Consider the following 55,300-nt stretch of genomic DNA (forward strand, 5'->3'; position numbering starts at 1 on the left):
CATTCCGTCGAAGGGTGAGGTGGTCCGCGCGGTACCAGGATTTGAGTTCCAGATTCTGGATGCCGACAATCGCCGCATCAAGCGTGTCCGCATCCTTCGCGACGAGTCTTCCACGGGCGAGGATGACCAGGCGCCGGCACCCGTCGTCACCAGTGAGATGATCGCGCTTCCCGCCCCATCCGACAGCACGGACAAGGCTGCCGTTTGATAGGCTTAAGTCCCGGGCGAAAGGGTCCGGGATTTCTTCTTTTTCAACAACCGATAGATGAGGCCGCTGCAATTGGCGGATTGCACAGACGCGCCATTGCTGTCCTGTGGACGTTCTATTTTTTTTACAGTAAGTCGGAAGGGCATGCCGCATAACTATTCGGCGTTCGGCAGCCGAAACACGATCGGTGGTCTCTCCGACTGCGCGCGTTTCGATGGCAAGTCAGGTTCTGGTATCCGCTTTCCGGTTTTGCGTTGCTGAACGGTGCCCTTCAAGGAGATTGATACTGTATGGAGCGGCTCGCGGGCACGATCATGTTGAGCGGTGGCTTCAGCCGCGTTCTCATCGCATTTCTGGCCGGCGCTATCGGTGCGCTCGCCCTGCCGCCGATCGGGTTCTTCGCCAGCCTCTTCGTCTCCTTCACCCTTCTGGTCTGGTTGATCGACGGCACCACGGGAAGCCCCGATGGTGGCGTCGTGTCTCGCGCCTTCAGAGCGTTTCTGCTCGGTTGGATTTTCGGCTTTGGCTATTTCGTCGCGGGCCTCTGGTGGCTCGGAAATGCGCTGCTGCTGGAGGCTGATGAGTTTGCCTGGGCTCTGCCGCTGGCAATTCTGGGCCTGCCCGCTTTTCTCGCGCTTTTCTACGGTATTGCTGTGATGCTGGCCAACAGCCTCTGGTCGGATGGCTGGGGCAGGCTTGCAGCCCTCTCCGCAGCCTTTGGACTGGTGGAATGGTTGCGCAGCTTCGTTGCCACCGGTTTTCCCTGGAACGCCATCGGTTACGGGATGATGCCGGTTCCGTTGATGATGCAGAGTTCCAACTTGATCGGCATCTTCGGCATGTCGATGCTGGCGGTCTTCGTTTTTTCCAGCCCGGCGCTTTTTGGAACCCGCCGTGGCATGGTGCCGGGCCTGACGCTTGCTGTTCTGCTGCTGACAGGCCATGTGGGATACGGGTTTTATCGTCAGCATCGGCCATTGCCGGAGCCAGCGGCGGATGCAATCACGGTGCGCATCGTGCAGCCCGGCATCGATCAGTCGCGCAAGATGCTGAATACCGATCGTGCCGAAATATTCCAGGAGCATCTTCGCCTATCGGCCCTTCCGCCAACGCCAGGCAAGAAGCGGCCCGATATCATCGTCTGGCCGGAAACATCCGTTCCCTTCATTCTGACCCAGAACCCGGATGCGCTGGAAGAAATCGCCAAGACGCTGGAGGATGGTCAGATCTTGCTGACGGGGGCGGTGCGCATGGAGGATGCGGGGGCAGGGCATCCGCCGCGCTACTACAACTCCGTCTATGCCGTGGATGGCCAGGGCCAGATCATTGGCGCAACCGACAAGGTGCATCTCGTGCCCTTCGGCGAGTATGTGCCCTTCGAAGACGTGCTGCGGCGTTTCGACATCGAGAATATCGTCAACCTGCCGGGCGGCTTCTCACCGGCAGCAAGCCGTACACCCATCATTCTTCCATCCGGCAAGAAGCTCTACTCCTTCATCTGCTACGAGATCATCTTTCCCGATGAAGTGCCGGCCGATATCGCCTCGTCGGAGGCGATCCTGAATGTCACCAATGATGGCTGGTTCGGCGACACACCCGGCCCCTATCAGCACTTTCAGCAGGCACGCGTGCGCGCTGTGGAAACTGGCTTGCCAGTGATTCGAGCAGCCAACACTGGCATTTCCGCCATCATTGATCCGTTAGGTGGCATTGAGGCTGGTCTTGACTATGGTCAAAAGGGTATAATCGACGCTACTCTAAGTAGTAAGGCAGGCGACGTCCTGAGCAGCGATGCCCGTAAAACGAACTTTTGGTTGTTGTTTATAACAATGTTGATCGTGGCGCTGTTTTCTAGGTATGGTTTAGTCAGCCGCGAGAATTGACCGAAAACCCCTGAAATTGCATAGTGAGATTGTAGGGTTGTACAACGCAAGTGATATGAAGGACTGTTGCACTGATCCGACCTCTACGGTTTTGCGTTAATGTGTAACAATCACCGACAACAGGATGTCAGGACTAACATATGACCGAAAATAAGAAGAAGCCGAACCCAATCGACATTCATGTCGGAAGCCGCATCCGGCTGCGCCGCACCATGCTGGGCATGAGCCAGGAAAAGCTGGGTGAAAGCCTTGGAATCACCTTCCAGCAGATCCAGAAATATGAAAAGGGCACCAACCGCGTTGGCGCCAGCCGTCTTCAGAACATCTCCGCCATTCTGAACGTTCCGGTTTCCTTCTTCTTCGAAGATGCGCCGGGCGCCGAGCCAGCCTCCGCTTCCGGCTCCGCCGAAGCGTCGAGCTCCAATTACGTCGTGGATTTTCTCTCCTCGTCCGAGGGACTGCAGCTCAACCGCGCCTTCGTCAAGATCAACGATCCGAAGGTCCGCCGCCGTATCGTTGACCTGGTAAAGGCCTTGGCTGCGGAAGGCGACGCCGAGTAAGCGACCGGAAATTGGTCGAATACCCACTTGAACGGCCTTTCGGGGCCGTTTTTTGTTGCGTGCTTGCAGAAATGAAATTCCGATATAAAGATATATTTATGTCGTTCTGTCCTTGTTTTTTCCGATGAAATGAATAACAAACGCACAGACCTGTTCTTTGAGGGGAATCCCGCATGCGCGCCAACTACCTGTTCACCAGCGAATCCGTTGCTGAAGGTCATCCTGACAAGGTTTGCGACCGAATTTCCGATGAAATCGTCGATCTGATTTATCGTGAAGCGTCCAAGACCGGCGTCGACCCATGGACCGTTCGCATCGCTTGCGAAACGCTCGCCACCACCAACCGCGTGATCATCGCTGGCGAAGTGCGCGTTCCCGATACGCTGCTGAAGAAGGACAAGGACGGCAATGTCCTGAAGGATGCCGCAGGCCATCCGGTGATCAACCCGTCCAAGTTCAAGTCGGCGGCGCGCAAGGCCATCCGCGACATCGGCTACGAGCAGGACGGCTTCCACTGGAAGACCGCAAAGATCGACGTGCTCTTGCACCCGCAGTCTGCCGATATCGCGCAGGGCGTGGATAACGCCTCTGACAAGCAGGGCGACGAAGGGGCAGGCGACCAGGGCATCATGTTCGGTTACGCCTGCAAGGAAACACCGGACCTGATGCCGGCGCCGATCTACTATTCGCACCGCATTCTTCAGCTGCTTGCCAATGCTCGCAAGAGCGGCGAAGGCGAAGCCGCCAAGCTCGGCCCCGATGCCAAGAGCCAGGTGACCGTTCGCTACGTCGACGGCAAGGCGTCTGAGGCCGTTTCCATCGTCCTGTCCACGCAGCATCTGGACGCAAGCTGGGATTCCAAGAAGGTTCGCGCAGTCGTCGAACCTTACATCCGCGAAGCGCTTGGCGACCTGAAGATTGCCGACGATTGCAAGTGGTACATCAACCCGACGGGCAAGTTCGTGATCGGCGGTCCCGATGGCGATGCCGGCCTGACCGGCCGCAAGATCATCGTCGACACCTATGGTGGTGCAGCTCCGCACGGCGGTGGCGCATTCTCCGGTAAGGACACGACGAAGGTGGACCGTTCCGCAGCTTACGCCGCTCGCTATCTGGCAAAGAACGTTGTTGCCGCAGGTCTTGCCGACCGCTGCACCATCCAGCTGTCCTACGCCATCGGCGTTGCACAGCCGCTCTCGGTCTATGTCGATCTGCATCAGACCGGCAAGGTCAGCGAAGACGAAGTGGAAGGCGCGATCCGCAAGGTCATGGACCTCTCGCCATCGGGCATCCGTCGTCACCTCGACCTCAACAAGCCGATCTATGCCAAGACCGCATCCTACGGCCATTTTGGCCGTAAAGCGGGCCGCGACGGTTCCTTCTCTTGGGAGAAGATCGATCTCGTCAAGCCGCTCAAGGATGCGCTGAAGGCCGCTTGAGGTCATCGGCTCGAAACATAGCCCTCTCCTCCACTCCGGTCTTGCCATGGGCGACCGTTTGGGGGATAGGGTCTGAAAACTTGAAACCCGCGCAATACCGATGAAACGGTAAGGTGCGGGTTCATCTATTTTGCTTGAGAGAGTTCACGATGACGGAAGAGCGGCGTTCACGATCGACGGAAGCGTTCTATGGCAGGCGCAAGGGCAAGCCTTTGCGCAACCAGCAGGTGGAAAGCATCGAGAGCCTTTTGCCGCTGTTGAAAGTCGATCTTGAAACACCGGCGCCGAAGCCACTCGCCGCACTTTTTCCGGCCGACGTCAAATCCATCCGCCTGGAAATCGGTTTTGGCGGTGGCGAACATCTGGTTCATCGTGCCGCTGAAAATCCATCGACAGGCTTCATCGGCGTCGAGCCCTTCGTCAATTCCATGGCGAAGCTCCTTGGTGCCGTCAAAGAGCGCGAGTTGATGAACATCCGCCTCTATGACGACGACGCGACGCAATTGCTGGACTGGCTTCCCGATGAATGCATCGATCACATCGATCTGCTTTATCCGGACCCCTGGCCGAAGAAGAAGCACTGGAAGCGCCGCTTCGTCTCGGACGTCAATCTTGCCCGCTTTCACCGCGTGCTAAAGCCGGGTGGCAAGTTCTGCTTTGCTTCCGACATTGATACCTACATCAACTGGACGCTGCAGCATTGCGCTCGCCATGGTGGGTTCAAGTGGACGGCCAAGACGTCGGCCGACTGGCTGACGCCTTATGACAATTGGCCGGGGACCCGCTACGAGAACAAGGCCAAGCGCGAGGGGCGAAGCTCCGCCTATCTTACCTTCCTCAAAGTCTGACGTCAGACCTTCACGATTGCCGGTCCTGCTGCCCTGTAGGGCTTCAGCAGCGTGTCCGGCAGGTCGGCATCCACGACCAGAGTGGCAAGCTTGTCCAGGGGCAGGATGAGATAGGGCGAAGCAGCGCCGATCTTGTCCTCGGTCGCAACCAGGATCGTCTCGGCGCACTGGCGGGCGATCAGCCTTTTGATTGCTGCTTCTTCGCGGTTTCCAGTGGTCGCGCCGGTCTCTGGATGGATGCCCGTCGCGCCGAGGAAGAACAGGTCGGCGTGGATGCCCGAAATGGCCTCGGCACTCACAGCACCCATGGAAACAATCGAGTGCTTGAAAAGCCGCCCGCCGATCAACTCCACCTCGACGGACGGATGATGCGCGAGTTCCACGGCGATGCTTGGACTATGGGTGATGATGGTCGCCTGTAGGGTCTGCGGCAGATGGCGGGCAAGCTGGAGATTGGTGGTGCCGCCGTCGAGGAAGACGATTTGTCTCGGCTTGATCAACGTGGCTGCTGCCCGGGCAAGCTTTTCCTTTGCCGAGGACGCCATCTGTTCGCGCGCACGGTAATCTGCAACTGCCGGTGAGGATGGCAGCGCGCCACCATGAACCCTCTGTAACAGCCCGTCCTTGGCAAGTTCACGCAGATCGCGACGGATCGTGTCCTCGGAGACGCCGAGTTCTTCGGCGAAGCTCTTCGCAACAATTCGTCCGTCCCTTTGCAGGACCTGCTGAATGAGCGTCTTTCGTTCCGATGTCAGCATCGACCCAATCCCCTGCACGAATTTTCTTGACTCTGCATGAAATTGCACGAAATTGCACGTATGTCCACGACCGGTCAGCTCCAGCCACAGGGAAGTTTCATGAGTATCGCGCATCGCATCAGCATCGAGGACGTCAAGGTTCTCTCAAACGACTGGTACCTCCTGAAGAAGACCACCTTTTCCTTTCTCCGGGAGGATGGCACCTGGCAAAAGCAATCGCGCGAAACCTATGATCGCGGCAATGGCGCGACGATCCTGCTTTACGACAAGGACCGCCGAACAGTGATCCTGACGAGACAGTTCCGCTATCCCGCCTTCGTCAACGGCCACGATGACCTTCTGATTGAAACGCCAGCGGGTCTTCTGGACAATGCCGAACCGGAAGCGCGCATCCGGGCGGAGACGGAGGAGGAAACCGGCTTCAAGGTCCGATCTGTCCGCCAGGTTTTCGATGCCTTCATGAGCCCTGGCTCCGTCACCGAGAGGCTACACTTCTTCGTCGGCGAGTATCAGCCTGGCGACAGAACATCGGCCGGCGGCGGAAATGAAGACGAGGGCGAGGATATTGCCGTCATGGAAGTGAGGATCGATGAGGCGATGAGCATGATCGCCTCAGGGGTCATTCGCGACGGTAAGACGATCATGCTTTTGCAATACGCCGCCCTCAACCTGTTCAAGGATGCTTGATCGGGTTGAGGATGGGACGAGACTTATCGTCTCAGAGCTTTGCATCCACATCAGCGGCGGTGGGGATAGACGGCTGGGCACCCTCACGGGTGCAGGCCAGCGAACCGGCGACAGCGGCACGGCGCAGCGCCTTCTCGAAGTCCATTCCGGCATCGAGGCTTGCGGCGAGATAGCCGCAGAAGGTGTCGCCAGCTCCCACCGTATCGACCGGCTCGATCTTCAGGCCCATGGCCTTGAAGAGCTTGCCATTGCGAATAGCGATCACACCGTCCGCACCGAGCGTGACGATCAGCGTCTGTCCCGTTTCCGCGTGAAGCGCGCTCAACTCCTTCTCCCGATCGGAAGAGGACAGCCCGTTCTTGCCGATCAACAACTCGAACTCGGTCTCATTGGCGATAACGATATTGGCAAGCTTGGAAAGGCGGGCCGCATCCGCGGTCAGAGGAGCCGTGTTGATGATCGTCGTCACACGCTTGGCTTTCGCGGCCTTCAGCGACGCCTCGATCGCATCGGCCGGAATTTCAAATTGCAGCATCAGCGTATCGCCCTCGGCCATCTCCGAGACGGCGCGCTCTGCATCCTGTGGCGAGACCGTTCCATTGGCCGCGGGAATAACCGAGATCATGTTCTCGCCACCCTCGCCAATCAGGATCACCGCCGTTCCAGTCGGTTCGGCCACGGTCTTCAGCAGCGACAGATCGGTCCGGGCGTCACGCAGCAGCGTGAGTGCGGGGGCGGCAAAGGTGTCGTCACCAATGGCGCCCGCCATCTTGACGTCCGCTCCTGCGCGACGTGCGGCCAGCGCCTGATTGGCGCCCTTGCCACCAGCCGCCGTGGAAAAGCTTTTGCCGGTCACCGTCTCGCCCGGCTTCGGAAGACGGTCGGAGGTGGCGACGAGATCCATGTTGATGGAGCCGAAAACAGTAATCATGCGAGGCTGATCCAAAAGGCAAAGACGTTGACAATGCCGATAGTGCTACAGCATCGGCCCGAAAATCGGAATCGATTTTTGGAAAGCACGATGCGTAGATTGAAAGAAGGTAGAGCGTCCTTTGTGCGTCTAAAAAGACGCACGGCGCTCTAGCGCATCGGGATCGAAATCGGAGATCGATTTTGCAATGGCGGCGACGTTCGTTTGATTTCAGCGCCGCTTACTCGTCATCCACCACGCGCAGCTTGGCAGCACCTGCGCGCGCGTCGGCAATGCGGCGCATATGCTCTACCTCCGAATGCGGGATCTCCTTGGTGCTTGTGGAAAAATCGAGGCTCTCGATCTTGTCGCCACGCGCCAGAACCTTTTCCGACGACGTCAGCATCATCTCGACATCGCGCTGCGCTTGGCCGAAATGCGTCTGCAGCTTGCGGGTACGCTCATCCAGGCGCCGCACATCGTCCATCAACAGCGCCACTTCACCCTGGATCAGGTGGGCCTGCTCCCGCATTCGTTGATCCTTCAGGACCGACTGGATAACCTGGATCGAAAGCATCAATAGCGATGGTGAAACAATCACCACCCGGGAGCGGTGAGCACGCTGCACCAGAAATTCGAAATGCTGGTGAATATCGGCGAAGATCGATTCCGACGGCACGAAGATGAAGGCGGTATCCTGCGTCTCGCCAGGAATGAGATATTTCTCCGACACATCGCGAATATGCACTTCCATGTCCCGGCGGAACCGCTGGGTCGCAGTGCGCTTGGCTTCCGGAGATTCATCCGCCTTTAGGGCATTCCAGGCTTCCAGCGGAAACTTGGCGTCGATCACCAGCACCGGCGCATTGTTCGGCATCTTGATCGTGCAGTCCGGCCGAAAGCCGTTCGAAAGTGTAGGTTGAAGCTGGTAGGTGCCGGAGGGCAGCGCATCGGCAATCAGCGCTTCCATGCGCGCCTGGCCGAAGGCGCCACGGGTCTGCTTGTTGGAAAGGATCGCCTGCAGTCCGATCACATCCTTGGCAAGATCCTGAATATTGCCTTGCGCGGCATCGATGACGGCAAGGCGCTCCTGCAGCTTGCTGAGGTTCTCATGGGTCGAGCGGGTCTGTTCCGTCAGCGTCGTGCCGAGCCGCTGCGACATGCCATCCAATCGCTCGTTCAGCGTCTGGCTCATTTCGTTCTGGCGCGCGGAAAAGGCATCCGCCATGGCGGCGATACGGCCCTGCAACTCGGTCTGGGTCTTCAGAAGTTCGGTCAGCTCTTCCCGTGGCTGATCCGGCGCTGCCGGTTTGCGCAGAAGAAAGAGGACGGCCAGCAGCCCGGCAAAGGCCAGAAAGAAGAGGAGGGCGCCGACAGAAATGTTGAGCGTTCCGACGCTGAAAGCCGTTTGACCGAGGCTGCTGAGATCGATGTTCATAACGCAATCTAACAGAGTTATTCTGATTCGTACAAAACAAGAACACGTACGCGGCAAAAATGAGTCGGCTATCCAGTATCAGCGTTGAATCGACCGTATTTTTTCATTTCCTCGGCTGATGAGATGGGTTATGGGAAGCCATGACGATCAAGCCTCTTATCATTTTGCCCGATCCGCTGCTGCGCCAGCAATCCAAGCCTGTCGAGACGGTGGATTCGGAAATCCAGCGCCTGGCAGACGACATGCTGGAGACCATGTATGACGCGCCGGGCATCGGTCTGGCCGCGATCCAGATTGGCGTTGCGCGCCGCATGCTGGTGATCGACCTCTCGCGCGACGATGAGGAAAACAAGCCGCAGGTTTTCATCAATCCGGAAATCCTCAAAGTGTCGGACGATGTCTCGACCTATGAAGAGGGCTGCCTCTCCATCCCTGATTACTACGCCGAAGTCGAACGTCCGGCCTCTTTGACGGTTGGATATGTGGATCGCGACGGCAAGCAGCAGACGGTCGAGGCCGATGGTCTTCTTGCCACCTGTCTGCAGCATGAAATCGACCATCTGAACGGCGTGCTCTTCATCGACCACATCTCGCGACTGAAGCGTGACATGGTCATCAAGAAATTCACCAAGCTGGCCCGCGCCAAGGTCTGATCCGGCTGGCCGATTGGCCGCCCGGTACCAGCAGCAGGGCAGGGGGCAACAATGGCTCTTCGCATCATATTCATGGGAACGCCGGAGTTTTCGGTCCCCACGCTGCGCGCGCTGAAAGAGGCGGGCCATCATGTCGTGGCGGTCTATACGCAGCCGCCGCGCCCAGGCGGTCGCCGCGGGCTGGATCTTCAGAAATCCCCCGTGCATCAGGCCGCAGAGCTTTTGGGCATTCCGGTTCTGACCCCGCTGAATTTCAAGGCGGACGAAGATCGACAGCAATTTGGCGCGTTCGATGCGGATGTCGCGGTGGTCGTTGCCTATGGTCTTCTACTGCCTGAGGCCATTTTGAATGGCACACGCCTTGGCTGCTACAACGGCCATGCCTCACTTCTGCCCCGCTGGCGCGGTGCGGCCCCCATCCAGCGCGCCATCATGGCAGGCGATGCCGAAACCGGCATGATGGTGATGAAGATGGAAAAGGGGCTGGACACCGGCCCGGTGGCGCTGACCGCCCGTGTTCCCATCGATGAGAACATGACGGCCGGCGAGTTGCATGACGCGCTGATGCTGAAAGGCGCCCGGTTGATGCGTGACGCCATGGCAAAGCTCGAGAACGACGATCTGCCGCTGACGGTGCAGGCCGAGGAGGGCGTTCTCTACGCCACCAAGATTGACAAGGCCGAGACGCGGATCGATTTCTCCCGCCCATCGCAGGACGTACACAACCACATTCGCGGGCTGGCACCCTTTCCCGGTGCGTGGTTCGAACTGGAGATCGGCGGCAAGCCGGAACGCGTCAAGGTGTTGGCAAGCGAGCGGGCCGAGGGAATGGGCGAGGCAGGCTCCGTTCTTGACGACCAATTGATGATTGCCTGCGCCAGCGGTGCAGTGCGTCTCCTAAAGTTGCAGAAGGCGGGCGGCAAGCCGATGCTGGCCGCTGACTTCCTGCGCGGAACGCCCGTTCCCATCGGAACGAGGCTGTAGCCGATGCCGCGTTTTCGCATGAGCGTCGAATATGACGGCACGCCCTATGTTGGCTGGCAGAGGCAGGACAATGGCAGGTCGGTTCAGGGCGCACTCGAAGCGGCCGTCCTGTCGCTGACGGGCGAAAAGGTCGGCATTCGCGGCGCGGGCAGAACCGACTCCGGCGTGCATGCGGTGGGTCAGGTCACCCATGTGGATCTTGCGCGCAATTGGCAGCCATATAAGCTCCGCAATGCGCTGAATGCCCATCTGGCAATGGCAGGCGACGCAGTCTCGGTGCTCGACGTGGCAGCGGTGACGGAAGATTTTGACGCCCGCTTTTCTGCGATCCGTCGCCATTATCTCTACCGCATCATCTCGCGCAAATCACGCCTGGCGCTGGAGCACAAGCGGGCCTGGTGGGTGTCGAAAGGCCTGGACCATGAGAGAATGCATGCGGCCGCGCAGATGCTGGTTGGGCGGCATGACTTCACCACTTTCCGCTCGGTGCATTGCCAGGCCAACAGTCCCGTGCGCACGCTGGACAGGCTCGATGTGACGCGCACTGGCGACCTGATTGAGATCCGTGCAACGGCGCAGAGCTTCCTGCATAACCAGATCCGCTCCTTCGCCGGTACGCTGAAGCTGGCAGGCGAGGGCGCCATGACGCCCGATGATGTCCGCGCTGCACTCGAGGCGCGGGATCGTAAGGCCTGCGGCCCGGTCGCGCCGCCGGAAGGCCTTTACTTCATGCAGGTGGATTATCCCGACGTCATACCGCCGCGACAGCCGCGGACAGGTGCGGCAGAGGGCGGCGAAGTTTGACTTTCAGCCTCGGATGATTAGGTCGGGTAAACGCCGAGAAAGCGCTGCAGCAGTTCCGACAGGATCATCCCGGGTACAAGCAGGGTCATAACCAATGCCGTTACCAGGAGCGGCTGGTCGCGCACGAAAAACCGCACGATCCTCGAGAAGGTGAAGACGAGCGTCAGCAGCAGCGCAAACCAGAGGATCGCGACCAGCCCGTGCAAGGAGGGCAGGAGCAGCGCGATCAGGATCAGGACCGAATAGGCGTAGGAGAATGGCACCGACAACCAGTTTGCTACCACGATAATCGCTTGAAACTTGCCTCTCGCTCCAAAGGCATAAAGCAGCACTCCGATCAGGATCAGCGGCACCATCCAGCAGATCGCTTCGACGATGGCGAGACGGATGAAGAAGATCGCGCCCGTATGAACGCCTTCCGGCAGTCCGGATAGATAGGCTTCATGCCACCAGTACCACGAAAGCGCCATGGAGGGCAGGCACCAGAGCGCCGCGTAGAAGGAGCGAAGCAAGCCGCGATCGCTGATATCCAAAAGCCGCAAGCCTTCCTTGTTGCCGAGAAACAGCAACCACAATCCGCGCAGATAAATGGTGACTTCACTCAGTGGCGGCATGGCCGAACCAGCGTTCGATGAAGGTTTCATAGATGCGTGTCAGCGTTTCGAGGTCCGCAACTGCTACACGCTCATCGACCATATGCATCGTTTGCCCGACGAGACCAAACTCCACTACGGGGCAATAATCCTTGATGAAGCGCGCATCGGAGGTGCCGCCGGTGGTCGAAAGCTTCGGCTCCAGACCCGTGACCTCGGCCACCGCGCCCGAAAGCGAGGAGATCAGCGCATTGTTGCGCGTCAGGAAGACATGGCTTGGCCGATCGGCCCAGACGATCTCGTAATTGACGGGTGTCCGATCCGGACGAAGCGCGCCGTCAGCGGCAGCCGCATCCAGACGACGAATGATCTCGGCCCGCAGCGTCTCCGCCGTCCAGGTATCGTTGAAACGGATATTGAAGGACGCCGTCGCTCTGGCCGGAATGACGTTGGTTGCGGCGTTACCCGTATCAATCGTCGTTACTTCCAGATTGGAGGGCTGGAAATTATCGGTGCCGTGGTCGAAAGGCGGGTCCATCAGCGCTTGAGTCAATTGCAGCATGCCGCGAATGGGGTTGTCGGCAAGATGCGGATAGGCAGCATGGCCTTGGACGCCATGGACGGTGATGCGGCCGGAGAGCGAACCTCGGCGGCCGATCTTGATCATGTCGCCCAGCTGGTTCGGATTGGTCGGCTCGCCGACGACGCAGGCATCCCAGCGCTCTCCCTTGGCGGCGGCCCATTCCAGAAGCTTCGAGGTGCCGTTGATCGACGGACCTTCCTCATCGCCGGTAATCAGGAAGGATACCGAGCCTTGCGGCTTTCCATGCTTTTCGATGTGACGGGCAATCGCTGCGACGAAGCAGGCGATACCGCCCTTCATGTCGACAGCGCCGCGACCATACATCTCGCCGCCGGCAATCTCAGCGGCAAAGGGCGGATGGCTCCAGGACGCTTCGTCGCCCACCGGTACGACATCGGTATGACCGGCAAACATCAGATGCGGTCCATCGGTGCCAAGGCGCGCGTAAAGATTTTCAACGTCCGGTGTGCCATCTTCCGTGGCCACCATCCGCTCGACCGCAAAGCCGAGCGGCAAGAGCAGGTTATCGAGCAGGCTGAGCGCCCCGCCTTCTGCAGGCGTGACCGAAGGGCAGCGGATGAGGGCGGCAAGATTGGAGACGGGATCGGTGGCGTTCATGGGCTGTCTACTCTCTGCCGCTTCTACTCTTAAAGCGTATCGCGATCTTTCAGATTCGCTCCCTACGCTTTAAGTCCTTGTTTTGTCGCATGTCGTTACCGCAAAACCGCTGCACACTTTTGCGCGACATGCTTTAGCCGGTCTTCTTACTTCAATCGCGCAGCAGCTCGTTGATACCGGTCTTGGAGCGCGTCTTCTCATCGACGGTCTTGACGATGACGGCGCAGTAAAGGCCAGGGCCAGGCTCGCCATTCGGGAAAGGCTTGCCAGGCATGGTGCCGGCCACCACGACGGAGTAGGGCGGTACTTCGCCGTAGAAGATTTCGCCGGTCGCGCGGTTCACGATCTTGGTGGACTTGCCGATATAGACGCCCATGCCCAGCACCGAGCCTTCACGGATGATACAGCCTTCAACGACTTCCGAACGGGCGCCGATGAAGCAATTGTCTTCGATGATGGTGGGACCAGCCTGGAGCGGCTCGAGCACGCCGCCAATGCCGACGCCGCCGGAAAGATGGACGTGCTTGCCGATCTGCGCGCAGGAGCCGACCGTTGCCCACGTATCGACCATGGTGCCTTCATCGACATAGGCGCCGAGATTGACGAAGGACGGCATCAGCACGACGTTCTTCGCCACATAGGCGGAGCGACGAACCACGGCATTCGGCACAGCGCGGAAGCCGGCAGCGCGAAACTGGTTTTCACCCCAGTTTTCGAACTTGGAGGGCACCTTGTCCCACCAGGTGGATTCGCCTGGGCCACCGGTTACGATTTCCATGTCGTTGAGGCGGAAGGAGAGCAGGACGGCTTTCTTCAGCCACTGGTTCACCTTCCAGTTGCCATTGGCCTCACGCTCGGCCACGCGGGCCTCGCCGGCGTCAAGAAGATTGAGCGAGGTCTCGACCGCATCGCGAACTTCACCCTTCGTGGAGGTGTTCACGCCGTCGCGGTTTTCGAATGCGGTTTCGATGATGCTTTCGAGGGTGCCGAGATCCGAGCTGCTCATGAGAATTCCTTAAACTTCGCTGACTATCGTCATTTCAGGGAAACATCCGCACCGCTGGCCGGACACGGTCAATTGCTCTAAGCGAGTGTTTCAAGTGCGTCAATGCGATTTGGGCGATTTGACGCAAGCATCGGAAAGGCATGGAAATGGCGAAACTGAAAAACGGCAAGCTGCGGCGCAAAGACGGGGTTTGGGACCCGCTGAAAAACAGTTCTGACGACAAGCACCAGGCCGAAGTTATCCCTAAGACACCGCAAAGCGCCTCGCCCTCCTATCGCCTTGCCTATACCGATACCGACTTCCTATGCCGGGAAGAACTGCGCCCGATCCGCCTTCAACTCGAACTGTTGAAACCGGAGATGATCCTCTCCGAACGCGGCATCAAATCGACGGTGGTGATGTTCGGCGGTGCGCGCATCCCAGAGCCCGGTGCCGCCGCCTGGGCGGCGCGCAACGAGACCCAGAAAAAGAACCTCGAAGCAGCATCCGCCTATTATGACGAGGCACGCAAATTCGCGCAGCTCTGTGCTGTCGAAGCGGAGAAATTCGATCACCGCGAATATGTTGTCATGACCGGCGGCGGCCCGGGTGTGATGGAAGCGGGCAACAGGGGAGCATCAGAAGCAGGCGCTCCCTCGATCGGCCTCAACATCCTTCTGCCGCACGAGCAGGCGCCCAATCCTTATGTGACGCCGGAGCTCAGCTTCAACTTCCACTATTTCGCTATCCGCAAGATGCACTTCCTCATGCGGGCCAAGGCCGTGGTCGTCTTCCCCGGCGGCTTCGGCACCATGGACGAACTGTTCGAAACCGTGACGCTGATCCAGACCAAGCGCATGGCACCAATCCCGCTCATTCTCTTCGGCAGGGATTTCTGGCACTCGATCATCAATTTCAAGGCATTGGCGGATTTCGGCACCATCGCGCCGGACGATATCGATCTGTTTCACTTCGCCGAGACCGCCGAGGAAGCCTGGAAGATCGTCGCCGATTTCTATGAGCTATAAGGGCTCCCGTTTCTCGGCGGGATAACATCGCACAAAAATGCCCGGGCTCGATCGTCTCTGAGCCCGGGCATTTTTGCGAGAAGCAGTGATCAGAGCCTTGCGAAGCGCTCGGTGAGCAGCGCGAAGAAGCCATCGGCATCCACATCGCGGAACACCTTGGCATTGACGGGACGCTCCGTCACCTTCCACCAATCGACCACGGTCATGCCCATCGTCAGGTCAGACGACGTCTCGATTTCCACGTTGCAATCGCGTCCAGCGAAAAGCTCAGGCTTGATCAGATAGGCAATCACGGTCGGATCATGCAGCGGCCCGCCATCGGAGCCGTATTTCTCCACATCGAATCGCTCGAAGAACTCCAGCATTTCCGCCATGGCGATCGCCGGGTGCGTGCCGATATCACGGATGCGGGCGACGCGCGCCTTGGTCGTCAGCAGCTTGTGCGTCACATCGAGCGGCATCATGACGAGCGGAATGCCGGAGCGGAAGACGATCTCGGCGGCATGCGGATCGACGTAGATGTTGAACTCGGCCGCCGGTGTGATGTTGCCACCTTCGAAGAAGCCGCCGCCCATCAGCACCAGTTCTTTTACCCGCGGCGCGATATCCGGTGCTTTTTGCAGAGCGGTCGCGACATTGGTGAGCGCGCCGAGCGTGCAGAGCGTCACTGTACCTTCCGCCTCACGGCGAAGGGTGTCGATAATGAAATCCACCGCATGCTGGGACTGTGCAGTCAGTGTGGGTTCCGGGAGCGTCGGGCCGTCGAGGCCAGTGCTGCCATGCACATGCTCGGCCGTGATCGGTGCGCGCACCAGCGGACGTTCGCAACCCTCATAGACTGGCACCTCAGGACGATTGCACAGTTCCAGAATGATGCGGATGTTGCGGCTTGTCAGCTTCAGCGGCACATTGCCTGCCACGGCGCACAGCCCGAGAATTTCGATCTCGTCAGGGCTTGCAAGAGCGAGCATGATCGCGGCTGCGTCATCCTGCCCGGGATCGGTGTCGATAATGATTTTTCTGCGCTCGGCCATGGTCATCCTGTCTGTCCAGAGCGCCCTGCGTTCTTCTGGACGCACAAAGGACGCTCTCACTCTTTCAATCCACGCATCGTGCTTTTCCAAAAATCGAGTCCGATTTTCGGCCGATGCTGTAAGTCATGTCTTTTCAGGCTGCTTTGACCGGCTTGTCAATGGGCTGCCGAAGACCGGTGGTTTTGCCGATGCGGCGTTCTTGCGTTTCGGGCACCATGTTACCATATGGCAATGAGCTGCCGAAACGGGGCTGGGCGCCGCATCACCACGTGCGCCACAAGATCGTCGCTTGGATGCAAGGACACGGGACTATGAGCCGCATGACACCCTTCACGAACCCCTTGATGCTGGGATTCGATGCCATGGAAAAAACGCTGGAGCGTATGGCGAAATCGAATGACGGCTATCCACCATACAATATCGAGCGGCTGGCGGCGGAAGACTCAAGCCCTGAGCGACTGCGCATCACCATTGCGGTTGCCGGATTTTCCGAAGACGATCTCGATGTCACGACAGCAGACAATCAACTGGTGATCCGTGGGCGCCAGCAGGATCAGGAAAAGCGCGACTACCTCTATCGCGGTATCGCCGCGCGGCAGTTCCAGCGCGTTTTCGTGCTGGCTGACGGTATGCAGGTGCACAATGCGCGCCTGAAGAACGGTCTGCTCTCCATCGAACTCACCCGTCCGGAAATCTCCAACGTGGTGAAGAAAATTAACATTTCCGTCTCACAGTAAGACTCTGGCCCCGTAGACTGATTCCGTTCAGTCTCCTGGTCAAAGACCAACGCATCGGCGCAAGGATCCGAGGATCTTCGCAACGGACTGCGCGTCGACTTGAAATTCTGAGCGACCGGATACGTCTTCAAAGGACGCAACAACGGCGCTCGATGGAGGCTGAAACATGCTTTTAAAAGAAGCGCATGCGCGCCTGACCAAATCCCAGCTGGCCCATCTTGGTGCCGGCGAAGTGGGCTACATCCGCAAGATGCGAGCCGAACAGGTGATGAAGTGCTTTCCCGAGGCGCCCGAGATCGATCCCGGTCTTGATCTTTGGGCCCTTTTCGGCGCCGACGGCACACCCATCCTTCTGACCGACAACCGATCCAGCACCTTCTTCAAGGCTGCCGAAGACGAGTTGCGGACCATCAGCCTGCACTAAAGCGCGTCGCGATCTTTCAGATTTGCTTCCGGCGCTTAGGTCTTGGTTTTGTCGCATATCGTTATCGCAAAGCCGGTGACCACTTTCGCGCGACATGCTTTAACCCTAACTCGCGATCGACCGGTCCGGTCGTGGAGCGATTGGCCGACAAAAAAAGGCCCACCCTGAAACAGGGCGGGCCTCCAGTAATCGAGAAGGCCTTAGAGCCAGGGGCGATCCGGCATGTCGTCCACGCTGATAACGCCGTCATTGTTGCGGTCTAGACGTGTGAAGATCTTTTCGCCAGCGGCCATGAACTCCGGCTCGCTGAGCTGACCGTTGCCGTCCGTATCGGCCGAGGCGAACATGCCGCCCATCTTGCCTTTACGATCCTTGCCCTTGCGCTCTTCGCGAGCTTCACGACGCTTTTCGCGCTCACCATCCTTCTTGTCGCCCTCGGCCTTTTTCTGGTCACCCTCGGCTGCGGCTTTTTCCGGACGCGGATTGGCTTCCCGCCAGGCTTCCATTTTCGCCCGGCGATAGTCTCGCATTTCCTTCGGCGTGATGGAGCCGTCCTTGTCGGCGTCGATCTCGGTGAAGAGTGCCTCCTGGCGGGCGTTGAACTCTTCCTTGGTGATCTTGCCGTCCTTGTTGGTATCGGCCACCTTCAAGAGGTGAACGAACATCGGCTCAGGGCGCATGCGCGGACCTTCAAGGTCGGCGCCGCCACGTGGAGCCGCCATCGTCATGGACGCAGTGGTGCTGAGCATCAGGGCAGCGCCAAGCGCGGTGATGGCGATCTTCCGTTTTAGCATATCAAAACCTTTCCGTTGGTGTCCCTCGTAAGACGCTATAGGCGACGCTTCGTTCCCACCAGTTAAACATCCGTAATGCATATGAAACATCGGTAATATATGAATCGCTCTAAGCGCGGCTGTCTTGGAGTCCTACCAAAAATTCCGATAGGTTATCGGTAATGTAATCGATGTGATCATCCGTCTCGGCCGGGATTTCCCAGCGCTCCATCACGATGCCTTCGAGATTGCGCGGAACGAGAAGCACCGTCTTCATGCCCATCGCTCGGGGTGCCACGAGATTGCGCGGCAGGTCCTCGAACATCGCAGCCCTTTTGGTGTCGAGCTGTTTCAGCGCGGCAAATTTTTCGTAGGTCTGGCCCGCGGGCTTCGGCAGGTAACCCGCAGCGACGATGTCGAAGATATCTTCGAAGTGATCGAGGATGCCCAGGGCACCGGCGGCGGCCTCGGCGTGCTTGACGCTGCCATTGGTCAGAATGAACTTGCGGCCAGGCAGAGCCTTGATTGCCTCTCCCAACTCCGGATCTGGAAGCAAAGCGGAATAGTCGATCGCATGTGCCTTCTCCAGGAAGTCGTTCGGATCGATACCGTAGTGGATCATCAGTCCTTGGAGTGTCGTTCCATGCTCGTGGTAGTAGCGCTTCTGAAGAACGCGCGCCTCTTCCGGATCGAGCTGCAGCAGCTCCGCCACATAGGCGGTCATGTTGCGGTCGATCTGTGAGAAGAGATTGATGTGATGAGGGTAGAGCGTGTTGTCGAGATCGAAGACCCACTCCGTCACATGGGCGAAATCGGCTGGCTCTGCGGTGTTCTTGGGCTTTGTGTTCATGCAACGCTTATGCCCGTTTCGCTGGTCAAATAAAATCGAAAACGCGCCGCCCGTGACGAAAACCGTCCTTGGCGGCAAACCTGCGCCAATGCTAATCCAAGGCATGGAATTGTGGATCGGCATCACCCTGGTCAGCGCCTTCTTGCAGAATCTGCGCTCGACCTTTCAAAAACATCTGAAGAAGAGCATGGGGACCACGGGCGCCACCTTCGTGCGCTTCGGTTTCGGCATGCCCTTTGCGTTGACCTATCTCGCCATCCTGCATTTTGGACTGGCAAGGCCATTGCCATCGATCAACGGCACTTTCGCGCTATGGGCCGCGGTTGGATCGATGGCGCAGATCGGTGCCACCTTCCTGCTGGTGCATCTGTTCTCGTTCCGTAATTTCGCTGTCGGCACGGCTTATTCGCGCACGGAGCCTGCTCAGGCGGCGCTCTTCGCGCTCATCTTCGTCGGCGAAAGCGTCAGCGCCGGAACGCTGCTGGCCATTGCCATTTCGGTCTCCGGTGTCATGCTGATTTCGGTGGCGAGAACGACGCTCTCTCCCGTCTCCATCATCACCTCCATCTTCAGCAAGACGGCGGGGATTGGCCTGGCATCTGGCGCACTCTTCGGTCTCTCCTCCGTCGCTTATCGTTCCGCATCGCTCTCGATTGCCGCAAGCCTGCCGGCGCCCGACGCCATCATGCAGGCGAGCTTCACGCTGGTGGTGGTCATCGTGACGCAAACGGTAACGATGCTCATCTGGATTATTCTGCGGGAGCGGGAAGAACTGGCGCGCATCGCCAAGGCATGGAAACCGGCAATTGCTGTCGGCTTCGTCGGTGCCACGGCCTCATTCGGCTGGTTCACGGCGATGACTCTGCAACAAGCCGCAGTCGTCAAGGCGCTGGCGCAGGTAGAGATGCTCTTTGCCTTCGCTTCGACCGTCTTTTTCTTCAAGGAAAAGATCAACAAGCTCGAACTGATCGGCTGCCTGTTGATCGTCCTTGGCGTGCTGTCGCTTCTGGCCTGGGGCTGACCCAAGCCGAAATCCGACGACTCAGGGCACGATCAGCGTACCAGCACCTTCCGTGAAGATTTCCAGAAGGACCGAATGGGCAGTCTTGCCGTTGAGGATCACCACGCCCTGCACGCCGGCCTTGATGGCCTCGATGCAGGTTTCCACCTTCGGGATCATCCCGCCGGAGATTGTGCCGTCCTTGATCAGCGCCTTGGCCTGGGAGACGGTCAACTCCTTGATCAGTTCCTTGTTCTTGTCGAGAACGCCCTCGACATCGGTGAGGAACAGCAGGCGGGTGGCGTGTAGCGCGCCGGCAATTGCGCCAGCGAACGTATCGGCATTGATGTTGTAGGTCGCGCCATCACGACCGGGCGCCACAGGGGCGATGACGGGGATCATCTCGGACTTTGCCAATAAATCGAGCAGCGTGCGATCGACTTCGACGACCTCGCCGACGAAGCCTAGATCAAGAACGCGCTCGATATGGCTGTCCGGGTCGGTCACGGTCTTGCGTGCCTTTTCGGCAAAGACCATGTTGCCATCCTTGCCGCAAAGGCCGATGGCCCACTCACCCGTCTGGTTGATGAGGGCGACGATCTCCTTGTTGATCGAGCCTGCCAGAACCATTTCGACGATCTCGACCGTCTTGGCGTCTGTGACGCGCAGACCGCCTTCGAACTTCGACTCGATTCCCATCTTCGTCAGCATCGCGCCGATCTGCGGGCCCCCGCCGTGAACGACGATGGGGTTGATGCCGGATTGCTTGAGAAGCGCGATGTCTTCGGCGAAAGCTTTTCCAAGAGCCATGTCGCCCATGGCGTGACCGCCATATTTTACGACGATTGTCTTGTTTTCATACTTCTGCATGAAGGGAAGGGCCTGAGCCAGAAGCCGGGCCTGCATTTCGCTTTCGATACTCGCCATGAGAAAAACCTCTTGCTGGAACGCGCCGCTTGTAACGCAAGTTTTTGACGGATGAAACACGGGAAGGGGTCGGCGAGAAACATTAATTCGCAGAGGATGGCCCATGCGCTGCCTAATCGGATTGACACGCGGGCGCATTCGGACCAGCCTTGTTCGGGGAGTCTGCGTCCGGCCGTTCGAGGTTCGAATCGGCAGGCTGTCATGATGACAGTGGCGCGAAGCAGCGGAGTTTGAAGAAGAATGGCCTTGCCGGATAAGGATATGCGCGGCGGTTTGAAGGATCAGGTGCTTGCGGGCAAATATGTGCTCGGCGCGCTGCCGGAAGACGTGAAAGCCGAGCTTGCCGAAAGGGTTCGCAAAGACCAGCAATTCGCCACCATCGTGCGGCGCTGGGAAGACAATCTTGCCGAAACGGAAGTGCGTGAACAGCGCACCTTCGCGTCCTATGTGGATGCCTCTATGGATCACGCGCTTCGCCGTTCGGACGACAAGCTGCATCGCAGCATCTATGGCCGCTTCGCCATCCTCACAGCTCTGTGGAACTCCACGCGCTTCTGGCGGATGACGACACTTGCGGCCGTTCTGTGGGCCGCAGTGCTGCTCTTCACCGCCGTTTGAGCATTTCGACCGTCAACCGTCAGGGATGCGGATAACCGACCGTTTTCAGGATCTCGGCGCGCAGTTCATCGAGACCGGCCGATTTTTCCGATGACGTTGCCAGAACTTCCGGATAGGCCGCAGGGCGCTTTTTGATCTTCTCCAGCGTTTCGCTGATGAGGCGCGGAACGGCAGGTTCCTTGATCTTGTCCGTCTTCGTCAAAACGATCTGATAGGAGACGGCCGCCTTGTCGAGAAGGCTCAAGACGTCTTCGTCATTCTTTTTGATGCCGTGCCGGGAATCGATCAGCACATAGACGCGCTTCAACGTTGCCCGGCCACGTAAGTAATCGAAAACGAGCTTCGTCCAGTTATCGACCTGATCCTTGGGCGCCTGTGCGTAGCCATAGCCCGGCATGTCGACCAGTGCCATCGGCGGCAGATCGTCTCCGGCGCCGGAATAGCCTTCCGGTACGAAATAGTTGAGTTCCTGCGTGCGGCCCGGGGTATTCGAGGTGCGCGCCAATCCCTTGTGGCCGACGAGCGCATTGATCAACGAAGACTTGCCGACATTCGAACGCCCGGCGAAAGCGATTTCTGCCGGGCCCTCGGGAGGAAGGAACTTCATGGCCGGAACGCCGCGGATGAAAATCCACGGCCTTCCGAAGAGGGGCTTGTCAGCCGTCATTTGGATTGCACCGGCTTTCGTTTGAACACCCCTTTGAGGTTGTCGAAGAGCTCGATCTTGGCGCCGTGGCGCTTCATGATCACAGCCTGCTGCGAGATCGACAGGGTGTTGTTCCATGCCCAGTAGATCACCAGACCCGCCGGGAAAGACGCCAGCATGAAGGTGAAGATCAGCGGCATCCAGGTGAAGATCATCGCCTGGGTCGGATCGGGCGGCGTCGGGTTCATGCGCATCTGCAGGAACATGGTGATGCCCATGATGATAGGCCAGACGCCGATCATCAGGAAGTGCGGCACGTCATAGGGCAGAAGACCGAACAGATTGAAGAGCGAGGTCGGATCTGGCGCGGACAGGTCGTGGATCCAGCCGAAGAAAGGCGCGTGACGCATTTCGATGGTGACGTAGATGACCTTGTAGAGCGCGAAGAAGACCGGAATCTGCAGAAGCATCGGCCAGCATCCGGCAATCGGATTGATCTTCTCTTCCTTGTAGAGCTGCATCATCGCCTGCTGCATGCCCATGCGGTCGTCGCCGAACTTGGCCTTCAGCTCCTCGATCTTGGGCTGCATGCGCTTCATATTTGCCATGGAGGCATATTGCTTGCTGGCAAGCGGGAAGAACAGAAGCTTGACGACGATGGTAGTCAGCAGGATCGCCACGCCGAAATTGCCAAAGTAACGGAAGAAGAAATCCATCAGTTTGAACATCGGCTTGGTGATGAAGTAGAACCAGCCCCAGTCGATCAAGAGATCGAACTTCGGAATGGAATACTGCTTCTCGTACCGATCGACCAGCGGCACTTCTTTCGCACCGGCGAAGATCATGTTCTTCAGCTCGGTGGATGCGCCGGGCGCAATGGTCACGGCATCGCTGCGATAATCGGCCTGATAACGCGGCTGACCATCGGTAAAGTGCGAGTAGCGGGTCTCGACGGCCTTGTCCTGTGGCGGAACGATTGCTGCCGCCCAGTACTTGTCGGTGATGCCGAGCCAGCCGCCGGTTGCCTTCGGCAGGACATAGGGCTGTTCCTCGACCTTCTTGTAGGTCTCTTCCGTCAGGCTGCCATCAGCACCAGCAACGCCCAGGAAGCCTTCGTGGATCACGAAGACGGGCGGGGTGACAGGCTTGTTGTTACGCGTGATGCGGCCATAAGCCGAAAGCGTGATCGCGTCCTGACCGGGGTTCTCGATTTTGTCGGTGACGGTGACCATATAGTGATCGTCGATCGAGATGGTGCGGTTGAAGACCACGCCCTTGTCGTTGGTATAGGAAAGCGTGACCGGCGTCGTCTCGGTCAGCTTTGCGCCGGCTGGTGCGGTCCAGACCGTGGTCGGGCCAGGCACGGAGCCAACGCCCTCATTGCCGATATAGCCGAGTTCGGTGAAGTAGCCGTCATGCGTCTCGGCAGGCGAGAGGAGCGTGATGATCGGGCTCGAGTCATCCACCGTCTCATGATAGTCCTTCAGACGAACGTCATCGAGACGCGCGCCCGTCAGGTTGATGGAGCCGGCAATCGCATTCGTGTCGATTTCGACGCGCTGCGTCTTCGCCAGCGCCTCGGCGCGAGACAGGGTCCCTGCCTGCTGGCCGCCGGAGGCGGGCGTCGTGCCACTCGGCGTCGTTGCCGGTGCAGCAGTGCCGTCGGCAGGTGCCGTCGTGGTCTGCGTCTGTTGCGTCGCCTGCTGCGCCTGGCGTGCCTCTTCGGCGCGGCGCTGCTGCTCGATACGCGGGTTCATGTAGAGAAACTGCCAGGCAAGTACGATGACAACCGAAAGGGCGATCGCGATAAAGTAATTGCGGTTTTTTTCCATCATTCTTTCCTGGAGCGGGTCTCCCGGGAGCGTCCGTTTTTCGCGCGTCCCTCGATCCGCTCTATGAGCAAGTTTTCCAGTACGGCGAAGTCGGTATTCAATGCGTCCCTTCGGGCGACAATCACATAGTCATGCCCGGGTTTCATTGCAAACCCGGCAGAAAGCCTCACGGCTTCCCTGAGGCGGCGACGCATACGGTTGCGCTCCACCGCGTTTCCCTGGCGTTTTGTGACGGTAAAACCGACCCTGGGTTCGGTTTCAGGAGCCTGTCGATCCAGGACCTCCAGAAGAAAAGTGCTTCCGCGCCTTTTCTCGCCCGCCTGAACGGCAAGGAAATCCGGCCGGTTTTTCAACCGACCGGGCATTTTCTTCTTATCTGTCATATGCCGCGACTTTCATCGGGCAACCACTTGATTAAGCGGACAGACGTGCGCGACCGCGAGCGCGGCGAGCTGCAAGAACCTTGCGGCCGCCAGCTGTGGCCATGCGGGCACGGAAACCATGACGGCGCTTGCGAACAAGCTTGGACGGTTGGAAAGTACGCTTCGACATTTATTTAATACCGCGGGGTGCGGCCCTTCTTGACTTTGCCTTTAAGGGCAAGAGCGTTTCGACTAATGCCCGGAAAGCCATCATAGACTGCACAAAATGCCCGGACGTGCGGGCTTATAAGGGCTTATGGCCCGCAAAGTCAATTGCAGAACCGCATCACGCACTCAACGCGCGCGAACCACTTAAAGCCCGGCTTTTCCTGGAGGGATCTCTCTCATCTTTCCAAGACGGCTTTTTCAAAAGATTTTGGAATATAAGTAAGATCTGAAATTGTTTCTTAATTGACCTTCAATAACGTTGTCTTGACCAGACGGCTGGGAGCCTCGCTCTCCGGTCGTGGGGGATCTGGAATACGGGGGAGTTCGCAGTGAAAATTCGAAGCAAGATCAATCTACTCGTTGGCTTTTTGAGCCTTGTGGCCTGTAGTATTGGTGGCCTTTCAATCTACGCCATCAACAAATATCAGGCACACACCGTCGCTCTCGATGCCGTTGCAGATCGTGCTCGTTACGGCGAAACTCTCAACAGGCTGGTGACCGCTGTCGTTATGGAAGCCCGTGGCGTGTACGCGGCAAAGGACATGGCGGCGGCGGGAAAGTTCTCCAAGGGCATCATCACCAACCTCGATGCCATGTCCGCACTTCTTAAGGAATGGAAGCCGCGGGTTCCGGCCCATCAGGCCGCTGCCTTCGATAACATCGAAAAGCGCTTTGCTGAGTTTCGCGCCTTCCGCACCGAGACCGCCCGCCTTGGCCGCGAAGTTGGCCCTCAGGAAGCAAGCGTCCAGGGCAACAACGAAGCCAACCGAGAAAACCGCAAGGCCTATCAAGGCGAAATCGACGCAGTTGTGAAGGGCGATCTTAAAGATCTCGATGCGATCAAGTCGGAGATCGACGCCTTCGGCCAGTTTATCTTCCTGGTCGTCGCGCTTGTCACTGTCACCGGTGTCGGAGCCGGAGCCATCATCGGCCTTTATGTCGGCTCCAAGCAATTGAGTGCGCCGATCCTAAACGTCTCAGCAGTAATGAAGTCCGTCGCCGAAGGCAACCTTGAGGCCACAATCCCCTATCTCGACCGTAAGGATGAGATCGGCGAGATGGCGGCCGCAGTCGAAATCTTCAAGCGTAATGGCCTGGAGGTGCGGCGTATGAATGCGCAGGAAGCCGCCATGCGTACCAAGAGCGACGATCTACAGGCGGGTATGGCGGATGTGGTGGGTGCAGCGGCACAAGGTGACTTCAGCCGCCGCATCACCAAGGATTATGGTGACGACAACCTCAACCGTTTTGCAAAGACCATCAACGATCTTCTCAGCAGCGTCGATAGCGGCGTCTCCGAGGCGGGTCGCGTTATGGCCGACCTCGCGCAGGGTGATCTGACGCGCGCTATGAATGGCAACTTCCAAGGCGTCTTCGCCGAGCTGCAGGCCAACATCAACGACACGATGACCAAGTTGAAAGCGACAATGGCGGAAGTGCAAGAAAGCACAGAAGGCATCAACGGCAATGCCAATGAGTTGCGCTCCGCGGCTGACGATCTGTCCAAGCGCACCGAGCAGCAGGCTGCAGCCCTGGAAGAAACCTCCGCGGCCCTTGATGAGATTACCGCCGTTGTGAAGAACTCCACCGCGCGCGCTCAGGAAGCAAGCGCCATGGTGTCGGAGACCAAGGAAAAGACGGCCCATTCCGCGAAAGTCGTTCGCGACGCGGTCACCGCGATGGGCCGGATCGAGCAGGCATCGCGTGAAATCAGCCAGATCATCAATGTCATCGATGAGATCGCATTCCAGACGAACCTCCTGGCTCTGAACGCCGGTGTCGAAGCGGCGCGCGCAGGTGAAGCAGGCAAGGGCTTCGCAGTCGTGGCGCAGGAAGTGCGCGAACTCGCGCAGCGCTCCGCCAACGCCGCAAAGGATATCAAGGCGCTCATCACCAAATCTGGAGAGGAGGTCGGCAGTGGCGTGACGCTCGTTCGCCAGACGGGTGCAGCACTCGAAGACATCGAGGCGCGCATCTTGAGCATCAACGACCACATCCATTCCATCGCAACAGCGGCGCAGGAGCAGGCGACAGGTCTGCAGGAGGTCAACACCGCCATCAACCAGATGGATCAGGTGACCCAGCGAAATGCCGCAATGGTAGAGGAAACCTCCGCTGCGACCCATAAGCTGAGCGGCGAGGCGGCAACCTTGGTCTCGTTGGTCGGTCGCTTCCGCCTTGGAAACGAAGCGTTGCAGACCCAAAGATTTGCAGCCCCAGCCCGACCGTCTTCCGCACCAGTGGCGTCTCCAGCACGCAAAATGATGGTCACTGTGGCCCGCGCCTTCAGTGGCTCCGCTGCGGTTGCGCAGAACAGGGACGAGTGGCAGGAGTTCTGATCACCGCCTCGTTTATGCCTGAGCCGAACGCCGCCTTAGGGCGGCGTTTTCCGTTTTGCCCATCGAATTGTGTATCGGCCTTGCATCCGTTTGAAATTTCGCTTCGAATCCTTATGATATCTCGAAATGACGCTGTTTGCCGAATTGGACGCCGCCAAGGCTTCTGACCGCTGGCTGGCAGACCAACAGGAAAAGCCCTGGTGTTTTCAGCACTCAGAAACCGGATGAATGGCGAGCGGGAGGATGAGGCCACGAGCCGCCCCCTGCGCGAGATGCCTGGCCTGACCCAAGGGCTGTCCGGACGCCTGCTTCTGTTGACGATCATTTTCGTCATGATCGCCGAAATTCTGATCTTCGTACCGTCCGTCGCCAATATGCGCCTTGCCTGGCTGCGCGACAGGTTGAACACGGCCGCTGCCGCAGGCGTGGTGATCGACGGTCTTCAGACGGAACTTCCCCGCAGCGTGCAGAATGACACGCTGCTCGCGACCGGCGCAAAGCTCATTGCACTCAAGAAGGATGGCACGTCCACGCTTCTCGCCGCCACCGAGGTGCCGCCGAGCGTCGATGATCAATACGACCTGTCGGACGTCTCGCAACTGCAAGCGGTGCGCGATGCCTTCTCGGTACTGCTCTTTGGCCAGAACCGCGTCATCCGTGTCTTCGATGTGATCGGCGACAGCAACATGATCATCGAAATCGTGATGAGCGAGAACAAGCTGCGCGCCGCGATGATCGCCTATGCCGGCAACGTGTTGATGATTTCGGTGGCGCTGTCGCTGATCACCGCAAGCCTGATCTTCGTTTCCATCAACCGCATCCTGATCCGCCCGATCCGGCGCCTGACTGTCGGCATGCAGACCTTCTCGGAGCGACCGGACGATCCTGCGAGCCTGTTCAAACCGGAAGAGGGGACCGATGAGCTGGCGGTTGCCGGACGGCATCTTGCCGATATGCAGGTGCAACTGCAAAAGACGCTGCGACAGCAGAAGAACCTCGCCGATCTGGGGCTGGCCGTCTCCAAGATCAACCATGACATGCGCAACATCCTGGCGTCGGCCCAGCTCATGTCGGACAGGCTGGTCGATGTCGAAGATCCGATGGTGCGTAGCTTCGCGCCAAAGCTTCTGAGAACCATTGATCGCGCCGTCGGTTACACGAGCGAAGTGCTTGCCTATGGCCAGGCCACCGAAGGCGCGCCAAGACGCCGCATGATCGAGCTTGGCGAAGTGGTCCAGGATGTAAAGGACATCCTCGCCATCGAACCGGAGATCGGGATCGAATTCGTCGATAGCATCCCGGATAGCCTGACGATCGATGCCGATAGCGAGCAACTGTTCCGGGTTCTCTACAATCTCTGTAAAAACAGCGTGCAGGCGCTGCAGCAGGCAAGCGGTTCCGATTATCCCACGAAGCGCCTGACCATCGCCGCCCAGCGCAACGACGATATCGTCAGCATCGTCATCGACGATAACGGCCCCGGCATGCCGCAGAAGGCACGCGAAAACCTGTTCTCCGCCTTCCGTGGCTCCGCACGCTCCGGCGGAACCGGCCTCGGCCTCGCCATCGCCCGCGAGCTTGTCCTGTCCCACCGCGGAACGATTGCCCTTGTCGAAAAGGCCGATCGTGGCACGCAATTCCGCATCGAGATCCCCGACCGCCCGCAGCCCGGATCGACGGCCGCCACGACATAGTTTTTTCCTTTCGTGGTTCCTCTCGAAGGCGCCAAGACGCCATCCCTTTTTCATCGCGAATTTGACGCAGAAATCAGAATCGTCGAAAAACCCTTTATTTTCAAAGAACTGTAAAATTCATTGCAGGAAAATGACGATTTAAAAACAAAATCGCTTGCATTCGAAGGTAGGACGTTTTAGAGGATCGCCACGCCAGCAGAACAGCTTCTGCGGCACGCACCCGTAGCTCAGCTGGATAGAGCACCAGACTACGAATCTGGGGGTCAGGAGTTCGAATCTCTTCGGGTGCGCCATTACTTCCCATCATTTCCCACCTCTTGTTTTGCAACTCGTTTTGCAAAGTCCGTTTCCAGAACGTTCTCGAACTTGGCGATAGCATTGTCCGCCATGGTGCTTGTCCGGGCCAAATACTTGTCCAGAATGTCTTGCGCCCGGCGCAGCGAGTGACCAGTGACCGAGACGATTTCGCCTAGATTGCACCCGGCCTGAAACAACATGGTCACTGTGGTGCCGCGCAGGTCGTGAAAATGGAGGCCGACGCTTTCACTGCCTTCCACTTCAACCGTGTTAAGCCCGGCTTCCTTCGTCGTGGCTTCCCACTGTTCAGCCAGGTAGCGCTTCTGGAACGCTCTGCCGGTTTTGGTAGTGAGGATGAGCGGCGAGCGCTTCTGAAGGCCGTCCAGTGTCGATTTAAGAGCCTTCGTGCATTTGATCTTGATAAGCCTGCCCTCGCGCTGCCCACGGCGCGCCTTGCTCTGGCGAAGCGAGATATGGGTGCCATCGTAGGCGCTCCATGGAAGTGTGCGAATGTCACCCTGCCGCTGCCCAGTGTGAAGCGCCAGAACCATCGCGAGCTGCATCTCTGGCGAGGCTACCGCCATGAAGGCTTCGACGTGTTCCGGCAACCAGATGATTTCCGAGCGGTCGCCCTGATAGGCGCGCTCGAAGCTGTCCAAAACATTGAGCTTCAGCGGACCGTCCTTTGCGGCCCATGACAGGACGCGCGCCAGCACGGTAACGCGGTTATCTGCTTCTCGCGGTTTGTCGGCCGAGAATTGGTCGTGCCACTTGAGAACGTCCCGACGAAACTCTTTGTCCTCCAATGCAGGATATGGACAGGTGCCGAACTTCTGTTCCCAAAATTTAAAAATGCGCCGATATTCGGAGTGCGTGGAAGCTGCCAGTTTGCGCCACTGCTTCGTTTCTTCAAATTCTCGCATCAAGCCAGCAAGTGTGCCGCTATCGCGCTTGCGCGACTTCTCGACGGCCCGTGCAATGGATGCCAGAAACTCAGGTGAGCCGGGTTCGCCGTCAAGGCGCTCGCCAGTCGCTCTGTGATAGTAATACATCTTCACTTCACCGCCTGCCAACTTGCGGGAAATGGAGTTGATGCCTTTAAGCCTTGTGCGCATTCGCTGCTTTCCATGCCTTATATGGAGAGATCGTTTCGCCAGCGCCGAGATCGGCGGAAACAGCGGCGGCTATGGCCGCGGGAACGATCGTTATTTTCAGACCTTCGATTTCGATACGGCCCACCGACACGCCGCCAGCTTTAGCCGCCTCAATGGCGCGAGTGATTTGTGCTTTTGTGGGGGCTTTTGCCATATCCAAACCTCGTGGCAGGGAGCGGCCCCATGACCGGGGCCGCAGGTTTTCGGGATTAGCTGTTAGGGCCGGGGTTGAAGTAGACCGAGCGCCAGTCGTTGACGGCGCAGCCGAAGTCGAGAATGCACCGGAACTCGGTTCCAAGCGTGCGCCAGCCTTCTTGGCTCTCAACCTGTGGGCCAGGAGCGTCTTGCAGATATCCATGCATCAAAGCGGGGCGCTGTGCAGGATCTGCGAAGAGATACCAGCCGTTGCCTTCAATCCGATTTTCCACCAGCACCCGAAGCTTTCCCGCGAAGGGATTGGTATCTCCAATGTTGGAAGCCGTGATGGACGCGACCAGCTTTTCGGCATCCGTTTCCAGTGCCGGGCCGACCAAGAGGACTGCCGGAACCACGCCCGCCGTTCCGGTGCCATTGACGTTCTTATGGGTCCGCATCAACAAGCGAGCAGCACCGACACTATCGACAGTAATTCCTGCCGCTGCGTTGGTATTTTTTCGGTCACTGTGGAATAGCGGCTTGCCGTCGCTGAGTACGATGCCCGCTCGATTGTTCTGAAGCAAAAGGTTGGCGAACAGGTTTCCTTCAGTCTCTGCCGCAGACTGCGCGAACACGCCGAGGAAGTCGGAGAAGGCACCAAGATCATCGTTCACCAGTGCTTGACGGCTGATGGTGAACATCTTTCCGTAGGTGTCGATTTTCAGGCCACGACTGTCTTCGCTGGTCGTGCCGTTTTTGATCTCGCCAGATTCAAGCACCTTGTCCAGCAACGGGGCTTCACCAGGTCGAATGAATGACTGTTGCCGGAAGTCGCGCGCGTTGCGTTGCGCGGAAAGAGATTTCAGGACAGACGCCTGCACCTCATAACGCTGCAGCAAGGCCCGGTTTCCTGCGGCCTCCAAGAGGTGTGGGAAATCCGAAGTCGTGTGCATCGCGCGAGTAGAAAGCCCATCCACCATGCGCCCGCTTACCAAGACATCAGCAAGGCGAACGTCGTCCATTCCACGTGTGGAGATACCGCTGTCTTCCAAGAACCTGCGTCCGATTTCGACGCTGGATCGTCCTGCGTATGGGTTGTTCTGCACCTGCGAAGTAGCGCCGAGGCGCACGGCCAAAGCGTCGATCACGGCATTTCGGACATCGTTCGCATTGCCGCCCATATCAAGACCGACACGGGAGTCGGTTGTGACCTGCCGTTCAGCCGACACCATCATTTCTTGGTATGCGGAGCGAATGGAGCGCATCGAGCCTCTGGCCTCGCTCACGATTTCATCAAACTCAGACGCACTGAAGCCAGCCCGCACCGCGTTGTCACGCATCGCGAACAAACGCTGAGTATCTTCAACAGAGAGGCTTCGTTGCGCGACCGGATGGCGGCGCTCTTCTTCGTGGCCGGTTTCGATGTCGTCTTCCGGAAGTTCTTCGTTCACCTGCGGCGCAGCGCGGCGGTTCGTCGTGGGCTTTCTAGCCATCTTCACATTTCCTCGAATTGTTGCGTTGGGATCAGCCGGGACTGACACCAGAGAAATCTCTGTCGGCTCCCAGCGAGTTACTGTGACCGTAACGCTACCGCGCGTTTCGGTCTCTTCTGTCTTCAGGATGCGATAACCGACACTGACCTTGCCAAGCATGCCGTCACGGACCAGCGCGAACGCCGCGTTGCCGCCTTCGTTGTCGGCGAAGCGGATCTGCATAAGAAGTTTCCGGCCCTCAAAACGCCACGCCACCACCTGCCCCAAAATGTCTTTGACACTTGCGCTTCGATGGCTATCCAGCACCGGCAGGTTTTGCAGTCTGGTGGAAACAACTGCATCCGGTTCGCAGAGCAAAACTTCATCAAAGAAGCTGCGCTTAACCCTTGTCTCAGTCGCAGCGATTACCCAAACGGTGCGTTCTTCGACGTCCAAGGTGTCCGGCTGGAAGCCCCAGGCGCGGCGAAGACCGGTTTCAGCTTTTGCTTTGCGCAGGGCGTTCGTCATTTCAGCCCTCGTCACTCGCGCGCAGCGCCTTGATGACGCGGCGAGCAATGGCGCTGACGTTCACCGAAAGCACGGTATCGGCGCGCTCTTTCGTCAGTGCGTCGGTAGCATCGAAGGCAGTGGCGACGTGGGCCTGCCAGTCAGCGAGGCTCAAGAACAGGACGTTGCTCCACCCCGAACCGTCTTCTGAAGCGCTGTTGCCAGCGACAAGGCAGAAGATTTGATCGGGTTCACCTGCGTCGAAGAACTCTGCGGAGATAGTGTTCTTCAACGCTTCCGACCCGGTCACAATGTTAAAAGCTTCCTCCAGCTCCAGGCCGAAACGCGACAGGGAAACCGCAACACCCATCATGCAGGCTTCGCGCACATCGTAGCGGCGGCGTGAGCGTGGATTGTCCTCACCGCCTTCAACGATATGACCGAAGTGGCAAACGCCTCGCTCCCGCCAATGACGGATGGTGATCGGGCTGACGCCAATTGCCTGCGCCACAGCACCTGCGAAAAAGATTGCTTTGAGATTGTTCATTTCGAGACCTATTGAGTTGTTGATGCAACTAAGAACCACGGCTGTGCGATTCTGTCAATTTAGTTGCAGATAGGACTCAAATGTTTTTTACAGCATTGAACGAGGTAAGAAGTTCAATCGCGAACTCCGGTGCGCTGTCACGAAGGTAACTATTCTCCAGAAACAGACGGGATTTGCGCCCCACATCGTCAGGTGTAGTGCAAGGATGAGCAGCTAGAGCAAGAGCTGCCCGCCTTTCCGCTTCAAATTCCGGCGTTCCGTCCGGAATGTTGCCGTCCCGCTTAGTGGCGACCCATGAGGCGTAAGCTTGCTCCCACGCCCGAAAAAGATTGTGCAGCGCCTCACCTCGAACCGGCTGTGGTTCTCGTACAGGCCGATAACGCTCTAGCACGTCGCGGATGTCCTTTAGGTCGGCTAGCAACCCGCCAACGATGCCGTCTACTGCGTTGGAAAGCGCTACGGTTTCAGAGGTGGCAAACCCCAAAATCTTCTTTTCTGCGTCGCCAGCGTAATATACGCCCGTGCTTCCGCTTAACTCGGGGCGCGGAGTGAAGATGTCAGCGGTCGAAGATTCTGCGATGTTCGCGAAGCAATTCAGCCTGTAGAGATCGTATTGAAGGTCATCGACCTTACTAAAGATCAAAGCGATTTTCTCAGCAGCGCTTGCGCCACCGGCATTTTCCGTTGTATGCTTCTTACGCATTTTGATGCACCTTTCCAAAGGTTGAAAGCCGACGCGGAGTTTCTCAGGACCGTGCGTCGGCTTTTTTCATTTCCGAGTTTGTTGTTTCGATTCCGATCTGGACTAGCTGCCGGATTGCTTCTGCGCGCGTTCTGATGCGGCGCGAGAAGCCCCAGTCGTCGATTGCTTCAAGCGTGGATTTCTCCACCATGAACACAAACCTTTCAGTCTTGTTTTCGCTGTGCTGCTGCACGTTCAACCTCCATCACTTCCATCAGTGGTGGATAACTCTTGTCACTGTTTAACAAGTTCGTCAAGTGAGTGATGGAACTTCCATCTATTGCGGAGATGATTGAAGGCGTTTAGTGCTTACTAAGCGAGGGAATGACACGATGAACGAACTCAAAACGATCAAGTTTCAACTTATGCTTGCTCAATCGGAAGCTGATGCAATTGATGATTGGAGCTTCAAGAGTAGAATCAGGACGCGTGCTGAAGCTATTCGCCGCCTTTGCCAAATTGGGCTTGCTGCTGCTGACGATACGAGCAGTCTGCAAAAGACGTTCACCGAGCTGAATGGCAAATGGTTTGACATGCAGGAAAAGGTGAGGGCGTTAGCGCTCAAAAAAGAGAAATCGCCCGCTGAAAGCGCAGTGGTACTCGCAATGGCGGAATTTTCCTTTGCGTATGCCAACGCGACCGCTGCGCTAAGCCATACTTTCGGCGGCGCTGGGAGCCTCAACCTCTGGCAAGAGGACGAAAAAGCGAGAGACCAGGCCGAAGAGATTTTGCGTCTGGTCAAAGAGAGAGAATCGGAGGATTAGCGTTCGCCAATTTGGCGAAGCCTGCTCATTTCTCTAATTGGTCTATAGTCGCGGGGAGTGTGAAAATTGGAGACGTGGTTCACCGTACTCGTCGCCTTTCTGGCGGCGTGCTTCACTGGAATGCAGTGGTTCGTAGCGAGGCAACAGTTCGTTCTGGCGCTATTTGATCGTCGTTTCGCCGCATATAACGCGGTGTTAGATTCCGTAAGGCCTGTACAAGCAAAAGGCAACGCTGACGAGAACGACATCAATCAGTTCAAGATTGCGGCTCACAATTCGAAATTTCTGTTCGGCAGCGATGTAAGCGATTACCTAAGCGGGATGCTGACAACTATCGCCCAACTAAAATACGGTAACACGATCTACAAAACAGCGGACCCGAAGGCGGGGAGTGCACCCGACATCATGCTAGAGGCCAACCTGAAACTTGTCGAATTTTTCGATAAATATCCTCTCCTGTGCCAACCGTACATGATCATGCCGGAGAGAAGGTTTCGTAATCCAATCGAGTGGGCCAGTGATCTCACAAAGGTCCGCAAAAACTACGGCGGCGAATCTCAGAAGATCCAATAGTTCCCAAATTGGCGACGACGTGACGGACAAATTGGCGACGACGTGACGGACAGTTTGACCGCGACGTGGTCGCAATATTTGCAGTGACGCAAGTGGACAATTTGTCCACTTGAAATCAGATCGCCAAATTGGCGAACTGCACTCGTAGCTTTGCCATGTTGGCGAAGCTACAGGAGTGGCAGAATTTGCCAGTCCAACTGGTGGGGAATATCCCCACCTTTCAGCAAACGACAATTTGTCGCTTGCTCCCGTTTCGCCAATTCGGCGAGACGGCACCAAGTCGCCAATTTGGCAACTTGCGATCAAGCGGCAGAATTTGCCACATGAAAAGTGGCCAGATTGACCACTCTTTTTAAACTGGGGAAATTCCCCAGTTACAGCAACGGCCAATCTGTCCACTGCTGCGGAGGGTTTGTCAGATTGGCGAACCCTTAATCAGAGAACGAGCTTTCCTTTTCGCTCTTAACCAGATCACCCAGTTTCGCCAGCGCAGCGTCAGCCGCTGCTTTCGGATCGGAAACGCCAGTGATGTTAAAAGTCGCGTAAACAGGAGCATTCACCGGCTGGTTGTTCACAACGCGAACATCTTGTGTCCCTCGCGGCTTCATGATCTCAGCGAGACTGGAAGCGTCGATACGGGCAGCGCCTATACCAAGATCATCAGCCGTCTTTCCCGGCAGGGTGTCGGTTGTTCCGCCAAAGCCAGCAGCGCGTGACCTTGTGGCGTTGTCCATGGCTTCCTGCGCGGCCACCCGAGACGATATGGCCGTTGATTGAGGATCGGGCTCCCTAGGGGCGTTACTTAGACCCAGCAGGCGGGCCAACTTATCCTTGGAGTCTTGTTGGTACTTTAGCTTGTCATCAAACGTATCACCGGGCGTGTCACCGAGCTTTTGAGCCTCAATGGCGACTGCGGTCATCCACCCAAACTTTGAAAGCCAAGCTCCGACTCCCGCAAGTGGCGCAGCACTTGGGCTACCGCCGCCCCCACCTTTTGGGACTTTTGGTCCTCCTTTTCCACTACCGCCACCCAAGCCCGGAAAGTCAGTCGCCTTTCCGATTTCCTTAAGAATAGAAACAGCGGCGCCCGCTCCCGACAGAAACATGAGCGCCTTGGCGAGCTTTCGAACCGTACCCGCCAGCATTGCGATGCCTGTCGCATACAGGAAGAATTTGAAGCCGTAGCCAGACATTTCCGCCATGAACTTTGCTATCGGGTTTTTCTCGATTGCATCGTTCAATTCGCGAATGGACGCACCCCACTCTTTCGCTCGCATGAAAATGCTACCGACTTTGTCAGCCGCGTTTGGATCGATGGGCCCCACGAGAAAGTCGCCCAGGTCATTTACCAGCTCGCGAACACCACCATCATATCCGAGACCCTGAGCAAAGCCTTTCATGGAAGCCGTCGCCTGATCGATGATCGTAACGCGGTTTCCGAGGGTATCGATGATATCGCCGATCCCCTGCGCACCTTCGCGGATTGCGGGCAGCATGTCGTCACCCATTTCCGCAAAGACATTCGAAATCTTGTTGCCGAGCAAGTCGAGAACGTTGCGCGTCGTATTAGCGCGCTGGACATACTCATTGAACGCCGACCCGGAATATTTCGTCCTATCGGCGACAGCGCCCAAGGCGTCATCCAGCAGCTTGATATTGCCAACGAGCGGCATGAAGGCGCTGGCCTCATCACCGAAAAATTCGGAGAGCAAGGACGTCTGTTGGTGCTTGGGTGCCTTCGCGATCGCCGTCAGCACCTTGCGCATGGTGCCTTTCGCATCCTTCTGCATATCCTTGGCGATGGACGGCAGATGCAGGCCGAGAGCCTTGGCGGCATCCTTCTGCGATTTCTTGGCAAAGTCACCCCTAGCCAGAGCGCGGATGACGTTCTTCATGGCTGTGCCAGCGGTGCTGGCATCCGAACCCGCCGCGATCATGGCACTGCCCATGGCCGCAACGTCTTCTTTCGCAAAGCCGCTCATTTCACCGATAGCGCCGACGCGCAGCATGAAATCGGTAATGTCCTTGGCCTTGGACGCCATATTGTTCGATAGGTGATTGATGGCATCGGCCATGTCGCCGGTTTCGCCCACGGTCAGGCCGAGCTGCGTTTTTAGCTTGGCGAGGCTTTCGCCCGCCTCGCCAGCACCCATGTCGAATGCGACACCCACACGCGCCGCCATTTCGGCAAAGCTAGTCAGATCCTCGGTCGCAATACCGGACTCGCCAGCCGCCGCAAACAGGGCGGCAATGTCGGTCGCGGCCAGAGGAATTTCGCCAGACATGGCCCGGATACTGCGGCGCATGTTTTCGAACTGTTCGTCCGATGCCTCGACAACCTTTTTAACATCGGCAAAAGCCGTTTCAAATTCGATGGCAGCGCCAGCCGTGGCCGAGATACCTTTGGTTGCGCCGAGGTAACCAGCACCCAGCGCGACCGCTTGCCCGATAAGCCCGCGCATGGGTGCGAAGGCTTTCATCTGCTGGTTTTGTAGACGATCCAGAGTGCGGAAGATTGGTGCCGATTTGGCAACAACGTCTTCCAGCAGCGAGATGCGCAGAGTGCTGTTTACGACAGACATTGCTAATCCTTCAGGTGTTTTTGGAGTTCGCGCACCTTTGCGCAGTAGGTCAGGAGTTTTTCAGGAGGCCACCGCTCGATGATGTCGAGCGATGTGCTTGTGTGCGAGCCGACGAAAAGCGCGATTAAACGCCAGTCGTGCTGCCCTTGCCGTTTCCCAACAGGTTGGTTGTCGCGTTGATGATCTTCTGGAAATCCCTCGCGCCGATTTTTTTAAAGAACGGCAACGTGGTGTCAGAGATCGAGGCAAGGATTGCCGTCATCTTGGTGAGCTGGCCGGTGAAATTGTCACCGACGATGAGATCACCCACGGTCGGCTCGCGAAAGGTTAGCGCCGTGATCGTCTTGTCATCGTGGGTGACGGGCGTGGAGAGTTCTACGGTTACTGGTTCAGTCATGATTCTATCCTTTGAGTTTTGATGGTGATTTTCGATTCCACCGCTTGCTTTAGTGATTCCAAGTCAGAGGGACCGTGGTTGAGTTTTCCGAGAATTGCCGTTTTTGAAGCTTTGCATTCGGGATCGTTTGTGGGCCTACTGGTGTCGATTGTGGCGATGCTTTCTGCCGTTCTTGCCCTCCTTCTGGCCCTTTGGCCTGTGATTCCCGATTCCACCAAATGGCGGCGGAACCCCCCTATAATTTTTTGCAAAGCGAGAAATCCCGCAGTCGCGCTCACCCGCTCTCGGGGTAGAAAGAAGGAAGGACCCATGCCGGGGGAGGGGTGGAAACACCTCACGCATTGTCGGCCTCGAAGGATGCCCAAGCCTGCTGGTCAAGCGTGTCGATCCATTCCAGGTCCATCGAGATGCAGACCTTGCCGCGCTCATGTGGCCGACTGACCTTTAGGTGGCCTTTTGCTGTGGCGGACCGCAAGGTGTGCTGCACCGTCGAGATGGAGACGCCGGCTATTTTGCCTATGCGCTCCAGCGGCAGAGTGCATTGACCTGTCCGCTTCACAACGCGAAAGATGACGGCCATTGCCGCTCTCTGGCCTTGCGAGTAATGTCCGGCGAAAGCCAATGGCGCTTCACCGCTCACGACACGCCGACGCTGCAATTTGGTTTTTCCTACCAGTGTCATCCCTGTCCCCTTCAGTGCATGGCCCGCAGCGTGTTGCTGCGCATTGCCGACACGATGAACTCAATCCCGCCACCTCTGCGCTTCATCTCCGCTTGCGTGGCTTCTTCCTGTCTGTCAGCGGTCATCCAATCCAACACGTCCGCTTCAGCCATCTCGCCAAGTGAGTGAACTTGGGCGTACCATCGGCGTTCAGCCGCGCTCTTTGCTGCCTGCGAATGGCTCACGCTCTGGCCTCCACTGATCGGAAGCCGCATGGCGCGCTGTGCGTCCGGCTTGTTCCCTTTCCAGAGCCCATTCGACGCTTGCCGCGCTTGCTGTTGCGACGGCTTCGGGACAGGCGTTTCCACTTGCTCCGGTTCGATAGGTTTATTCGAAGGGTTCCTTCGAAGGGTTTGGGTCGCAAGCGTGCGACCTTTAACGTCGCATCCCTGCGACCTTGAACGTCGCAGCCCTGCGACGTTGCTTGTGTCGTTCGACGGCGCTTTTCCTGACTTCATGCGAGCATCCCATTCGGAAACCGCCGCCTGAAATGCCGCCCAGTTTGGTAGGTAGCTTGCGCGATGCGACTTGCCGCCGTGGCTGTTCTTCTGGATCAAACCAAGCTCGTTCAGCGTCTCAGTGGCGCGAATGACTGTGGCCCTGTTGATGCCAAGCAGCGTTGAGAGGCGATCAATGCCGGGATCGCATTGACCGGTGCGCTTGTTGAAATGGTCGATTATTGCGCCCGCTACACGTTTCGTAGCGTCGGTCAGGCCTGCCATGAGGGTTAGCGCTTTATGCGCGAAAAGAATGTCGTTCTCTTCGAGATGCGCCATTTTACGCCCTCGGCTTAGCCAGGTCGTGAGCAAGCTTTGCTGCCTCTGTGACCTCCATAACCGTAAGAGCGAAGCGACGGCGGGCCGCTACAATGGCAATGAGCGAAGCCGTGCCACTGTTGAGATAGAGCCACATTGCCGCTTCTTGAATTCGAGGCTCAAGCGCGGGAAGAGCGGGCTTTTGCTGGTTTGCAAACCCGTCGATAACACATTGATTTGACTTAAGCGCTTTTTCGTCTATTTTGCAGAAACTGCGAGCCGAAACATCGATACGGGACTGCCTACGAATCTGGGGGTCAGGAGTTCGAATCTCTTCGGGTGCGCCATTTCCTCTTCCCATTATATGCGATTACCACCTGTTGTGCGCTGGGCTGGATCTACAGTACCAAACTTTTCCGCTTTGCTTTTGAAAAACGGGGGCATTCGGCGAAAAGTTCGTATCCTCTGGGTGGCAAGGATGGCCGAGTCAGCACCGGCCGCGAGGCCGATGCTGGCTTTTGTGCTTTGATGATCAGGGCGCTTTGCGCTTAGCGGTGACTGGCCTTGTAGAGCGCGACCGCGTCGGCACCGGTCGGAAACTGAAGGCGACCCGTTGTGTCGTGGGCTGCATCCCATATGGCCGCGGCGACATCCGTTTCCTTCGTCGTCATGGCGGGGTGCGCAAATTCCGCGAAGATCGGCGTCGAGAAGCCGGCATAGGCTGGCGGGATTAGGTCTTCGATCCGGACATCCGTATTCTGTGCGAAACGCGTCGTCGGGGCATAGCCAGGCTCGACCAGCTTGGCCCGGATATTGAAATAGCCAAGCTCATGGGCGAGCGAGCCAGTAAAGCCCTCGATCGCCTGCTTGCTGGCCGTATAGGCCGCTGCCAGCGGCATGGCAGCCAGCGTCACGCTCGAGGTCACGTTGACGATCACGCCGGACCGGCGTTCACGCATCTGAGGTATGGCGGCTTGACACATAGCCATGACGCCGAACGTGTTAGTGGCGAAAATCTTGCGGACATGCGCCATCGGTGTCGCCTCGAATGCGCCCACAACACCAATGCCGGCATTGTTGACTAGCACGTCGATCGGCCCGGCCGCCGCGACGACCGCGGCGATACTCTCATCGCTTGTCACATCAAGCGGCAGAATGCGCAGCCGGGCGGAGGCAGCGAAGAGGCTTGCGTCGGGGTGGCGCATCGTGGCGATCACATGCCAGCCCTTGTCGAGGAAATGACGTGCCGTCTCCAGGCCGTAGCCCGAGGATGTGCCGGTGATTAGGATTGTTTGCATGGGAGCGTCCATTCGTTTCGGATGGCTCCTTGATAGCGCCGTTCACCTGGATGAAATATAACTTACGATCCATATTTACTGTTCAATAGTCCAGGTTGCCAATAAGTTCGCCCGTGCTTGATCTCAGGCGTGGCCGACTCTGCCATTCATCCGAGCGAACTGTCCCGGCGGGCAGCCAAGCCGCTTGCGGAATGCCGTGCTGAAGGCGCTGGCCGAGTCGTAGCCAATATCATCGGCGATCCGGTCGAGCGTCTTTGCCCCGCGCAGCAATGCATCCTTGGCCAGCGCCATCCGCCAGCGGACGAGATATTCGATCGGACCGCAGCCGAGCACCGCGCCGAATCGTGCAGCAAATGCGGAACGCGATTGGCCGGCGATGAGGGCAAGACCTGCAACTGTCCAGTCCGCGCGCACATCGGCATGCATTGCCTCAAGCACACGCGCGAGCGCCGGATCGCGCATGCCATGCAGCAGACCAGCGCGGTCCTCGCCCATGGTGGTTCCCCGCGAGCGAAGCGCCTCGATGAGCAGAACTTCGAGCATGCGCTGGAGGATCATATCCTTGCCCGGTTCGTCTCCACGGCACTCCTCAGCGATGAGATCGATCAACCGTCCGAGCCGAGCCGATCGCCCTTCTGATGGTGGAACATGGATAATGCGCGGCAACAGGGCGAGTAGCAGCGATGCATTCGCCGCCTCGATACGAAACGTGCCGCCCAAAGCTATGAAATCCGCTTCACCCTCCTGCTCGCCATGGCGCACGGGCGCATCCGTCGGGTCTGTCGGCGTCCCGCCCATGCTAGGTCGGCTGCTCAAAGTAAAGGCGGGCGTCGAGGGCAGCAGCAGAAATGCTCCTGTTTCCAGCTTCAAGGGCTCCTCGCCCTCAAGCTCAATCCAGCATTCGCCCTTGAGAATGATCGTGAAGCCGGGGGCATCATGCGCGGCGTAGCGCACGGCCCAAACGCCCCGACCGGAAATGGGTTTCGAGATGGCGGTATTCGGCCGAAGCAGGGCGATCATATCGCTCAACGGGTCCATGTGGATGATCCATGATTTATTCGGAGATGAAGTTATGGATCGTCCAGGGAGGCACGTCCAGTCCCTAAAGCTGGTCCGATTAGATCCTGCGATACGCAAACATGCTCGTCTCATAGGGGAAGGAAATTTCACCGCGGTTTGACAGTTCAGGGGTTCGTGCGATTAGCGCTCTCACTTGCTTTTCGACTTCCGCCTGTTTCTGCTGAGGCAGGGCCGCGATGAAGCTGACGGACAATGTCCGTTTCAAAATGACCTGTTCTGCCGTTCCGACATGCGCATTACGGGCATGGCGTTCATCAATGAATGCAAATCCAGGCGCGGGAAAGGCCCGGCGCCATTCCCCGGTCATGTAGCGGGGCGTATTTCCCTCCCACTTGTCCGTGATGGCGGAAAGTTCAGCGACCCATGGTACGGTCTCGTCCCGGCCATTCCAAATGAGCCCAAGCACGCCGCCCGGCGCGAGAATTCGCCTGATTTCCTGCAAGGCGGCTGCGGTCGCAAACCAGTGGAATGCTTGGGCGCAGACAACCGCATCAACGGATGCGTCTGGCAAGGGGATAGCTTCCGCCGAACCGGCAAGAGCTTGAATCTCCGGAAAGTCGGACGTAAATTGCTCGCGCATTGCATCGATAGGTTCAACCGCAACGAGGGTTCCGCCGCATTGCCGCAACAAGGGCATGAACTTTCCTGTGCCTGCACCCAATTCCAGAACCTTCCGACCGGGTCTGACACCCACGATGTCGCGCAACCAATCCAGCGCCTCGGGCGGATAGCTGGGTCGCCCGCCGACATAGGCCGCAGCGCCAGTCTTGTAACCTTCAGATGATGTGTGCATTGCGATGATCCTTGATTTTGCCTGATTGTGGATGCGGGGAATTTAGGCGGGCTTAGAGAGCAATAACGTAAACCTAGTCATCATCTTGACCCGGCGCGGTGCGCCATTTCTTCTTCCCAAAAATATAATCTTTAGACGTTGAAGCTAGCGCGTGTTATCCGAGTTTCTGGGCGCTTCTTTGGCATTTCGTCTCGACGGTAACGAACGCTGGCGACAGCCCAACGCGTCTCTATCCTAGCCGCTCGGTTCAAGCCAAAGTAGACTGCAACGCCTCCTCATTCCTTGAGAAAGACATCCTCTCTCTTCCCAGCATCAGCATGGTTAGTCTGAGGCAAGCTTTTGGCACTACGACCATTCGATAGTCTAATGATGGGACATCGAATGCTTAACGTATCAGAGAAAATAGCTCCCATTTCCATTGATGCTGATCAATTGCTGTCGCGAACGTTCACGTTCAAAGTCGAGCCTCAAAATGGCATCATCAGTGAAGATTTTGTATTTCATAAAAACGGATTTCTGATTGGTTACAGTCATGCCAATGAGGCGCATTGGGAGATAGACGGAAGTTTCCTCAACCTGTTCGACCAGGACGGCAGGATCACCTGCCAGATGTCTCTTCTGTCGGGGCCGGGTGAGGCGATACGTCTTGGCGGGTACTTCCATAACCCGGCGCTGGGATATGTTGAGACGGCCAATTTCCACGTCCTGGAAGAGAACTCTTCCGATAGTCATACCAAGATCCAGAGCTTCGATCTTTTCGACACGCTGGTCGCCAGGCGCTGTTCCGATCCGCTCGAGATTTTCCGCATCGTCGAGCGAAAGTCTGCCGTTGCCGGCTTTGCCGACATGCGGCACAGGACGGAGATGGGCATCTTCGGGCGTCGGACCTATGGCATCGACGATATCTACCTGATCATGATCTCTGAAGGGTTCATCAGCGAAAAGCAGGCGGCCGTCCTGAAGTGGATGGAGCTGGAGGAGGAGTGGGAGCATCTCTTCCCCATCGGCGACGTCGTTGCCCGCGTCGCTGAAAACGACATCGTCATCTCCGACATGTACCTGCCACGACCCTTTATCGAGCGTGTGCTGCGTGAAAAATGCGGTTTGGAGAACAAGCTCTATCTGAGCAACTACGGCAAGCATCATCGCTTGATCTGGCCGGAAATCCTCGGAGAGCACAATCTGCGCACCCATTTCGGGGACAATATCCAGGCCGATATCATCAGCCCGTCGTCCTTCGGCATAGACGTGATGCTCGTCAACATTTCCAAGTGGGACCCGAGCGAGCAAATTCTGCATGCGATTGGACTCGGTGACTATGCTCATGCGGTCCGTGAGACGCGTCTTCGCTCCTTCCACAGAAACATCAATATCCGCCATGCACAGAGGGCTCAGGCCTCGATCAACATCCCGTTGATGATCCTCGCCTCCTTCTGGATCAAGGCCTGCGCCGAAGAGCGGGGTGTCGACAAGATATTGATGGCGGCGCGCGACTGTAATCTGTGGCAGGAAATGCTGGCGTCTCGCCATTTTGCCCGCGCGAATATGCCGCCCTCGGAATATATCCGCATCTCCCGAGCGGTCTGCTACACGGAATCTCCCGAATATGAGGCCTATCTGCAAAACAAGCTGGGTCTTCGCAACCTTCTCGTCGATTTCGTCGGCACGGGAAGATCGCTGGGAACGATCATCGACCGTATGGACCGTCGGGCCAGCATAACACCTTGCATCCTTCTGGGCGAACCGCGCAGCGCCGAAATCGTCGAGACCCTGCCTGAGACGTTCATCCTTCGGGACTTCGGCAGCCATCGTGTTTTCTTCGAGGCGTTGAATGCGTCGCTGGACGGATCCACCGTTTTCACGATCTCAGACAATTATCGCCTGACGATCCTGTTGCAGGAAAACGAGTTCAGCGATGTCGTCAAAACGATGATCGTCGAGATGAGGAACACCTTCCAGCATTTCATGCACAATCTCGATCGGATCAATCCGCCTCAGAATGTGCCGTCGCTCGAGGTCTTGCGGCAGGCCGGCGCGGCGATTGTAGACCTGCTACCCGGCTGGAGCCCGAAACTTGCTGCTCTGGCAGCGGAGCAGAAGACCAATCTGATGCAGGGCAACGCCTTTAAAGCAGCTTACGCCGCGCGTTAGCGCCCGTTTTCCGTTCACTGTTCGAACATGTAGGATCATACATGCCATTCAAGACGATCTACAATCTTTTGCCGGAAGCGATGCGCGAGAAGGTGTCGTGGGAGAGCAACAAAGTCCCGCCGTTTCCCAGCATCGATAACACCGTGTCAGGTCAGGTTTGGGCAACCATTCCCGGTGGGCACAAATGGCTGGGTTACTTTCAGGTGTATGACCGCGAGTTCGGACGCTATCACGGCAAGAGCCCGCGCGTTCTGGAAATCGGCGTTTACCGCGGAGCCTCGCTCCAACTCTGGCGTCGCTTCTTCGGCGACGGAGCAACCATCGTCGGTATCGACATCGATGAAAGCTGCACTGCTTTTAATGCTCCTGAACACGATATCCACGTGGAAATCGGCGATCAGAGCGACCCAGCTTTCCTGCAATCTGTTGTCGATAAATACGGGCCCTTCGACATCATCATCGATGATGGCAGCCATGTTGCATCCCATCAGATCGCCTCGTTTAATGGTCTGTTCGACAAGGGTCTGAAGGAAACAGGCATTTATTTCGTCGAAGATCTGGAGTGCATGTATTGGGGGCACACAGACGCCTTCAGGGATGCGTCCGTTACGACTGTGGAATTCTTCAAGATGTTGATCGATATCCAGAACAGCATTTTCGAAGACTACACCTACAATGACTTTTCGGTCCAAATTCCAGGGTCCAGAACTCAATATGAGGTCATCGCGCTGGCAAAGTCGATTGCGTCGATCAAGTTCGGGCGTGGATTGCTGCTGGTCGAGAAAGCGCCACAAATTCCGCCATTGACGCTGCATCTTTGAGTTCCGCTGCGCAAGCGCTCCAGATGAAACGCAGGCGCTTGCGACAAGAGCCGTGGAGGCGTTGAGGTCTCGACGGCTTTTGACGCGCTCTATCGTTAGAGGCGTGAGGGCCACACCAACTCCTAAAAGCAATCTCTGATAACATCAGTATGACTGGTCTATCGACGGTCCTTCTGTAATAACCGCTGGGGTTGATCGCCGGGGCGCATCTCACATCTGTTGGGAAAATAGCCTCGCCCTATCCTGGAGTATCGGAATGGCCGCAAGGCTTGTTGCTTTGGTCACCTTGTTGGCCTTTCTCGCCGGCTGCGGCGGGCGTCCGGTCGGGGTGATGACGCCAACGGGGCAGGTGGTGCAGGGCACGACCCCGGTCAGCCTGCTGGTGGCGACGACACGTGCGCCGGCTGAGGACAAGGCGGTGTTGTTCGGGGGCGAGCGCGGCACGGGTCTGAAGGTGGATGCCGTGACGGTTTCCATTCCTCCGGCTGCCAACCGCAAGGTCGGCCAGGTGCAATGGCCGAAGAAGCTTCCGCCGGATCCGTTGAAGGACTTCACCACGATTTCGGTGGAGCCCGTCACCTCGGCGGCGGATACCCGCAGCTGGATCAAGCGCCATAGCCCGAAGGACCGGCGTGTCCTGGTCTTCGTCCATGGCTTCAACAATCGCTACGAAGAATCGGTCTACCGTTTCGCCCAGATCGTCCATGACTCCGGAACGGACGTCGTTCCCGTCGTCTTCACCTGGCCCTCGCGCGCCAGCATCTTCGATTACAATTACGACAAGGAAAGCACCAACTACTCGCGCGATGCGCTGGAGGAGATGCTGACGCGCCTTGCCAAGGATAGCTCGGTCAGTGACATCACCGTCATGGCGCACTCCATGGGCACATGGCTTGCGGTGGAGGCACTGCGCCAGATGGCAATTCGCAACGGCCATGTTCTGCCGAAGATCAACAATGTGATCCTGGCGGCACCCGATCTCGACGTGGATGTCTTTGGCCGTCAATATGCGAGCCTTGGCAAAGACAAGCCGAAATTCACCCTCTTCGTTTCGCAGGACGACCGGGCGCTCAGCCTGTCGCGGCGCATTTCCGGCAATGTCGACCGCCTCGGTCAGATCGATCCCGCGGCAGAACCCTATCGCAGCGAGTTGGAAAAGGCTGGCATCACGGTCCTCGATCTGACCAAGCTGCAATCGGGGGATCGCCTCAACCACGGCAAGTTTGCCGAAAGCCCCGAGGTCGTGAAGCTGATCGGCGACCGGTTGATTGCCGGCCAGACGGTGACCGACTCCGATGTCGGTCTTGGCGAAGCGATCGGCGCAGTCGGCATCGGTGCGGCACAGACGGTCGGCACGGCGGCAAGCGTTGCGATCAGTGCGCCAATTGCCGTCTTCGATCCGCGCACCCGCGAGAATTACGGGCGGCAGGTGGAGCGTCTTGGTCGTTCGGTCGAAAACACCGTTGGCTCTGTGGGCGATACGGCCACCAGCGTTGTCGATCCGCAACTGCTCGATAGCGGAAGTCGCAGCCACACGGATTGCTCGCTGCGCGCCAACCGCAACAGCGCGGCCTGCAGCAGTCGCTGATCTGCCAATATACAAACAGTATTTTATCGGCTATGACGGGGAAAATTCCCCACCGGAGTAACGCGCCATGCGCTGGAAACGCACCCTTCAGCTTCTCGATGTCCATTGCGAAGGCGAGATTGGTCGTGTCGCCACCGGTGGCGTGCCGAAAATTCCGGGCGCCACGGTTGCCGAGCAACTGAACTGGCTGAATACCGATCCGAAGGGTGAGGAACTTCGCCGCTTCCTGACGCTTGAGCCGCGCGGAACGCCGATCGGCTCGGTCAATCTGCTGCTGCCACCCAAGCACCCGGATGCGGATGCTGCCTTCGTCATTCTCCAGCCGGACCAGGCGCATGCAAGCTCCGGCTCCAACTCAATCTGCGCCACGACTGCTCTCCTGGAAAGCGGCATGGTGGAGATGAAGGAGCCTGAGACCATCGTTATGCTGGAAACCGCAGCCGGCCTCGTCAAGGCCACCGCCACCTGCAAGGACGGCCGCTGCGAAAAGGTCAAGCTCACCATGGTGCCGTCCTTCGTGCATGAGCTGGATGTCGAGATCGATACGCCCGACTGGGGCAGCATCCGCATGGATATCGCCTATGGCGGCATTTTTTATGCACTGGTGGATGTGCGTCAGATCGGGCTCACCATCGACAAGGCCAATGCCGCCAAGCTCGTGGCCGCCGGCATGGTGCTGAAGGATATCGTCAACCGCGATATCCCTGTCGTGCATCCGGAAATCCCCGCGATCTCCGGCGTGGCCTATGTCATGTTCCGCGACACGGAAGAGGATGGCACCATCCGCACCTGCACGACCATGTGGCCGGGACGCGCCGATCGCTCGCCCTGTGGCACCGGCAACTCCGCCAATCTGGCGACGCTCCATGCGCGCGGCAAGGTGAAGGTGGGGGACACCTACAAGTCCCGCTCCATCATCGGCACGGAGTTCGAGGTTGGTCTCTCCGCGCTGTCACAGGTGGCCGGAAAGCAAGCGGTCATTCCCACCATTACCGGTCGCGGTTTCACCTTCGGTCTGCACCAGATCGCGCTCGATCCGTTCGATCCGCTGGCGGATGGCTTTGCCATGACCGATGTCTGGGGCCCGCAGGCGGGCTCGATCGGTGAGGCGAAAAAGTAGCCCTAAGTCACGCCAAGGCGCTGTTTTCTTCAGTGGAAAGGTGCTAAGCGGGCCGCACCCCATACATTGTTCTTCGCAAGGTCTTCACGCGCAAACTGCGAGCCACCTTGCGCGGACCTGCTTGAGAGGCTGACAATGCAGACGATCACCCTTCGCCGCCCGGATGACTGGCACCTGCACCTGCGCGATGGCGCAATGTTGGAAGGCGTGATCGGCGATACCAGCCGCCATTTCGCCCGCGCCATCATCATGCCCAATCTCGTGCCGCCCGTCGTCACCACGGCGGATGCGCGCGCCTATCGGGAGCGCATCGTCAAGGCTACTCCAGCCGGCGACCGCTTCGAGCCGCTGATGACGCTCTATCTCACAGAGCATACCAGCCCGGACGATGTGGAAGAGGGTAAGAAGAGCGGCCTCATCACGGCCGTGAAGCTCTATCCGGCCGGTGCCACCACCAATTCCCACGGTGGCGTGCGCGATATGGATAAGGCCATGCCGGTGCTGGAGCGCATGGCAAAGATCGGCCTGCCGCTTTGCGTGCATGGCGAAGTGACGACGCCGGACGTCGATATCTTCGACCGCGAGAAGGTCTTCATCGATACGGTTCTCGCGCCATTGCGCAAACGCCTGCCGGAACTGAAGGTGACGATGGAGCATGTGACGACGCGGGACGGCGTGGACTATATCCGCGAGTCGGAGAAAAACCTCGCCGGCTCCATCACCACCCATCACCTCATCATCAACCGCAATGCCATTCTGGTCGGCGGCATCAAGCCCCATTATTACTGCCTGCCGGTGGCAAAGCGTGAGGAGCATCGTCTGGCGCTGCGCGCTGCGGCAACGTCCGGTGACAAGCGCTTCTTCCTCGGCACCGATTCCGCTCCGCATGTCGATCCGCTGAAGGAATGCGCCTGTGGCTGCGCCGGTGTCTACACCTCGATCAACACGATGAGCTGCCTTGCCCATGTGTTCGAACAGGACAACGCGCTCGCCAAGCTTGAAGCCTTCGCCTCGCTGAATGGCCCGTCCTGGTATGGTCTTGCTCCCAATGAAGAGACGATCACCCTGGTAAAGCGCGAAGAGCCAGTGGCATTTCCGGCGAAGATCGAGACGGGTGCTGGACCCGTCACCGTCTTTGATCCGATGTTCCCGCTCCATTGGGATGTTGAAAACTAACGTTCTAGCTGCCGGTTTATCCGGCAGTTTTTTTATCGATAGCTGGCAAAAAGAGGAAGATGCCCATGGCCCAATTCAATTTCACCGATCGCACCGTGGTCGCCGAACTCGTTGCGAAGATGCTGTGGGAAATCAAGGCCGTCCATTTCAACTCTGAAGCGCCTTACACTTTCGCATCGGGCATGAAGAGCCCGGTCTATATCGATATGCGCAAGCTGATCTCCTATCCGCGCATCCGCTCGGCCGTCATGGATTTCGCCGCCGCCAAGATCGTCGCCGATGCCGGTTTCGAGAAGTTCGACTGCGTCGCCGGTGGCGAGACAGCAGGCATTCCTTTTGCCGCTTTCCTGGCCGAACGCCTTGGCCTGCCGATGATCTACTGCCGCAAGAAGCCGAAGGGCCACGGCCGCAATGCGCAGATCGAGGGCCATATGCCGGAGGGCGCGCGCGTTCTGGTTATCGAGGACCTGACCACCGCGGGCGGCTCGATGTTCACCTTCATCGATGCGATCCGTGCCGCTGGCGGCATCGTCGATCACGGTATTGCGCTTTTCTACTACGGCATCTTTTCCGAAGCCGAGGCGCGCTTTGCCAACGGCAATGTGAAGCTGCATTATCTCAGCACATGGCGCAACGTGCTGGAGGCGGCCCGTTCCGAAAAGCTGTTCGACGACAAGACGCTGTCGGAAGTGGAAGCTTTCCTCGACAACCCGCTGCCGTGGTCGGCCCGTCACGGCGGTGTCAGCGAATTGCCGCAATCGTAATTTTGGCTGAACCTTGCCCGGCATATTGACCGGGACAAGGTGCTGCCGTTAAGCATCTAATCGATTTAGATTTGGAGGAAATCGGATGATCCTGTGTTGTGGCGAAGCCCTGATCGACATGCTGCCGCGTGAATCGACCAAAGGCGAGGCGGCTTTCGCCCCTTATGCGGGCGGCGCGGTCTTCAACACCGCCATCGCGCTCGGGCGGCTTGGCGTTCCATCCGCTTTCTTCTCCGGTATCGCCGATGACATGATGGGCGAAATCCTCAAAGAGACGCTGCGCGCCAGCAACGTGGATTACAGCCTCTGCGCCTTCTCCAATCGACCGTCCACCATTGCCTTCGTCAAGCTCGTCGATGGCCACGCGACCTACGCCTTCTATGATGAAGGTACGGCAGGCCGCATGCTGTCGGAAAAGGATTTGCCGCACATTGGTGGCGAGTGCGAAGCCATGCATTTTGGCGCGATCAGCCTGATCCCTGAACCATGCGGCAGCACCTATGAAGCGCTCCTGGTGCGCGAGCATGAAAAGCGGGTCATCTCGCTCGATCCCAATATCCGTTCAGGCTTCATCCAGGATAAGCAGAAGCACATGGACCGCATCAACCGCATGGCGGCGATGTCGGATATCGTCAAATTCTCGGATGAGGATCTGGCCTGGTTCGGTCTGAAGGGCGATGAAGACACGCTCGCCCGCCACTGGCTGCACCACGGCGCAAAGCTGGTCGTCGTCACTCGTGGCGCGGAAGGCGCTGTCGGCTACACCAAGCAGCTTCGCGTCGAAGTGCCGAGCGAGCGCGTCGAGGTGGTCGACACGGTCGGCGCCGGCGACACCTTCGATGCCGGCATTCTGGCGTCCCTGAAGCTCCAGGGTCTCCTCACTAAACCCCAGGTCGCCTCGCTCACCGAAGACCAGATCGCCAAGGCCCTGGTCCTTGGCGCAAAGGCGGCTGCCGTGACGGTCTCGCGCGCAGGCGCAAATCCGCCTTGGGCGAATGAGATCGGGCTGTAAGGCCTCCGATAGAATGGGCGAGACATTGGTCCGAGCTGCGCAAAAGAGCGATCTTCCAGCGTTGCTCGACCTTTACCAGCATCTTTCACCGGGCGACCAATCTCCAGACTTGCCCGATGCCGAGGCGATATTCGATCAGTTTCTTGCCTATCCCGGCAGCGTTATCGTGCTGTGTGAGATCGGCAGCGTGCTCGTTGGCTCCTGCGTCTTGGTGGTGACACCAAACCTTACACGGGGTGGCCGGCCTTACGCGCTGATCGAAAATGTCGTGACCCATGGCGACTTTAGAAGGCAGGGGATCGGGAAGCGGGTTCTGGACTTTGCAACGTCTCTTGCTTGGCAGGCTGGCTGCTACAAGGCCATGCTGATGACAGGTTCCACCAGGCCGGAAACCCATGCATTTTATCGAAGCGCAGGGTTCGAACCGTCTAAAACCGGTTTTCAAAAGCGGCAACTCTCGGCAAGGGTGGAGAGAACTGAATAAGGTGCGACCAAGGCCCATGGTCAAACCCGGATCGCCGTGTCCTCTTTCGCCGTCTTGATCACCACCATCGTCACGAAGCGCGCGACATTCGTCTGGTCGCGGAACAGCCGGTCGCACAACGTATCGAACTCCTCCATGTCGGAGAGACGCAGCATCAGCATCACGTCCATATCGCCGGTAATGGCATAGGCATGCGTTATCGCTTCCTCCGCTTTGACGAGGTCGAGAAAGCGACGCATGTGCTGTTCGCCATGCAGCTTCAGTTCCACCGATACCAGCGCCTTGATGCCGCGTCCGGCCTTTGCCGGATTGAGAATAGCAACGATGCGGTCGATGATACCGGATTTGGTAAGACGCTGAACCCGTCGCAGGCAACTGGATGGTGACAAGCCGACCTTGTCCGCCATCTCCACATTGGTAAGCGTCGCGTTGTGTTGCAGGAGGTTGAGGATAGTGCGGTCGATCTTGTCCATGAGACGATCATAAGCATACGGAGACGGTATGCAATAAAATTGCAGAAAGACGCAATCTTTGACCAAAAACGCCGCGGGCCGCGGGCTATAGGATGGTGGTGCCCAAGGAGACACCAATGCCGCTCTTTCAATCCCTACTGCTAAAATCCCGCGAGACGCTTGAGATCTATTGGCTGCTTGTCAAAATCACGGTTCCGATCTCGGTGCTGACCGAGGTCCTGTCGCGCTTGGGCCTTGTCAAAGCCATCGCTCCCGCCTTTGCGCCAGCCATGCACGCGGTTGGCCTCCCTCCAGAACTGGGTCTTGCGTGGCTGACGGCTATGCTCGTCGGCATATGGGGTGCGGTGCCCTTGATCTTCACGCTCGTTCCTGTCTCTGAACTCAGCACGGCGGATGTCACGGTGTTCTCCGCTCTCGTTCTCTTCGCCCATGGCCTGCCTCTGGAACAGAAGATCATCCAGAAGGCCGGTCCAGGCATGGTGGCAACCACGACGCTTCGTATCCTCGGCGGTTTTGTTTACGCGCTTATCCTCCATCACCTCTTCCAAGCCACCGGTTGGCTTTCAGCGCCCGTCGCTCCGGCATGGGTGCCGGGCGCCGTCACACCAGACTGGTCCGTCTATATCTGGGGACTGGCCGAAACCATGCTGATGATGCTGGTCGTCCTGCTTCTCCTGTCATGGAGCCTTGAGGTGTTGAAGATCACGGGGATCCTTGGCCTCATGATGAAGGGTATAGAACCTGTGCTGCGACTGGCGGGTATCAAAGGCGAGGCGGGTCATTTGACAGCTATCGGCCTTTTCTTAGGGATTTCCTATGGTGCGGGGCTCTTGATCCGAGAAGCACGATCAGGCGTCATCAATCCACGTCAGATCTTTCTCTCCTGCGTTTTCATGGGCTTCGCTCATAGCATCATCGAGGACACGCTTTTGATGGTATCGCTCGGAGCGGATATCTACAGCACCTTGATTGGGCGTGTCGTTTTCGCGATTGGCGCGACAGCAGCGCTGGCACTTGTGCTGGCTTCCATATCGGATCGAGCGTTCTTCACCCGGCTCTTCAGAGGCCAGCCTCAAGGAACGTGAGACGAAACAAAATTCCCCATATAAGCGACCACAGAAAATCCAATTCGTTGAAATTCTGTGCATCGTGCTGAATATAGGAGCAATCCTTTCCTTCGCGCGTTAGATGCTCTAGCATTCTCGCTTTCACGGAATTCGAAAACATGTCTGCTTCATCTTCCTCACCACGGGCGCAGAAGCCGTTCTACGCGTCCTTCGGTTTCCAGGTTTTCGCCGCCATGGTGGTGGGTCTCGTCCTCGGCTACATCGCCCGGGAAATGGGTCCGACCGAGGCCGGCCCGAACTGGTTGGTCCAGGCGCTTTCCACGGTTGGCTCCATCTTCGTGCAGCTTCTGCGCGCGCTGGTTCCCCTGCTGATCTTCACCGCCATTGTGGCCAGCATCGCCAATCTGCGAGAGTTGAACAATGCAGCGCGGCTGGTCTGGCAGACGTTGCTCTGGTTCGCCATCACGGCACTGATCGCGGTGCTGATCGGCATCACGCTTGGCCTTCTCATCCAGCCCGGTCTCAACACCGGTGTAGAGGCTGCCGCGGCTGCAGCACCGTCAACCACCGGCTCCTGGCTTGATTTCCTCAAAGGTCTCATCCCTTCCAATGTTCTCGGCCTGCAGGCCTCGACCAAGGTCACCCAGACGGGGGCCACCACGGCGCTGAACTTCAACGTTCTGCAGATCCTGGTCGTCTCGATTGCGGTTGGCATTGCAGCACTTCAGGTGGGTGAGAAGGCAGAAGCCTTTCTTTCCTTTAATCGTTCGCTGCTCGCCATCACCCGCAAGATGCTCTGGTGGGTCATTCGCCTGACGCCGATCGGGACGATCGGTCTGCTCGGCAATGCGGTCGCCGTTTATGGTTGGGAAGCGCTGGCTTCGCTCGGCTGGTTCTCCGCCGCAATCTATATCGGCCTCGCGATTGTTCTCTTCGTCGTCTACCCGGTGATCCTGGCAGCAAACGGCCTGAACCCGGTGCGCTTCTTCGCAGGCGCATGGCCGGCGATCCAGCTTGCCTTCGTCTCCCGCTCGTCCATCGGCACGTTGCCGGTGACGGAACAGGTCACGGAGCGCAATCTCGGTGTGCCGCGTGAGTACTCCGCCTTTGCCGTGCCGCTTGGCGCGACAACCAAGATGGATGGCTGTGCTGCGATCTATCCGGCGATCTCCGCCATCTTCGTCGCCCAGTTCTACGGCCTGCCGCTTGGCATCCAGGAATATGTTCTGATCGTCTTCGTTTCCGTGCTCGGCTCGGCCGCAACGGCGGGTCTGACCGGGGCGACTGTCATGCTGACGCTCACCCTTTCCACGCTCGGCCTGCCGCTGCAGGGTGTTGGCCTGCTGCTGGCGGTCGATCCGATCCTCGATATGGGCCGCACCGCCGTCAATGTGGCAGGTCAGGCTCTGATTCCGACGATCGTTGCCAAGCGTCAAGGCATCCTCGATCAGGCGGCCTATGATCGCCATGAAGGCATCGACGCGCTCGATCCGGCAGCGACGCCGGCGGAATAGGTCCACTCGCAAGCTTGAGAGAGCCCGCCCTGCAGCGCAGTCGGCGGGCTTTCCTTTTGGACGCTTACGCGTGGTGACTGATCGACGATGAAAGAGCACTCGGCGGATGGCCGACGATGCGTTTGAAGGCGCGGCTGAAGGCAGCCTGGGAACCATAGCCGAGCTTCACCGCCGCCGTTTCGATCGGCATCCTCTCCTTGCCGATCCACTGCATGGCAAGGCGCATACGCAACTCGGTGAGGTAGCGCACCGGCGTCATGCCGGTCACCTCCAGAAAACGCTCGGCAAAGACGGAGCGAGATGCGCCCATCACGCCTGCCAGTTCGGCCAGCGTCCAATCGTGACCGGGGTTGTTGTGAATGGCGAGGATCACGCGCCCAAGACGAGGGTCCCGAAGTGCGGCGACCCAGCCGGAGGAATCGCCGCAGCCGCATTCCACCCAGGCGCGCACGATGAAGGCGGCGACCACATCGGCAAGCCGTGCTAGGATGCCGGCAAAGCCGGCACGGGCCTGGCGCGTTTCCCGCTCCATCGCTTCCAGCATGGGAAGGAGTTCCGGATAGCGCGAGGTGAGTGTGTTGACGAACATCACTTCGGGCATCAGTCCGGTAATCGGGTGCATGGCTCCGAGATCGAACTCCATGCAGCCGCTGAATACCAGCACGCGCTCTTCGCTGGGCACATCGGGTTCACAGGTCTTGATGGCGCTGACGGAGTTGCAGAGCGGCGCGGCATCCAGTGAACGGATGTTCTTGCAGGCAATATCAGGATCGGAAAGCAGGGCATGGGGGCCACCCCGCGGCAACAAAACCGCATCGCCCGCATTCATCTTGTGAAGCGTACCGGATGAAGTGCGAAGATAGACTGGTC

The 55,300-nt window shown here is 58.1% G+C and carries 57 protein-coding genes and 1 tRNA gene (2 of these 58 running past the window's edge); 29 read left to right on the top strand and 29 right to left on the bottom strand.

Annotated features, from left to right (window positions below; all coding sequences use genetic code 11):
• The 5 genes from EYC79_RS03620 to trmB all read left to right on the top strand — a co-directional run.
• A protein-coding gene (locus EYC79_RS03620) for a hemolysin family protein (RefSeq protein ID WP_130977354.1) crosses the window boundary here: on the top strand, positions 1-208 show its 3' end. Its footprint begins 929 nt before the window's first position; the window shows 208 of its 1,137 coding nt (coding positions 930-1,137); its start codon lies beyond the left edge, outside the window; it ends in the stop codon at positions 206-208.
• Between the two features lie 290 nt (positions 209-498).
• On the top strand, positions 499-2,091 hold the full coding sequence (gene lnt, locus EYC79_RS03625; RefSeq protein WP_130977167.1) for an apolipoprotein N-acyltransferase: 1,593 nt from the start codon (positions 499-501) through the stop codon (positions 2,089-2,091).
• A 140-nt stretch (positions 2,092-2,231) separates the two neighbouring features.
• Entirely contained in the window at positions 2,232-2,651 is a 420-nt protein-coding gene (locus tag EYC79_RS03630; RefSeq protein ID WP_062427100.1) for a helix-turn-helix domain-containing protein, read from the top strand.
• A 173-nt stretch (positions 2,652-2,824) separates the two neighbouring features.
• Positions 2,825-4,090, top strand: a complete 1,266-nt coding sequence (metK, locus tag EYC79_RS03635) for a methionine adenosyltransferase (protein WP_130977168.1) — start codon at positions 2,825-2,827, stop codon at positions 4,088-4,090.
• A 149-nt stretch (positions 4,091-4,239) separates the two neighbouring features.
• A complete protein-coding gene (gene trmB / locus EYC79_RS03640) occupies positions 4,240-4,938 on the top strand; it encodes a tRNA (guanosine(46)-N7)-methyltransferase TrmB (RefSeq protein ID WP_130977169.1) in 699 nt (232 codons plus the stop codon).
• A 2-nt stretch (positions 4,939-4,940) separates the two neighbouring features.
• Here the strand turns inward: trmB and EYC79_RS03645 are convergent, their stop codons facing one another.
• The gene (locus tag EYC79_RS03645) at positions 4,941-5,696 is read right to left on the bottom strand and encodes a DeoR/GlpR family DNA-binding transcription regulator (RefSeq protein ID WP_130977170.1); all 756 of its coding nucleotides are present in this window, start codon (positions 5,694-5,696) and stop codon (positions 4,941-4,943) included.
• Between the two features lie 99 nt (positions 5,697-5,795).
• Between EYC79_RS03645 and EYC79_RS03650 the strand changes: the two genes are divergently transcribed.
• A complete protein-coding gene (locus EYC79_RS03650) occupies positions 5,796-6,383 on the top strand; it encodes an NUDIX domain-containing protein (protein ID WP_130977171.1) in 588 nt (195 codons plus the stop codon).
• Positions 6,384-6,414: 31 nt separating this feature from the next.
• Here the strand turns inward: EYC79_RS03650 and EYC79_RS03655 are convergent, their stop codons facing one another.
• Both EYC79_RS03655 and EYC79_RS03660 read right to left on the bottom strand, forming a co-directional pair.
• A complete protein-coding gene (locus EYC79_RS03655) occupies positions 6,415-7,314 on the bottom strand; it encodes a ribokinase (protein WP_062599212.1) in 900 nt (299 codons plus the stop codon).
• A 220-nt stretch (positions 7,315-7,534) separates the two neighbouring features.
• Positions 7,535-8,731: a DNA recombination protein RmuC gene (locus EYC79_RS03660; RefSeq protein ID WP_130977172.1), complete on the bottom strand. Its 1,197-nt coding sequence runs from the start codon at positions 8,729-8,731 to the stop codon at positions 7,535-7,537.
• Positions 8,732-8,871: 140 nt separating this feature from the next.
• Between EYC79_RS03660 and def the strand changes: the two genes are divergently transcribed.
• Genes def through truA form a run of 3 tightly spaced genes read left to right on the top strand, consistent with a single transcriptional unit; the run spans position 8,872 to position 11,172 of the window.
• Complete coding sequence (gene def / locus EYC79_RS03665; protein WP_112358672.1) at positions 8,872-9,384, top strand: peptide deformylase; 513 nt, start codon at positions 8,872-8,874, stop codon at positions 9,382-9,384.
• Positions 9,385-9,435: 51 nt separating this feature from the next.
• Positions 9,436-10,368 (top strand): methionyl-tRNA formyltransferase, encoded by a 933-nt coding sequence (fmt, locus tag EYC79_RS03670; RefSeq protein WP_130977173.1) that lies wholly within the window; start codon positions 9,436-9,438, stop codon positions 10,366-10,368.
• Positions 10,369-10,371: 3 nt separating this feature from the next.
• Entirely contained in the window at positions 10,372-11,172 is an 801-nt protein-coding gene (gene truA, locus EYC79_RS03675) for a tRNA pseudouridine(38-40) synthase TruA (protein WP_113272881.1), read from the top strand.
• 17 nt (positions 11,173-11,189) lie between these two features.
• Here truA and EYC79_RS03680 read toward each other — a convergent pair whose 3' ends face one another.
• The 3 genes from EYC79_RS03680 to dapD form a co-directional block, all read right to left on the bottom strand.
• Positions 11,190-11,786, bottom strand: coding sequence for a hypothetical protein (locus tag EYC79_RS03680; protein WP_130977174.1), 597 nt, complete (start codon positions 11,784-11,786; stop codon positions 11,190-11,192).
• A complete protein-coding gene (gene dapE / locus EYC79_RS03685; RefSeq protein WP_130977175.1) occupies positions 11,770-12,966 on the bottom strand; it encodes a succinyl-diaminopimelate desuccinylase in 1,197 nt (398 codons plus the stop codon). Before dapE ends, EYC79_RS03680 begins: the two co-directional genes overlap by 17 nt.
• A gap of 151 nt (positions 12,967-13,117) precedes the next feature.
• Positions 13,118-13,972 carry a 2,3,4,5-tetrahydropyridine-2,6-dicarboxylate N-succinyltransferase gene (gene dapD / locus EYC79_RS03690; protein WP_112358667.1) on the bottom strand — a complete coding sequence of 285 codons (855 nt, stop codon included), beginning with the start codon at positions 13,970-13,972 and terminating at the stop codon, positions 13,118-13,120.
• A 146-nt stretch (positions 13,973-14,118) separates the two neighbouring features.
• On the opposite strand from dapD, the gene EYC79_RS03695 reads away from it, so the two are divergent.
• Positions 14,119-14,979 carry an LOG family protein gene (locus EYC79_RS03695; RefSeq protein ID WP_082447482.1) on the top strand — a complete coding sequence of 287 codons (861 nt, stop codon included), beginning with the start codon at positions 14,119-14,121 and terminating at the stop codon, positions 14,977-14,979.
• Positions 14,980-15,068: 89 nt separating this feature from the next.
• On the opposite strand, the gene EYC79_RS03700 is transcribed toward EYC79_RS03695, so the two are convergent.
• Complete coding sequence (locus EYC79_RS03700; protein WP_130977355.1) at positions 15,069-16,013, bottom strand: nucleoside hydrolase; 945 nt, start codon at positions 16,011-16,013, stop codon at positions 15,069-15,071.
• A 311-nt stretch (positions 16,014-16,324) separates the two neighbouring features.
• Here EYC79_RS03700 and EYC79_RS03705 point away from each other — a divergent pair, with 311 nt between their 5' ends.
• Together EYC79_RS03705 and EYC79_RS03710 are read left to right on the top strand one after the other, a co-directional pair.
• Entirely contained in the window at positions 16,325-16,750 is a 426-nt protein-coding gene (locus tag EYC79_RS03705) for an Hsp20 family protein (RefSeq protein WP_062427087.1), read from the top strand.
• A gap of 166 nt (positions 16,751-16,916) precedes the next feature.
• Complete coding sequence (locus EYC79_RS03710) at positions 16,917-17,174, top strand: BQ00720 family protein (RefSeq protein WP_062445714.1); 258 nt, start codon at positions 16,917-16,919, stop codon at positions 17,172-17,174.
• A gap of 200 nt (positions 17,175-17,374) precedes the next feature.
• On the opposite strand, the gene EYC79_RS03715 is transcribed toward EYC79_RS03710, so the two are convergent.
• Together EYC79_RS03715 and EYC79_RS03720 are read right to left on the bottom strand one after the other, a co-directional pair.
• Positions 17,375-17,968 carry an EF-hand domain-containing protein gene (locus EYC79_RS03715; RefSeq protein ID WP_130977176.1) on the bottom strand — a complete coding sequence of 198 codons (594 nt, stop codon included), beginning with the start codon at positions 17,966-17,968 and terminating at the stop codon, positions 17,375-17,377.
• Between the two features lie 109 nt (positions 17,969-18,077).
• On the bottom strand, positions 18,078-18,797 hold the full coding sequence (locus EYC79_RS03720) for a pyrimidine 5'-nucleotidase (protein ID WP_062427084.1): 720 nt from the start codon (positions 18,795-18,797) through the stop codon (positions 18,078-18,080).
• 103 nt (positions 18,798-18,900) lie between these two features.
• On the opposite strand from EYC79_RS03720, the gene EYC79_RS03725 reads away from it, so the two are divergent.
• The gene (locus EYC79_RS03725; protein WP_130977356.1) at positions 18,901-19,818 is read left to right on the top strand and encodes a DMT family transporter; all 918 of its coding nucleotides are present in this window, start codon (positions 18,901-18,903) and stop codon (positions 19,816-19,818) included.
• A gap of 21 nt (positions 19,819-19,839) precedes the next feature.
• Here the strand turns inward: EYC79_RS03725 and argB are convergent, their stop codons facing one another.
• Positions 19,840-20,724: an acetylglutamate kinase gene (gene argB / locus EYC79_RS03730; RefSeq protein ID WP_062427083.1), complete on the bottom strand. Its 885-nt coding sequence runs from the start codon at positions 20,722-20,724 to the stop codon at positions 19,840-19,842.
• A gap of 240 nt (positions 20,725-20,964) precedes the next feature.
• Here argB and EYC79_RS03735 point away from each other — a divergent pair, with 240 nt between their 5' ends.
• Positions 20,965-21,342 (top strand): hypothetical protein, encoded by a 378-nt coding sequence (locus tag EYC79_RS03735; RefSeq protein WP_062427082.1) that lies wholly within the window; start codon positions 20,965-20,967, stop codon positions 21,340-21,342.
• Positions 21,343-21,361: 19 nt separating this feature from the next.
• Here EYC79_RS03735 and yihA read toward each other — a convergent pair whose 3' ends face one another.
• From yihA to rpmH, 4 genes are read right to left on the bottom strand one after another with little or no spacing between them, the layout of a single operon-like run.
• The gene (gene yihA, locus EYC79_RS03740; protein WP_130977177.1) at positions 21,362-22,009 is read right to left on the bottom strand and encodes a ribosome biogenesis GTP-binding protein YihA/YsxC; all 648 of its coding nucleotides are present in this window, start codon (positions 22,007-22,009) and stop codon (positions 21,362-21,364) included.
• Positions 22,006-23,820: a membrane protein insertase YidC gene (yidC, locus tag EYC79_RS03745; RefSeq protein ID WP_130977178.1), complete on the bottom strand. Its 1,815-nt coding sequence runs from the start codon at positions 23,818-23,820 to the stop codon at positions 22,006-22,008. Before yidC ends, yihA begins: the two co-directional genes overlap by 4 nt.
• The gene (gene rnpA / locus EYC79_RS03750; protein WP_062427079.1) at positions 23,820-24,203 is read right to left on the bottom strand and encodes a ribonuclease P protein component; all 384 of its coding nucleotides are present in this window, start codon (positions 24,201-24,203) and stop codon (positions 23,820-23,822) included. Before rnpA ends, yidC begins: the two co-directional genes overlap by 1 nt.
• A gap of 31 nt (positions 24,204-24,234) precedes the next feature.
• Positions 24,235-24,372, bottom strand: coding sequence for a 50S ribosomal protein L34 (rpmH, locus tag EYC79_RS03755; protein ID WP_010972613.1), 138 nt, complete (start codon positions 24,370-24,372; stop codon positions 24,235-24,237).
• A 367-nt stretch (positions 24,373-24,739) separates the two neighbouring features.
• On the opposite strand from rpmH, the gene EYC79_RS03760 reads away from it, so the two are divergent.
• The 3 genes from EYC79_RS03760 to EYC79_RS03770 all read left to right on the top strand — a co-directional run bounded on the left by EYC79_RS03760 (position 24,740) and on the right by EYC79_RS03770 (position 28,736).
• The gene (locus tag EYC79_RS03760) at positions 24,740-26,749 is read left to right on the top strand and encodes a methyl-accepting chemotaxis protein (RefSeq protein ID WP_130977179.1); all 2,010 of its coding nucleotides are present in this window, start codon (positions 24,740-24,742) and stop codon (positions 26,747-26,749) included.
• A 272-nt stretch (positions 26,750-27,021) separates the two neighbouring features.
• Positions 27,022-28,443, top strand: a complete 1,422-nt coding sequence (locus EYC79_RS03765) for a sensor histidine kinase (RefSeq protein ID WP_130977357.1) — start codon at positions 27,022-27,024, stop codon at positions 28,441-28,443.
• A gap of 216 nt (positions 28,444-28,659) precedes the next feature.
• Positions 28,660-28,736 (top strand) — tRNA-Arg (locus EYC79_RS03770).
• Here EYC79_RS03770 and EYC79_RS03775 read toward each other — a convergent pair.
• The 6 genes from EYC79_RS03775 to EYC79_RS03800 form a co-directional block, all read right to left on the bottom strand.
• The gene (locus EYC79_RS03775) at positions 28,737-29,855 is read right to left on the bottom strand and encodes a tyrosine-type recombinase/integrase (RefSeq protein ID WP_130977180.1); all 1,119 of its coding nucleotides are present in this window, start codon (positions 29,853-29,855) and stop codon (positions 28,737-28,739) included.
• A complete protein-coding gene (locus EYC79_RS03780; protein WP_130977181.1) occupies positions 29,839-30,048 on the bottom strand; it encodes a hypothetical protein in 210 nt (69 codons plus the stop codon). The genes EYC79_RS03775 and EYC79_RS03780 overlap by 17 nt, the downstream gene beginning before the upstream one ends.
• A 55-nt stretch (positions 30,049-30,103) precedes the next feature.
• Positions 30,104-32,029 (bottom strand): prohead protease/major capsid protein fusion protein, encoded by a 1,926-nt coding sequence (locus EYC79_RS03785; protein WP_130977182.1) that lies wholly within the window; start codon positions 32,027-32,029, stop codon positions 30,104-30,106.
• A gap of 1 nt (position 32,030) precedes the next feature.
• Positions 32,031-32,555 carry a MerR family transcriptional regulator gene (locus EYC79_RS03790; protein WP_130977183.1) on the bottom strand — a complete coding sequence of 175 codons (525 nt, stop codon included), beginning with the start codon at positions 32,553-32,555 and terminating at the stop codon, positions 32,031-32,033.
• Positions 32,556-32,631: 76 nt separating this feature from the next.
• Positions 32,632-33,258 carry a hypothetical protein gene (locus EYC79_RS03795; RefSeq protein ID WP_130977184.1) on the bottom strand — a complete coding sequence of 209 codons (627 nt, stop codon included), beginning with the start codon at positions 33,256-33,258 and terminating at the stop codon, positions 32,632-32,634.
• Positions 33,259-33,301: 43 nt separating this feature from the next.
• The gene (locus EYC79_RS03800; protein WP_130977185.1) at positions 33,302-33,490 is read right to left on the bottom strand and encodes a hypothetical protein; all 189 of its coding nucleotides are present in this window, start codon (positions 33,488-33,490) and stop codon (positions 33,302-33,304) included.
• A 139-nt stretch (positions 33,491-33,629) separates the two neighbouring features.
• Here EYC79_RS03800 and EYC79_RS03805 point away from each other — a divergent pair, with 139 nt between their 5' ends.
• Entirely contained in the window at positions 33,630-34,061 is a 432-nt protein-coding gene (locus tag EYC79_RS03805) for a hypothetical protein (RefSeq protein WP_130977186.1), read from the top strand.
• Between the two features lie 66 nt (positions 34,062-34,127).
• Complete coding sequence (locus tag EYC79_RS03810; protein WP_130977187.1) at positions 34,128-34,634, top strand: hypothetical protein; 507 nt, start codon at positions 34,128-34,130, stop codon at positions 34,632-34,634.
• A 431-nt stretch (positions 34,635-35,065) separates the two neighbouring features.
• Here the strand turns inward: EYC79_RS03810 and EYC79_RS03815 are convergent, their stop codons facing one another.
• The 7 genes from EYC79_RS03815 to EYC79_RS03845 all read right to left on the bottom strand — a co-directional run bounded on the left by EYC79_RS03815 (position 35,066) and on the right by EYC79_RS03845 (position 42,260).
• A complete protein-coding gene (locus tag EYC79_RS03815) occupies positions 35,066-37,216 on the bottom strand; it encodes a phage tail tape measure protein (protein WP_130977188.1) in 2,151 nt (716 codons plus the stop codon).
• Positions 37,217-37,340: 124 nt separating this feature from the next.
• Positions 37,341-37,613: a phage tail assembly protein gene (locus EYC79_RS03820; RefSeq protein ID WP_130977189.1), complete on the bottom strand. Its 273-nt coding sequence runs from the start codon at positions 37,611-37,613 to the stop codon at positions 37,341-37,343.
• A gap of 334 nt (positions 37,614-37,947) precedes the next feature.
• Complete coding sequence (locus EYC79_RS03825) at positions 37,948-38,295, bottom strand: hypothetical protein (RefSeq protein ID WP_130977190.1); 348 nt, start codon at positions 38,293-38,295, stop codon at positions 37,948-37,950.
• 11 nt (positions 38,296-38,306) lie between these two features.
• Positions 38,307-39,110, bottom strand: a complete 804-nt coding sequence (locus EYC79_RS03830) for a helix-turn-helix domain-containing protein (RefSeq protein WP_130977191.1) — start codon at positions 39,108-39,110, stop codon at positions 38,307-38,309.
• Positions 39,111-39,637: 527 nt separating this feature from the next.
• Complete coding sequence (locus EYC79_RS03835) at positions 39,638-40,387, bottom strand: SDR family oxidoreductase (RefSeq protein ID WP_130977192.1); 750 nt, start codon at positions 40,385-40,387, stop codon at positions 39,638-39,640.
• A gap of 123 nt (positions 40,388-40,510) precedes the next feature.
• Positions 40,511-41,425 carry an AraC family transcriptional regulator gene (locus EYC79_RS03840; protein WP_130977193.1) on the bottom strand — a complete coding sequence of 305 codons (915 nt, stop codon included), beginning with the start codon at positions 41,423-41,425 and terminating at the stop codon, positions 40,511-40,513.
• Between the two features lie 79 nt (positions 41,426-41,504).
• Positions 41,505-42,260 (bottom strand): class I SAM-dependent methyltransferase, encoded by a 756-nt coding sequence (locus EYC79_RS03845; RefSeq protein ID WP_130977194.1) that lies wholly within the window; start codon positions 42,258-42,260, stop codon positions 41,505-41,507.
• Between the two features lie 609 nt (positions 42,261-42,869).
• On the opposite strand from EYC79_RS03845, the gene EYC79_RS03850 reads away from it, so the two are divergent.
• The 8 genes from EYC79_RS03850 to EYC79_RS03885 all read left to right on the top strand — a co-directional run bounded on the left by EYC79_RS03850 (position 42,870) and on the right by EYC79_RS03885 (position 51,376).
• On the top strand, positions 42,870-44,411 hold the full coding sequence (locus EYC79_RS03850; RefSeq protein WP_130977195.1) for a hypothetical protein: 1,542 nt from the start codon (positions 42,870-42,872) through the stop codon (positions 44,409-44,411).
• A 41-nt stretch (positions 44,412-44,452) separates the two neighbouring features.
• Positions 44,453-45,232 carry a class I SAM-dependent methyltransferase gene (locus tag EYC79_RS03855; protein WP_062599229.1) on the top strand — a complete coding sequence of 260 codons (780 nt, stop codon included), beginning with the start codon at positions 44,453-44,455 and terminating at the stop codon, positions 45,230-45,232.
• 256 nt (positions 45,233-45,488) lie between these two features.
• Positions 45,489-46,820 carry an alpha/beta hydrolase gene (locus EYC79_RS03860; protein ID WP_130977196.1) on the top strand — a complete coding sequence of 444 codons (1,332 nt, stop codon included), beginning with the start codon at positions 45,489-45,491 and terminating at the stop codon, positions 46,818-46,820.
• Between the two features lie 67 nt (positions 46,821-46,887).
• A complete protein-coding gene (locus EYC79_RS03865; protein ID WP_130977197.1) occupies positions 46,888-47,940 on the top strand; it encodes a 4-hydroxyproline epimerase in 1,053 nt (350 codons plus the stop codon).
• 135 nt (positions 47,941-48,075) lie between these two features.
• A complete protein-coding gene (gene pyrC, locus EYC79_RS03870) occupies positions 48,076-49,116 on the top strand; it encodes a dihydroorotase (protein ID WP_130977198.1) in 1,041 nt (346 codons plus the stop codon).
• A 65-nt stretch (positions 49,117-49,181) separates the two neighbouring features.
• Positions 49,182-49,880 (top strand): orotate phosphoribosyltransferase, encoded by a 699-nt coding sequence (locus EYC79_RS03875; RefSeq protein WP_112358730.1) that lies wholly within the window; start codon positions 49,182-49,184, stop codon positions 49,878-49,880.
• Between the two features lie 85 nt (positions 49,881-49,965).
• Positions 49,966-50,892 (top strand): carbohydrate kinase family protein, encoded by a 927-nt coding sequence (locus EYC79_RS03880; protein WP_130977199.1) that lies wholly within the window; start codon positions 49,966-49,968, stop codon positions 50,890-50,892.
• Between the two features lie 13 nt (positions 50,893-50,905).
• Positions 50,906-51,376: a GNAT family N-acetyltransferase gene (locus EYC79_RS03885; protein ID WP_130977200.1), complete on the top strand. Its 471-nt coding sequence runs from the start codon at positions 50,906-50,908 to the stop codon at positions 51,374-51,376.
• 20 nt (positions 51,377-51,396) lie between these two features.
• Here the strand turns inward: EYC79_RS03885 and EYC79_RS03890 are convergent, their stop codons facing one another.
• Complete coding sequence (locus tag EYC79_RS03890) at positions 51,397-51,849, bottom strand: Lrp/AsnC family transcriptional regulator (RefSeq protein ID WP_130977201.1); 453 nt, start codon at positions 51,847-51,849, stop codon at positions 51,397-51,399.
• 116 nt (positions 51,850-51,965) lie between these two features.
• Between EYC79_RS03890 and EYC79_RS03895 the strand changes: the two genes are divergently transcribed.
• Together EYC79_RS03895 and EYC79_RS03900 are read left to right on the top strand one after the other, a co-directional pair.
• Positions 51,966-52,934 carry a nucleoside recognition domain-containing protein gene (locus EYC79_RS03895; protein WP_130977202.1) on the top strand — a complete coding sequence of 323 codons (969 nt, stop codon included), beginning with the start codon at positions 51,966-51,968 and terminating at the stop codon, positions 52,932-52,934.
• 140 nt (positions 52,935-53,074) lie between these two features.
• Positions 53,075-54,430: a dicarboxylate/amino acid:cation symporter gene (locus EYC79_RS03900; protein WP_062427067.1), complete on the top strand. Its 1,356-nt coding sequence runs from the start codon at positions 53,075-53,077 to the stop codon at positions 54,428-54,430.
• A 64-nt stretch (positions 54,431-54,494) separates the two neighbouring features.
• Here EYC79_RS03900 and EYC79_RS03905 read toward each other — a convergent pair whose 3' ends face one another.
• Positions 54,495-55,300, bottom strand: partial view of an AraC family transcriptional regulator gene (locus EYC79_RS03905; RefSeq protein ID WP_130977203.1) — the 3' portion only. It continues 169 nt past the right edge of the window; the window shows 806 of its 975 coding nt (coding positions 170-975); its start codon lies off the right edge, out of view; its stop codon occupies positions 54,495-54,497.

This window comes from Agrobacterium cavarae (genome assembly GCF_004310285.1).
Lineage (GTDB): Bacteria > Pseudomonadota > Alphaproteobacteria > Rhizobiales > Rhizobiaceae > Agrobacterium > Agrobacterium cavarae.

Bases quoted from the DNA above. Each gene is read 5' to 3' on its own strand.
- EYC79_RS03720 (WP_062427084.1), bottom strand. From the start codon at position 18,797: ATGAACACAAAGCCCAAGAACACCGCAGAGCCAGCCGATTTCGCCCAT.
- dapE (WP_130977175.1), bottom strand. From the start codon at position 12,966: ATGAACGCCACCGATCCCGTCTCCAATCTTGCCGCCCTCATCCGCTGC.
- def (WP_112358672.1), top strand. From the start codon at position 8,872: ATGACGATCAAGCCTCTTATCATTTTGCCCGATCCGCTGCTGCGCCAG.
- EYC79_RS03820 (WP_130977189.1), bottom strand. From the start codon at position 37,613: ATGACTGAACCAGTAACCGTAGAACTCTCCACGCCCGTCACCCACGAT.
- EYC79_RS03850 (WP_130977195.1), top strand. From the start codon at position 42,870: ATGTCTCTTCTGTCGGGGCCGGGTGAGGCGATACGTCTTGGCGGGTAC.
- EYC79_RS03780 (WP_130977181.1), bottom strand. From the start codon at position 30,048: ATGGCAAAAGCCCCCACAAAAGCACAAATCACTCGCGCCATTGAGGCG.
- fmt (WP_130977173.1), top strand. From the start codon at position 9,436: ATGGCTCTTCGCATCATATTCATGGGAACGCCGGAGTTTTCGGTCCCC.
- EYC79_RS03805 (WP_130977186.1), top strand. From the start codon at position 33,630: ATGAACGAACTCAAAACGATCAAGTTTCAACTTATGCTTGCTCAATCG.
- EYC79_RS03895 (WP_130977202.1), top strand. From the start codon at position 51,966: ATGCCGCTCTTTCAATCCCTACTGCTAAAATCCCGCGAGACGCTTGAG.
- EYC79_RS03900 (WP_062427067.1), top strand. From the start codon at position 53,075: ATGTCTGCTTCATCTTCCTCACCACGGGCGCAGAAGCCGTTCTACGCG.
- EYC79_RS03630 (WP_062427100.1), top strand. From the start codon at position 2,232: ATGACCGAAAATAAGAAGAAGCCGAACCCAATCGACATTCATGTCGGA.
- rnpA (WP_062427079.1), bottom strand. From the start codon at position 24,203: ATGACAGATAAGAAGAAAATGCCCGGTCGGTTGAAAAACCGGCCGGAT.
- EYC79_RS03710 (WP_062445714.1), top strand. From the start codon at position 16,917: ATGCTTTTAAAAGAAGCGCATGCGCGCCTGACCAAATCCCAGCTGGCC.
- trmB (WP_130977169.1), top strand. From the start codon at position 4,240: ATGACGGAAGAGCGGCGTTCACGATCGACGGAAGCGTTCTATGGCAGG.
- EYC79_RS03715 (WP_130977176.1), bottom strand. From the start codon at position 17,968: ATGCTAAAACGGAAGATCGCCATCACCGCGCTTGGCGCTGCCCTGATG.
- EYC79_RS03840 (WP_130977193.1), bottom strand. From the start codon at position 41,425: ATGGACCCGTTGAGCGATATGATCGCCCTGCTTCGGCCGAATACCGCC.
- EYC79_RS03835 (WP_130977192.1), bottom strand. From the start codon at position 40,387: ATGCAAACAATCCTAATCACCGGCACATCCTCGGGCTACGGCCTGGAG.
- truA (WP_113272881.1), top strand. From the start codon at position 10,372: ATGCCGCGTTTTCGCATGAGCGTCGAATATGACGGCACGCCCTATGTT.
- EYC79_RS03705 (WP_062427087.1), top strand. From the start codon at position 16,325: ATGAGCCGCATGACACCCTTCACGAACCCCTTGATGCTGGGATTCGAT.
- EYC79_RS03875 (WP_112358730.1), top strand. From the start codon at position 49,182: ATGGCCCAATTCAATTTCACCGATCGCACCGTGGTCGCCGAACTCGTT.
- EYC79_RS03845 (WP_130977194.1), bottom strand. From the start codon at position 42,260: ATGCACACATCATCTGAAGGTTACAAGACTGGCGCTGCGGCCTATGTC.
- rpmH (WP_010972613.1), bottom strand. From the start codon at position 24,372: ATGTCGAAGCGTACTTTCCAACCGTCCAAGCTTGTTCGCAAGCGCCGT.
- yidC (WP_130977178.1), bottom strand. From the start codon at position 23,820: ATGGAAAAAAACCGCAATTACTTTATCGCGATCGCCCTTTCGGTTGTC.
- EYC79_RS03880 (WP_130977199.1), top strand. From the start codon at position 49,966: ATGATCCTGTGTTGTGGCGAAGCCCTGATCGACATGCTGCCGCGTGAA.
- EYC79_RS03785 (WP_130977182.1), bottom strand. From the start codon at position 32,029: ATGACGAACGCCCTGCGCAAAGCAAAAGCTGAAACCGGTCTTCGCCGC.
- EYC79_RS03660 (WP_130977172.1), bottom strand. From the start codon at position 8,731: ATGAACATCGATCTCAGCAGCCTCGGTCAAACGGCTTTCAGCGTCGGA.
- EYC79_RS03815 (WP_130977188.1), bottom strand. From the start codon at position 37,216: ATGTCTGTCGTAAACAGCACTCTGCGCATCTCGCTGCTGGAAGACGTT.
- EYC79_RS03735 (WP_062427082.1), top strand. From the start codon at position 20,965: ATGGCCTTGCCGGATAAGGATATGCGCGGCGGTTTGAAGGATCAGGTG.
- argB (WP_062427083.1), bottom strand. From the start codon at position 20,724: ATGGCGAGTATCGAAAGCGAAATGCAGGCCCGGCTTCTGGCTCAGGCC.
- yihA (WP_130977177.1), bottom strand. From the start codon at position 22,009: ATGACGGCTGACAAGCCCCTCTTCGGAAGGCCGTGGATTTTCATCCGC.
- EYC79_RS03765 (WP_130977357.1), top strand. From the start codon at position 27,022: ATGCCTGGCCTGACCCAAGGGCTGTCCGGACGCCTGCTTCTGTTGACG.
- EYC79_RS03655 (WP_062599212.1), bottom strand. From the start codon at position 7,314: ATGATTACTGTTTTCGGCTCCATCAACATGGATCTCGTCGCCACCTCC.
- EYC79_RS03830 (WP_130977191.1), bottom strand. From the start codon at position 39,110: ATGGCGCATCTCGAAGAGAACGACATTCTTTTCGCGCATAAAGCGCTA.
- EYC79_RS03695 (WP_082447482.1), top strand. From the start codon at position 14,119: ATGGCGAAACTGAAAAACGGCAAGCTGCGGCGCAAAGACGGGGTTTGG.
- EYC79_RS03775 (WP_130977180.1), bottom strand. From the start codon at position 29,855: ATGCGCACAAGGCTTAAAGGCATCAACTCCATTTCCCGCAAGTTGGCA.
- EYC79_RS03855 (WP_062599229.1), top strand. From the start codon at position 44,453: ATGCCATTCAAGACGATCTACAATCTTTTGCCGGAAGCGATGCGCGAG.
- dapD (WP_112358667.1), bottom strand. From the start codon at position 13,972: ATGAGCAGCTCGGATCTCGGCACCCTCGAAAGCATCATCGAAACCGCA.
- EYC79_RS03795 (WP_130977184.1), bottom strand. From the start codon at position 33,258: ATGCGTAAGAAGCATACAACGGAAAATGCCGGTGGCGCAAGCGCTGCT.
- EYC79_RS03650 (WP_130977171.1), top strand. From the start codon at position 5,796: ATGAGTATCGCGCATCGCATCAGCATCGAGGACGTCAAGGTTCTCTCA.
- EYC79_RS03860 (WP_130977196.1), top strand. From the start codon at position 45,489: ATGGCCGCAAGGCTTGTTGCTTTGGTCACCTTGTTGGCCTTTCTCGCC.
- EYC79_RS03700 (WP_130977355.1), bottom strand. From the start codon at position 16,013: ATGGCCGAGCGCAGAAAAATCATTATCGACACCGATCCCGGGCAGGAT.
- EYC79_RS03890 (WP_130977201.1), bottom strand. From the start codon at position 51,849: ATGGACAAGATCGACCGCACTATCCTCAACCTCCTGCAACACAACGCG.
- EYC79_RS03825 (WP_130977190.1), bottom strand. From the start codon at position 38,295: ATGACACTGGTAGGAAAAACCAAATTGCAGCGTCGGCGTGTCGTGAGC.
- EYC79_RS03725 (WP_130977356.1), top strand. From the start codon at position 18,901: ATGGAATTGTGGATCGGCATCACCCTGGTCAGCGCCTTCTTGCAGAAT.
- lnt (WP_130977167.1), top strand. From the start codon at position 499: ATGGAGCGGCTCGCGGGCACGATCATGTTGAGCGGTGGCTTCAGCCGC.
- EYC79_RS03680 (WP_130977174.1), bottom strand. From the start codon at position 11,786: ATGCCGCCACTGAGTGAAGTCACCATTTATCTGCGCGGATTGTGGTTG.
- metK (WP_130977168.1), top strand. From the start codon at position 2,825: ATGCGCGCCAACTACCTGTTCACCAGCGAATCCGTTGCTGAAGGTCAT.
- EYC79_RS03865 (WP_130977197.1), top strand. From the start codon at position 46,888: ATGCGCTGGAAACGCACCCTTCAGCTTCTCGATGTCCATTGCGAAGGC.
- EYC79_RS03645 (WP_130977170.1), bottom strand. From the start codon at position 5,696: ATGCTGACATCGGAACGAAAGACGCTCATTCAGCAGGTCCTGCAAAGG.
- pyrC (WP_130977198.1), top strand. From the start codon at position 48,076: ATGCAGACGATCACCCTTCGCCGCCCGGATGACTGGCACCTGCACCTG.
- EYC79_RS03885 (WP_130977200.1), top strand. From the start codon at position 50,906: ATGGGCGAGACATTGGTCCGAGCTGCGCAAAAGAGCGATCTTCCAGCG.
- EYC79_RS03790 (WP_130977183.1), bottom strand. From the start codon at position 32,555: ATGAACAATCTCAAAGCAATCTTTTTCGCAGGTGCTGTGGCGCAGGCA.